53 protein-coding genes and 1 pseudogene (1 of these 54 running past the window's edge) are annotated in these 57,671 nt (G+C 39.6%); 29 read left to right on the top strand and 25 right to left on the bottom strand.

All coding sequences use genetic code 11. The annotated features are described in order from the left end of the window. The 3 genes in view from AACU98_RS18255 to AACU98_RS18245 are tightly spaced (at most 55 nt apart) and all read right to left on the bottom strand, a layout consistent with a single transcriptional unit that may run on beyond the window. A protein-coding gene (locus AACU98_RS18255; protein WP_017827764.1) for a SmdB family multidrug efflux ABC transporter permease/ATP-binding protein crosses the window boundary here: on the bottom strand, positions 1-1,686 show its 5' portion. It extends 102 nt beyond the left edge of the window; the window shows 1,686 of its 1,788 coding nt (coding positions 1-1,686); it begins with the start codon at positions 1,684-1,686; its stop codon lies off the left edge, out of view. Then, positions 1,673-3,418: a SmdA family multidrug ABC transporter permease/ATP-binding protein gene (locus AACU98_RS18250; protein ID WP_017827763.1), complete on the bottom strand. Its 1,746-nt coding sequence runs from the start codon at positions 3,416-3,418 to the stop codon at positions 1,673-1,675. The genes AACU98_RS18255 and AACU98_RS18250 overlap by 14 nt, the downstream gene beginning before the upstream one ends. Positions 3,419-3,473: 55 nt before the next feature. Then, complete coding sequence (locus AACU98_RS18245; protein WP_004245080.1) at positions 3,474-3,935, bottom strand: Lrp/AsnC family transcriptional regulator; 462 nt, start codon at positions 3,933-3,935, stop codon at positions 3,474-3,476. 157 nt (positions 3,936-4,092) lie between these two features. On the opposite strand from AACU98_RS18245, the gene queC reads away from it, so the two are divergent. Next, positions 4,093-4,791 (top strand): 7-cyano-7-deazaguanine synthase QueC, encoded by a 699-nt coding sequence (gene queC, locus AACU98_RS18240; RefSeq protein WP_004252552.1) that lies wholly within the window; start codon positions 4,093-4,095, stop codon positions 4,789-4,791. 392 nt (positions 4,792-5,183) lie between these two features. On the opposite strand, the gene AACU98_RS18235 is transcribed toward queC, so the two are convergent. The 9 genes from AACU98_RS18235 to bolA all read right to left on the bottom strand — a co-directional run bounded on the left by AACU98_RS18235 (position 5,184) and on the right by bolA (position 16,125). Further along, complete coding sequence (locus AACU98_RS18235; protein WP_004245082.1) at positions 5,184-5,591, bottom strand: acyl-CoA thioesterase; 408 nt, start codon at positions 5,589-5,591, stop codon at positions 5,184-5,186. Positions 5,592-5,803: 212 nt separating this feature from the next. Then, positions 5,804-6,178: a ComEA family DNA-binding protein gene (locus AACU98_RS18230; protein ID WP_004245083.1), complete on the bottom strand. Its 375-nt coding sequence runs from the start codon at positions 6,176-6,178 to the stop codon at positions 5,804-5,806. Between the two features lie 254 nt (positions 6,179-6,432). Then, complete coding sequence (gene ppiD, locus AACU98_RS18225) at positions 6,433-8,310, bottom strand: peptidylprolyl isomerase (RefSeq protein WP_161735300.1); 1,878 nt, start codon at positions 8,308-8,310, stop codon at positions 6,433-6,435. Positions 8,311-8,778: 468 nt separating this feature from the next. Continuing rightward, complete coding sequence (gene hupB / locus AACU98_RS18220) at positions 8,779-9,054, bottom strand: nucleoid-associated protein HU-beta (protein WP_004247229.1); 276 nt, start codon at positions 9,052-9,054, stop codon at positions 8,779-8,781. Positions 9,055-9,275: 221 nt separating this feature from the next. Then, complete coding sequence (lon, locus tag AACU98_RS18215) at positions 9,276-11,630, bottom strand: endopeptidase La (protein WP_004245086.1); 2,355 nt, start codon at positions 11,628-11,630, stop codon at positions 9,276-9,278. Positions 11,631-11,887: 257 nt separating this feature from the next. After that, positions 11,888-13,159 (bottom strand): ATP-dependent protease ATP-binding subunit ClpX, encoded by a 1,272-nt coding sequence (gene clpX, locus AACU98_RS18210; protein WP_004245087.1) that lies wholly within the window; start codon positions 13,157-13,159, stop codon positions 11,888-11,890. Between the two features lie 144 nt (positions 13,160-13,303). After that, positions 13,304-13,927: an ATP-dependent Clp endopeptidase proteolytic subunit ClpP gene (gene clpP, locus AACU98_RS18205; protein ID WP_004245088.1), complete on the bottom strand. Its 624-nt coding sequence runs from the start codon at positions 13,925-13,927 to the stop codon at positions 13,304-13,306. A 256-nt stretch (positions 13,928-14,183) separates the two neighbouring features. Further along, entirely contained in the window at positions 14,184-15,488 is a 1,305-nt protein-coding gene (tig, locus tag AACU98_RS18200; protein ID WP_004245089.1) for a trigger factor, read from the bottom strand. Positions 15,489-15,810: 322 nt separating this feature from the next. Beyond that, complete coding sequence (gene bolA / locus AACU98_RS18195; RefSeq protein WP_004245090.1) at positions 15,811-16,125, bottom strand: transcriptional regulator BolA; 315 nt, start codon at positions 16,123-16,125, stop codon at positions 15,811-15,813. 330 nt (positions 16,126-16,455) lie between these two features. Here bolA and AACU98_RS18190 point away from each other — a divergent pair, with 330 nt between their 5' ends. Continuing rightward, on the top strand, positions 16,456-17,034 hold the full coding sequence (locus tag AACU98_RS18190; protein WP_004245091.1) for a YajG family lipoprotein: 579 nt from the start codon (positions 16,456-16,458) through the stop codon (positions 17,032-17,034). Positions 17,035-17,091: 57 nt separating this feature from the next. Beyond that, positions 17,092-18,612 (top strand): muropeptide MFS transporter AmpG, encoded by a 1,521-nt coding sequence (gene ampG / locus AACU98_RS18185; protein WP_036894237.1) that lies wholly within the window; start codon positions 17,092-17,094, stop codon positions 18,610-18,612. A 99-nt stretch (positions 18,613-18,711) separates the two neighbouring features. Here the strand turns inward: ampG and dbpA are convergent, their stop codons facing one another. Continuing rightward, entirely contained in the window at positions 18,712-20,085 is a 1,374-nt protein-coding gene (gene dbpA, locus AACU98_RS18180; RefSeq protein ID WP_012367479.1) for an ATP-dependent RNA helicase DbpA, read from the bottom strand. 355 nt (positions 20,086-20,440) lie between these two features. Between dbpA and AACU98_RS18175 the strand changes: the two genes are divergently transcribed. From AACU98_RS18175 to AACU98_RS18145, 7 genes are all read left to right on the top strand, one after another. Continuing rightward, positions 20,441-21,202 (top strand): nucleoside-specific channel-forming Tsx family protein, encoded by a 762-nt coding sequence (locus tag AACU98_RS18175; protein WP_161735298.1) that lies wholly within the window; start codon positions 20,441-20,443, stop codon positions 21,200-21,202. Positions 21,203-21,698: 496 nt separating this feature from the next. Further along, positions 21,699-22,649 carry a cytochrome o ubiquinol oxidase subunit II gene (gene cyoA, locus AACU98_RS18170; protein ID WP_004245101.1) on the top strand — a complete coding sequence of 317 codons (951 nt, stop codon included), beginning with the start codon at positions 21,699-21,701 and terminating at the stop codon, positions 22,647-22,649. Positions 22,650-22,653: 4 nt separating this feature from the next. Continuing rightward, complete coding sequence (gene cyoB, locus AACU98_RS18165) at positions 22,654-24,636, top strand: cytochrome o ubiquinol oxidase subunit I (RefSeq protein WP_012367478.1); 1,983 nt, start codon at positions 22,654-22,656, stop codon at positions 24,634-24,636. Then, positions 24,636-25,247 (top strand): cytochrome o ubiquinol oxidase subunit III, encoded by a 612-nt coding sequence (locus AACU98_RS18160; protein ID WP_004245104.1) that lies wholly within the window; start codon positions 24,636-24,638, stop codon positions 25,245-25,247. Before cyoB ends, AACU98_RS18160 begins: the two co-directional genes overlap by 1 nt. Beyond that, complete coding sequence (locus AACU98_RS18155; RefSeq protein WP_004245105.1) at positions 25,247-25,579, top strand: cytochrome o ubiquinol oxidase subunit IV; 333 nt, start codon at positions 25,247-25,249, stop codon at positions 25,577-25,579. Before AACU98_RS18160 ends, AACU98_RS18155 begins: the two co-directional genes overlap by 1 nt. A gap of 11 nt (positions 25,580-25,590) precedes the next feature. Beyond that, positions 25,591-26,475, top strand: a complete 885-nt coding sequence (cyoE, locus tag AACU98_RS18150) for a heme o synthase (RefSeq protein WP_004247221.1) — start codon at positions 25,591-25,593, stop codon at positions 26,473-26,475. A 173-nt stretch (positions 26,476-26,648) separates the two neighbouring features. Continuing rightward, the gene (locus AACU98_RS18145; protein WP_012367477.1) at positions 26,649-28,019 is read left to right on the top strand and encodes an MFS transporter; all 1,371 of its coding nucleotides are present in this window, start codon (positions 26,649-26,651) and stop codon (positions 28,017-28,019) included. A 62-nt stretch (positions 28,020-28,081) separates the two neighbouring features. Here the strand turns inward: AACU98_RS18145 and AACU98_RS18140 are convergent, their stop codons facing one another. Then, entirely contained in the window at positions 28,082-28,573 is a 492-nt protein-coding gene (locus AACU98_RS18140; protein WP_004245110.1) for a YajQ family cyclic di-GMP-binding protein, read from the bottom strand. Positions 28,574-28,829: 256 nt separating this feature from the next. On the opposite strand from AACU98_RS18140, the gene panE reads away from it, so the two are divergent. The 4 genes from panE (at position 28,830) to AACU98_RS18120 (ending at position 31,473) form a co-directional block, all read left to right on the top strand. After that, a complete protein-coding gene (panE, locus tag AACU98_RS18135) occupies positions 28,830-29,750 on the top strand; it encodes a 2-dehydropantoate 2-reductase (RefSeq protein ID WP_004247218.1) in 921 nt (306 codons plus the stop codon). After that, positions 29,719-30,336, top strand: coding sequence for a protein deglycase YajL (yajL, locus tag AACU98_RS18130; RefSeq protein ID WP_049207563.1), 618 nt, complete (start codon positions 29,719-29,721; stop codon positions 30,334-30,336). Before panE ends, yajL begins: the two co-directional genes overlap by 32 nt. A 169-nt stretch (positions 30,337-30,505) precedes the next feature. Beyond that, positions 30,506-31,087: a hypothetical protein gene (locus AACU98_RS18125; RefSeq protein ID WP_004245114.1), complete on the top strand. Its 582-nt coding sequence runs from the start codon at positions 30,506-30,508 to the stop codon at positions 31,085-31,087. 5 nt (positions 31,088-31,092) lie between these two features. Continuing rightward, the gene (locus AACU98_RS18120; protein ID WP_004245116.1) at positions 31,093-31,473 is read left to right on the top strand and encodes a type II toxin-antitoxin system YafO family toxin; all 381 of its coding nucleotides are present in this window, start codon (positions 31,093-31,095) and stop codon (positions 31,471-31,473) included. A 107-nt stretch (positions 31,474-31,580) separates the two neighbouring features. On the opposite strand, the gene thiI is transcribed toward AACU98_RS18120, so the two are convergent. Then, positions 31,581-33,032: a tRNA uracil 4-sulfurtransferase ThiI gene (gene thiI, locus AACU98_RS18115; RefSeq protein ID WP_004245118.1), complete on the bottom strand. Its 1,452-nt coding sequence runs from the start codon at positions 33,030-33,032 to the stop codon at positions 31,581-31,583. Positions 33,033-33,231: 199 nt separating this feature from the next. Here thiI and xseB point away from each other — a divergent pair, with 199 nt between their 5' ends. The 12 genes and pseudogenes from xseB to AACU98_RS18055 all read left to right on the top strand — a co-directional run bounded on the left by xseB (position 33,232) and on the right by AACU98_RS18055 (position 44,075). Further along, positions 33,232-33,495, top strand: a complete 264-nt coding sequence (gene xseB, locus AACU98_RS18110) for an exodeoxyribonuclease VII small subunit (RefSeq protein WP_004247215.1) — start codon at positions 33,232-33,234, stop codon at positions 33,493-33,495. Then, positions 33,496-34,419, top strand: coding sequence for a (2E,6E)-farnesyl diphosphate synthase (gene ispA / locus AACU98_RS18105; protein ID WP_004245120.1), 924 nt, complete (start codon positions 33,496-33,498; stop codon positions 34,417-34,419). A gap of 66 nt (positions 34,420-34,485) precedes the next feature. After that, positions 34,486-36,360: a 1-deoxy-D-xylulose-5-phosphate synthase gene (gene dxs, locus AACU98_RS18100; protein ID WP_004245121.1), complete on the top strand. Its 1,875-nt coding sequence runs from the start codon at positions 34,486-34,488 to the stop codon at positions 36,358-36,360. A gap of 340 nt (positions 36,361-36,700) precedes the next feature. Further along, a complete protein-coding gene (gene rbsD, locus AACU98_RS18095; RefSeq protein WP_004245122.1) occupies positions 36,701-37,120 on the top strand; it encodes a D-ribose pyranase in 420 nt (139 codons plus the stop codon). Positions 37,121-37,127: 7 nt separating this feature from the next. Further along, positions 37,128-38,636 carry a ribose ABC transporter ATP-binding protein RbsA gene (gene rbsA, locus AACU98_RS18090; RefSeq protein ID WP_161735296.1) on the top strand — a complete coding sequence of 503 codons (1,509 nt, stop codon included), beginning with the start codon at positions 37,128-37,130 and terminating at the stop codon, positions 38,634-38,636. Between the two features lies 1 nt (position 38,637). Further along, complete coding sequence (gene rbsC, locus AACU98_RS18085; RefSeq protein ID WP_004245124.1) at positions 38,638-39,603, top strand: ribose ABC transporter permease; 966 nt, start codon at positions 38,638-38,640, stop codon at positions 39,601-39,603. A gap of 39 nt (positions 39,604-39,642) precedes the next feature. Beyond that, a complete protein-coding gene (gene rbsB / locus AACU98_RS18080; RefSeq protein WP_004247214.1) occupies positions 39,643-40,533 on the top strand; it encodes a ribose ABC transporter substrate-binding protein RbsB in 891 nt (296 codons plus the stop codon). Between the two features lie 76 nt (positions 40,534-40,609). After that, a complete protein-coding gene (rbsK, locus tag AACU98_RS18075) occupies positions 40,610-41,536 on the top strand; it encodes a ribokinase (protein WP_004245126.1) in 927 nt (308 codons plus the stop codon). Positions 41,537-41,540: 4 nt separating this feature from the next. After that, positions 41,541-42,548, top strand: a complete 1,008-nt coding sequence (gene rbsR / locus AACU98_RS18070; protein WP_012367471.1) for a ribose operon transcriptional repressor RbsR — start codon at positions 41,541-41,543, stop codon at positions 42,546-42,548. A gap of 102 nt (positions 42,549-42,650) precedes the next feature. Further along, a complete protein-coding gene (vapB, locus tag AACU98_RS18065; RefSeq protein WP_012367470.1) occupies positions 42,651-42,893 on the top strand; it encodes a type II toxin-antitoxin system VapB family antitoxin in 243 nt (80 codons plus the stop codon). Then, positions 42,886-43,312: pseudogene (gene vapC, locus AACU98_RS18060) on the top strand (type II toxin-antitoxin system tRNA(fMet)-specific endonuclease VapC). Before vapB ends, vapC begins: the two are co-directional and overlap by 8 nt. A gap of 427 nt (positions 43,313-43,739) precedes the next feature. After that, positions 43,740-44,075, top strand: a complete 336-nt coding sequence (locus AACU98_RS18055; RefSeq protein WP_004245134.1) for a zinc ribbon domain-containing protein YjdM — start codon at positions 43,740-43,742, stop codon at positions 44,073-44,075. Between the two features lie 85 nt (positions 44,076-44,160). On the opposite strand, the gene thiL is transcribed toward AACU98_RS18055, so the two are convergent. The 10 genes from thiL to queA form a co-directional block, all read right to left on the bottom strand. Next, positions 44,161-45,141, bottom strand: coding sequence for a thiamine-phosphate kinase (gene thiL / locus AACU98_RS18050; protein WP_049212187.1), 981 nt, complete (start codon positions 45,139-45,141; stop codon positions 44,161-44,163). Positions 45,142-45,234: 93 nt separating this feature from the next. Beyond that, positions 45,235-45,648, bottom strand: a complete 414-nt coding sequence (nusB, locus tag AACU98_RS18045; protein ID WP_004245136.1) for a transcription antitermination factor NusB — start codon at positions 45,646-45,648, stop codon at positions 45,235-45,237. Positions 45,649-45,676: 28 nt separating this feature from the next. Then, entirely contained in the window at positions 45,677-46,147 is a 471-nt protein-coding gene (ribH, locus tag AACU98_RS18040; RefSeq protein ID WP_004245137.1) for a 6,7-dimethyl-8-ribityllumazine synthase, read from the bottom strand. Between the two features lie 212 nt (positions 46,148-46,359). Then, positions 46,360-47,517 carry a bifunctional diaminohydroxyphosphoribosylaminopyrimidine deaminase/5-amino-6-(5-phosphoribosylamino)uracil reductase RibD gene (gene ribD / locus AACU98_RS18035; RefSeq protein ID WP_012367467.1) on the bottom strand — a complete coding sequence of 386 codons (1,158 nt, stop codon included), beginning with the start codon at positions 47,515-47,517 and terminating at the stop codon, positions 46,360-46,362. A 48-nt stretch (positions 47,518-47,565) separates the two neighbouring features. Then, a complete protein-coding gene (gene nrdR, locus AACU98_RS18030; protein ID WP_004245139.1) occupies positions 47,566-48,015 on the bottom strand; it encodes a transcriptional regulator NrdR in 450 nt (149 codons plus the stop codon). Positions 48,016-48,133: 118 nt separating this feature from the next. Then, positions 48,134-49,102: a protein translocase subunit SecF gene (secF, locus tag AACU98_RS18025; RefSeq protein ID WP_004247209.1), complete on the bottom strand. Its 969-nt coding sequence runs from the start codon at positions 49,100-49,102 to the stop codon at positions 48,134-48,136. Positions 49,103-49,112: 10 nt separating this feature from the next. Further along, on the bottom strand, positions 49,113-50,960 hold the full coding sequence (gene secD, locus AACU98_RS18020; protein WP_012367466.1) for a protein translocase subunit SecD: 1,848 nt from the start codon (positions 50,958-50,960) through the stop codon (positions 49,113-49,115). Between the two features lie 32 nt (positions 50,961-50,992). Continuing rightward, positions 50,993-51,328, bottom strand: coding sequence for a preprotein translocase subunit YajC (yajC, locus tag AACU98_RS18015; protein ID WP_004245142.1), 336 nt, complete (start codon positions 51,326-51,328; stop codon positions 50,993-50,995). Positions 51,329-51,414: 86 nt separating this feature from the next. After that, positions 51,415-52,557 (bottom strand): tRNA guanosine(34) transglycosylase Tgt, encoded by a 1,143-nt coding sequence (gene tgt / locus AACU98_RS18010; protein ID WP_004245143.1) that lies wholly within the window; start codon positions 52,555-52,557, stop codon positions 51,415-51,417. Between the two features lie 181 nt (positions 52,558-52,738). Further along, positions 52,739-53,812 carry a tRNA preQ1(34) S-adenosylmethionine ribosyltransferase-isomerase QueA gene (gene queA / locus AACU98_RS18005; protein WP_004252586.1) on the bottom strand — a complete coding sequence of 358 codons (1,074 nt, stop codon included), beginning with the start codon at positions 53,810-53,812 and terminating at the stop codon, positions 52,739-52,741. Positions 53,813-53,919: 107 nt separating this feature from the next. Between queA and AACU98_RS18000 the strand changes: the two genes are divergently transcribed. The 3 genes from AACU98_RS18000 (at position 53,920) to ggt (ending at position 57,583) form a co-directional block, all read left to right on the top strand. Beyond that, positions 53,920-54,507 carry an acyl carrier protein phosphodiesterase gene (locus AACU98_RS18000; RefSeq protein WP_004245145.1) on the top strand — a complete coding sequence of 196 codons (588 nt, stop codon included), beginning with the start codon at positions 53,920-53,922 and terminating at the stop codon, positions 54,505-54,507. A 410-nt stretch (positions 54,508-54,917) separates the two neighbouring features. After that, complete coding sequence (locus tag AACU98_RS17995) at positions 54,918-55,520, top strand: peroxiredoxin C (protein ID WP_004247207.1); 603 nt, start codon at positions 54,918-54,920, stop codon at positions 55,518-55,520. Positions 55,521-55,822: 302 nt separating this feature from the next. Next, positions 55,823-57,583, top strand: a complete 1,761-nt coding sequence (gene ggt / locus AACU98_RS17990) for a gamma-glutamyltransferase (protein ID WP_036894229.1) — start codon at positions 55,823-55,825, stop codon at positions 57,581-57,583. Positions 57,584-57,671 lie beyond the last annotated feature (88 nt).

Below are 57,671 nucleotides of genomic sequence, written 5' to 3'. Positions count from 1 at the left end.
TTTACCTTGCTCAACAATCTCACCACGATGAAGCACAACAATTTCGTCAGCATCGATAATGGTTGAAAGGCGATGAGCGATAACAATTAATGTGGTTTTTTCTCTTATTTGCGTAAGGGCTTTTTGAACAGCTTGCTCTGTACCCGAGTCGATATTTGCCGTTGCCTCATCTAAGATAAGAATACGGGGTGGAAATAATAATACTCGAGCTAATGCTAATAACTGTTTTTGTCCCGCGGATAAGCGACTACCCTGTTCACCTAAGGGGGTTTCTAAACCATCAGGTAATGTTTTTACCCAGCTATTTAATTGTACAGTTGCTAATACTTGCCATAAGTGAGCTTCAGAGCAGTGACGCCCTAAAGTAATATTGTCACGCAAAGTGCCTGATAATAAAACAGGATCTTGCTGTACCATCGCAATACCGCTTCTTAATGCCTGATGGGAATAGCATTCTAATGGATGGTTATCTAAGTAGATATGTCCTTTCTGCCATGGATAATTTCCCATAAGCAAACTGGCTAAGGTACTTTTTCCACTGCCAGTATGCCCCACAAAAGCGACAAAGTGGCGAGCAGGTATATCAAGATTAATCTCTTTTAATACCCACTGCTGTTTTAGATACGCAAACCACAAGCCGTTAATGGCTATATCTCCTTGGTTAATGGTATAGCTTGCATTGCCATATTGCTGCATCGGGGCGTCCATTAACTCAAAGACTCGTTCACCGGAAACAACCGCTTGTTGTAATAAAGATTGTTGAGACGTCAGAGTAATAAGAGGTTCATTAAGACGACCTAAATAGCTGATAAAAGCATAAATTACTCCAACACCAATCACAGCACTACCTTGATATCCAAACAGTATCAATAAGCCACATAGCACCAATGCAGAGAGCATACTGAGTAACGGGCGCAATAGTAGCCCATCAAGTTTTAGTGCTTTCATACGTGCTTGATAATGTTGCCAGCTATCATCTGACATTCTCTTACCGAAGCGAGCTTGTTGACGAAATTGCTGGATAACCGACATACCATTAATCACTTCATGAAAGCCATCATTAATATTGGCAAGATAATGACGCACATTTCGGACAATCGGTGTACTTAGCCGTTGATAAAGCATCATCACACCAATAACCGCAGGGAAAATCGTCATCGCCACTAATGCCATTTGCCATTCGAGTAGAAACATAGCGATTAACATCACAACCACCAATGCTATAGCACGAAATAGAGCAGGAAAGACGTTAACAAATAGATCTTTGATAGTTTCTGTATCATTGGTAACACGAGAAATCAGCTGTCCTACAGGCTGATTATCAAATGCACTTAATGGCTGTTTTAGCGCAGCACTCATCACATCTGCTCGTAACTGTTGTACCACCCCAACAGCGGCATAATTAAAGACGATTGTTTGGTAATAGTGCAATAGTGCCGCAATAATTTGTAATAGAATAAAAGCAGCAGCAAGACCTAATGCGCCTCGCCATTCAACTTGATGAGTCGCTACTTTAGCATCAATAAAATAACTAATAAGTAAAGGTCCACCCACTTCTGCAATCGCTGCCACCCATAACATCACCACACCTAATGTCATCGGTTTGCGATAGGTTTTGCCATAAGCTAATAATCTTTTTAAGGCCGGCAATAACGTTTTAATGGATTTATTATTATTTATCGTCATCTAATGCGGCCTCGAGTTGTTGATAATGGTACATATCTTGATACCAACCTGGCACTGCAATAAGTGTTTGATGAGTACCTTGCTCTATGATTTCGCCTTGTTTTAATACCAATATATTTGTTGCATCAACCAGTGCAGATAAACGGTGAGCACTAATAATAATGGTTTTCTCTTTACGCCATTGAGCCAGATTTTGTAAGATCTGGTATTCAGTTTGTCCATCAACGGCTGATAACGCATCATCTAATAACAAGATTTCCGCATCTAACAGTAAAGCTCTAGCAATGGAAATACGTTGCTTTTGTCCCCCCGAGAGCATGACCCCTTTTTCACCAACTTGAGTCAGATATCCTTCGGGTAAATTTAAAATATCATCGTGAATATTGGCGATTTTGGCTACTGCCTCTATCTCTTCTTTGGTAGCATCAGGGCGTCCTAAGGCTATATTTCCGGCAATCGTATCCGAAAAAAGAAACGGTGTTTGGTTGACAACAGCAAGTCTTCCCCGCCATTCATCCAATTTTAATTGGTAAAGGGGGACAGATTGAAAACGAATATCCCCTTCACTGACATCATATAAGCGCTGGATCAGCGCTAACAAAGTGCTTTTCCCCGCCCCAGTCATACCGCAAATACCCAACATCTCACCAGGAGAGAGTGTAAAATGAATGTTTTTTAGTACATCAACTTGCTGTTTGGGGTAATGAAACGCTTTAATATCTACCGCTAAAGTTCCTTTTTGATGCATTGGTGATAATTGACCATCAACCATAGCCGGTTGCTCATTGAGTAATGCATTGATCCTGCTATAAGCCGCACTACCACGCTCAACAATATTAAACATCCATGCCAGCGCTAACATAGGCCAAATCATTTGCCCTAAATACATTACAAAACTGGTTAATTCTCCCAATGTCATCGTGCCATTGAGAACAAAATAACTTCCTCCCGCCACAGCAAGTAAGTTAGCAAAACCAATTGCCATAAAAATCGTGGGGTCAAACAATGCATCGACTTTTGCCACTCGCATATTTTGTCGACCCGTCTCTTTTGCAACCGTTTCAAAACGTGAAGCATGTTGCTGTTCAAGACCGAAAGATTTGATCATACGAATGCTACTTAAACTTTCTTGCGCTTGATTATTCAATGAAGAAAATAGTGCTTGTGCACTTTTAAAGCGGTGATGTAGTTTATCGCCATAGCGTTTAATTAATATTGCCATTAATGGCATAGGTAACAATGAGATAAGTGTCAATTGCCAACTTAACTGAATACTCATCATCACTAACACCGCAAGTCCCATTACCATAGAGTCAACAAGGGTTAACACCCCTTCCCCTGCGGCAAAAACGACTTTATCAACATCATTAGTGGTACGTGCGATTAAATCACCCGTGCGATAGCGTTGATAAAAAGCCGATGATTGAAGGCTAAGTTGGCGATAGATTTGCATACGTAATTTCACCGCCAGTTGGTAAGAAGCACCAAATAACCACAGTCGCCAAATATAACGTAATAAATAGACAGCAAGGGCGATCAATACCATGATCCCGATCCACCCCATAATTTGCTGAAAAGACAGGCTATGGCTATCAACACCATCAACAATAATCCCGACGATTTTCGGAGGGATCACTTGTAGAACGGCGATAACCATCAATAAGAAAATAGCACCGACATAACGACGCCATTCGCTGATAAAATACCAACTGAGCTGTGAAAATAGAGCCACGCCTTAAATCCTAAGGTTGTACAAAAATAAAAGTGCCAGTTGGTAAAGAGGGATCTTATTCAGGTATCGGCATTGCCGTTGTGTATTTAATTTTTTCCATTGCAAAGTTAGAAGTTACGTCAATAAGCCCAGGAACGCCGTTAACCATGCGTTTGTAAAATTGGTCATAACTTTTCATGTCTACAACTTCAACATGCATTAGATAATCACACTCACCCGCCATTCGATAGAATGTCAGTACTTCTGGCATTTGCTTAACGAATGATACAAATTGTTCATACCACTCGCTATTATGTTGCTGTGTTCTTATCATAACAATAACTGTTAAGCCAAGCCCAATTTTTTCGCTGTCGAGTAATGCAACACGTTTACGAATATACCCTTCATCCTCGAGTCTTTTCAATCGCTTCCAGCAAGGTGTTGAGGTTAGGTTAACCGCCTCTGCCAAAGTATTCAGTGAGAGGCTTGAATCTTCCTGTAATAGCGTTAATAGTTTTCGGTCAATCTTATCTAACATAAATACTCCTTTAACATATGCCCCTACAAAAAATAGTAATAATCTACCCCTGCTATAAGAATAATCTCTTACTGATAATTTGGTGATAACTTGTCATAATATCTGCAATATTATGCGTATTAATCCTTAAAAAATATCAATATTCAGGAGTATTCTGATGAAAAAAACGGTCGTTGTCTTTAGTGGTGGACAAGATTCGACAACCTGCCTAATCCAAGCACTAGAGCAGTATGATGAAGTTCATTGTATTACATTTAATTATGGACAACGTCATAAAGAAGAAATTGAGGTAGCACAAAGAGTCAGTCAATTATTAGGTGCAACCGCACATAAAGTTTTGGATGTCAGTTTACTCAATGAACTCGCTATCAGCAGCTTAACACGTGACAATATTCCTGTGCCTGATTTTAAACAGAGTGAACAAAGCGATATTCCTAGTACCTTTGTACCTGGTAGAAATATTTTATTTCTTACATTAGCCTCCATTTATGCTTATCAGATTGGTGCTGAAAGCGTTATTACCGGCGTATGTGAAACTGATTTCTCAGGTTATCCAGATTGTCGCGATGAGTTTGTTAAGGCTCTAAATCATGCGGTAAATTTAGGTATTGCTCGTGATATTCAGTTTATCACTCCGTTGATGTGGTTAGATAAAGCGCAAACTTGGGCACTCGCTGACTATTACGGTAAGTTAGATTTTGTACGCCACAACACCTTAACTTGTTATAACGGTATTCAAGGTGATGGTTGTGGTCAATGTGCAGCTTGCCATTTAAGAGAGCGTGGACTTCATGGCTATTTACAAGACAAAAATGCCGTCATGGACGCCATGAAAAATAAAGTTGGCCTTAAATAATCTGTCAAAAATGTGTTAGCTTTGTTTTCTGTGCGTTTACACCCGTAGCAGTTATTTTTAATTCGTGACCTGTTTGGTTGCTAATAAAGTCGTCGAAGCCGTGATAACTAATTAACCAGTTGTTTTACCCAGTTTTCCCCTGTGATTTTCTCCGCCCTGAAAACAACAGAGCGGGGAATTATTCTATACCAAAACCAATTGACCTCCTCCATGCTCTAAAGGACGTGGCTCCCTACAGCGGTTCAGACCACAGTCTGACTCGTCTCGGTGGGTTCCTGCTTCAGCGAGTGGGCTGACTACTCCCTCCCTTACACAGGTAAGTACGGTATATCCTGCCGCTAATATGTTACGATCACCGATAAAATTAGACGGTTAACTGGATAACATCAATGCTAATCAGCAGACTGGCGTACATACTCCAATTTTTCTCGTAACTGATCTGTAAGTGTTAATGCTTTTTTAGTATTGATATCAACGAGTACAAAAGTCACTAATGCATCTGAAATCAATGCACCATCTTGTTTTCTCACTATTTTTTGAGACAACACGCCACTTTTAATACCGACTTCTGCAATATCACAACTAATGATTAGTTCATCGCCTAAATTAGCGGGCAAACGATAGTTGATATTAATATTCGCGACAACGAGTGCTAGACCATGCCGTTTAAACCAAGCGAGATCTAAGTGTTGTTCAATCCAATCCCATCTCGCTTGTTCTAAAAATTCAAGGTAACGTGCATTATTCACATGCTCAAAAACATCTAAATGGAATCCATAAACTTTAATTAATGTACTCATATGACTTTATTACCTCTTGATATCCCTAACAAACTTTAGCTAAGAGAAATTTCTATGTAATATCTTAAATATAGTCAAAAATATCAAATAGGGTATATTTCATCCGATTATTTATTACCCAAATTAAAATACCATCTGATTATTAATATTATATAAAGGCAATTCTGTACCCCTTTTTGATCACAAAAAAGGGGTACAGTATTATCGAGTAATTAGTTGATAATAATTAGATCTTTATTTTGTTCAATAAGCTTCATACCAATACCAAAGACCTTGGCGAGATCATCAAAAGAAGCAAAACGCCCCACTTTTTCTCGATAATCGATAATGGCTTGCGCTTTTGCTTTTCCGATCCCTTTTAGCGTCATTAATTCATCAAGTGTTGCACTATTAATATCCAACTTTCCTTGTGCACTAGCGTTTACCTCACTGACAGCACTCTCTTTTTGATCCCCTTTTTCAATCAACATGGTTGATGTTGAAGGCGATATATCATCGGCATAAGAGAGTGGTGATAACCCTAAACCTAATGTTAAACATATTGATGCCATAAATGCTGATAGTGTTTTTTTATCCATTTTAATCATCTCCTTTTTGTAAAAATAACTGTATATTCAACAGCAAACAGCGATTACTGAATGCCATCAAATAATGCCAAGCCTTAAATAATTCAGCAATTAGCAACCATATGAATTACGAGAGAGTAAGAAAAATAAATTGAATAAAAAAATAGCGTTACAAAAAATGACGTGACTGCTCGCAATTTCTAATCTTGAATATAATTTTAGCCATAAAAAAACCCAGTCGAAACTGGGTTTTTATTCAATCAATCTAAGATAGTTTATTGATAATCTTTATCAAAAATCTCGATTTTTGCTTTTTCTCTTAAATCGCTGAGCATAAGTTGTAAAGCTTCTTCTCCCATTTGGGCGCGATAGAGATTAGTCATAAATTCAAGCTGTTCTGCCGTTGGCTTACCATCAGTGACACTATCTAATTGGATTAAGACCACTTTTGAACCCGGTACATTAGACATACCGTACTCTTTTTTACCTTCTGCTGGTTTTGGCATAGCAAAAATAGCACTTTGTATCGGATCTGTGGCTGATGAATGAACCACGCTTTCTACCTCACCAAACGAGATATTTGCTTCTTTCAATGCCGCCTCTCCTTTACCTTCTTTTAAGGCTGCAAGGAGTTTCTGAGCTTGCGCATTCATCGCTTGAGAAGCTTTTTGCTGTTTGACCAGTGTAATAACCTTGTCACGTACTTTATCTAATGGTTGGGTTGATGCAGGTTTATATCCTTCGACACGAACAATATAAGCACTATCATTACCAAGGGTAACCATATCTGAGTTCATGCCTGTAGGGCCATTGTCATCAACCAGTGAACCACCAAAGATAAGCTGTGTTAACTTTTCGTTATTCAAGGCTACTGGTACATTGTTTTCATCAAACCAATCTGTATTGATTACAGTGACGTTCCCTGCTTTTGCTGCTGTCGCTAGCGTGTCGTTATCATTTGAAGCGGCTTGACTCACTTTTTGCTGCAATGCGAAGAAATCATCAATGGCTTTGTTTTCACGCATTTTTACTAATAAGTCAGCTTTAATGTCATCAAAAGGTTTTACCATCGAAGGTTTAATATCATCAAGACGGAAAATAGCATAACCGTTGCTGATTTTAACTGGCTGTGAAATTTGCCCCTTCTCAGTCAAACTCGCATTTGCTAATTCTGGTAGCTCTTGACCAATAGTGATCCAGCCTAATGAACCATCTTGTTTAGCAGAAAAAGTATCAATGGATTTTTCTTTTACTAAAGTGACGAAGTCAGCGCCATTTTTCAACGCGTCTTCAGCTTCTTTCGCAGCGGTTTCATCTGCTAAGACAAGTAGACTGTATTTTTTTTGTCCGGGAACAGTAAATTCACTGATATTACTATCGTAATAAGCTTTAACTTCATCATCTGAAATAGTGATGTTGCTTAAATCTTTTTGGGCTTCTAACTGAATATAGCTCACTTTAACTTGTGCTGGAGCGATAAACATAGAGGTATTTTGGTCATAAAAGGCTTTTAATTCTTCATCTGATACCGTCTCTTTTTCAAGGAATGGCTGAATATCTAATGAAGCGAGACGCACATTACGACTTTGTAGCATTAAGCCGGCAAAGTCTTTAACTTCGCTCTCTAAAGCAAAGTCAGTGCCTTGAATAGAATAACGTAATTGTTGATTAATCAGATTTTGACGAATTCCTTCAGCAAAGGCATCAGCGTCAATATTATTCGCCGTTAATAACTCAACGTATTTTTTGTTATCAAATTTACCATCAGTTTGGAAATAAGGTAGCGCAAAAATCGCGTCTCTGATTTGCTGGTCGCCAGCAGAAATACCTAACTCTTGAGCAAATTGATCCAGCAAAGCTTGGTTAATCAGCACATTCAATGCTTGTTGGCGGATCATTTTTTGTCCCTCATCTGATGATGCGAGGGAAGCAAAATTGTCACCCATATCTTTTTGTAGTTGTGCTCGGCGTTGTTGATAAGCTTGCTCTAACTGAGCACGACTTATTTTATAACCGTTAACTTCAGCGGCATCATTAACACCAGAACTAAAGAGATATCCGCCCACACCAGTTAGGACGAAAGAGAGGATGATCACAGCTAATAGTATCTTAATAAAAGGATTATTAGCAGTTGAACGAATGTTGTCCATCATAACGAGACTAGGCTCCGTTTGGTGAAAAAATTATTTTTTATTGGTGTTACACGACTATTTTGAGCACAGCTAATTTAACATGCTCATCGCTGGCTTAATATCAAAATGTCGCAACACGCGACAATCCTTAGAAATAGCCAATCCCGTATAAAATTTGAGTCTTAACACACATCTTACAGATACAAAATAAACAGCTCTAATTGACTCATTGGTCAGTTAAGTCTTTAGCTAACCATGAGATGCTTTTATGTTGTCTATTTCAGTTATAGAACAACGCGCTATTCTATCAAATGACTACTTTAGTTTCACGTCTTATCACCAGAGAATACTCGGTTTAATCCCCTTTTCTGTGATAAAAAAAGAAAAGCGCATCCTTTAAAGATGCGCTTTATTTCTTAATCGATTCGTTTTCTGTTTATCCATAACGTCAACCCAATAACACATTAGGCAGAAAAACGATTTACTCAATTATTGATTTACTGCGTCTTTTAGACCTTTACCCGCACGGAATGCAGGCACTTTGGCCGCAGCAATTTGAATCTCTTTACCTGTTTGTGGATTACGGCCAGTACGTGCTGCGCGATCACGTACGGTAAATGTACCGAAGCCCACTAATGCAACGTCATCACCTTTTTGTAAAGATTCAGTGATTGAAGCTACCATTGCATCTACAACACGACCCGCTGCCGCTTTAGTGATATCTGCATTCGCAGCAATTTTGTCGATCAGTTGAGTTTTATTCACGCTTTTCATCCCCATAATTTATGCGTTATTTTTTACCATTAATGGCAAATTTTGCAAACGTCGTTATATCAAGCCTTTTTATATATAGCAAGACTGATAAAACGGGACTATTAATTAATAAACCCCATTAAATTAACGACACAAAAAAAGACTGGCAAGCTTTTATTGCTTATCCAGCCTTTTTTTTAGTGAAATATTATGATTCACATCACGATTTAGTGTTATTTGTTAGTCACTACTTCGATGCCAAATGGCGATTTCTCTAAGGCTAACGTTAAAACTTCCTCAATTGTTTTCACTGGGTGAATATCCAGATCAGCAACAATGTTTTCAGGAATTTCTTCTAAATCACGTTTATTTTCATCAGGGATAAGAACTGTCTTAATTCCGCCACGATGTGCCGCAAGTAACTTTTCTTTTAATCCACCGATTGGCAATACTTGACCACGTAAGGTAATTTCTCCCGTCATTGCAACATCTGAACGAACTGGATTACCCGTTAAACTGGAAACCAACGCGGTACACATTGCAATACCCGCACTTGGACCATCTTTTGGCGTCGCGCCTTCTGGTACGTGTACATGAATATCACGTTTTTCATAGAAGTCGCCATTAATGCCCAGTTTGTCAGCTCGAGCACGAACCACAGTCATCGCTGCTTGAATCGACTCTTGCATAACTTCACCTAACGAGCCAGTGAAGGTCAGTTTACCTTTACCCGGTACACTTGCCGTTTCAATCGTCAGTAGGTCACCACCAACTTCTGTCCAAGCAAGCCCTGTAACCATACCAATACGATTTTCTGTATCAGCACGACCATAATCGACTTTACGTACACCTAAATAATCTTTCAGATTATTTTCATCGATTTCAATATGCTTGATAGTACTATCCATCAGCAGTTGTTTAACCGCTTTACGACATAATTTAGAAATTTCACGCTCTAAGCTACGTACACCCGCTTCACGCGTATAATAGCGAATAATGCCCATAATCGCGCTATCGTGGATTGTTAGCTCATTCTCTTTCAGTGCATTACGTTCAATCTGTTTTGGTAACAGATGCTGTTTTGCAATGTTGAGCTTTTCATCTTCGGTATAACCCGATAAGCGGATCACTTCCATACGATCGAGTAATGGCGCCGGAATGTTCATGGAGTTAGATGTCGCCACAAACATAACATCGGATAAGTCGTAGTCCACTTCAAGATAGTGGTCATTAAAGGCGATATTTTGTTCTGGATCTAACACCTCTAATAGTGCTGAAGCTGGATCACCGCGCATATCTGATGACATCTTGTCGATTTCATCTAATAAAAATAGCGGGTTTTTAACGCCAACTTTGGCCATTTTTTGGATTAACTTACCAGGCATCGACCCAATGTAAGTACGACGGTGACCACGGATTTCAGCTTCATCACGTACCCCACCTAATGCCATACGCACATATTTACGCCCTGTCGCTTTCGCGATAGATTGACCTAGCGACGTTTTACCTACCCCAGGAGGCCCTACCAAACACAGGATTGGCCCTTTAATTTTGCTGACACGAGACTGAACCGCGAGATATTCAAGAATACGCTCTTTCACACGTTCTAAGCCATAATGATCCGTATCAAGTACTTCCTGCGCTTTCACTAAGTCTTTTTTCACTTTGCTACGGCTATTCCAAGGAACTTGTACCATCCAATCAATATAGCTACGGACTACTGTTGCCTCAGCAGACATTGGCGACATCATTTTTAATTTCTGAAGTTCAGCTTCTGTCTTTTCTCTCGCCTCTTTGGGCATTTTCGCCGCTTCAATTTTGCGTTTTAACGACTCCATTTCATCAGGTGCATCATCCATCTCACCTAATTCTTTTTGGATCGCTTTCATCTGCTCATTGAGGTAGTACTCACGCTGGCTTTTTTCCATCTGCTTTTTAACGCGGTTACGAATGCGTTTTTCAACTTGTAGCAGATCGATTTCTGATTCCATCATCGCCATTAAATACTCTAGGCGTTCTGTTACATCAGACATTTCAAGCACAGCTTGCTTATCTTTTAATTTCAAAGGCATATGCGAAGCAATGGTATCAGCTAACTTCGCAGATTCTTCAATCGCATGCAATGAGGCTAATACCTCTGGCGGAATTTTTTTATTCAGCTTGATATAACCTTCAAACTGATTGATCGCCGTGCGATTTAGTACCTCTTGTTCACGCTCATCAACAACGGGCGTGTCTAGATATTCCGCTTTAGCTTGGAAATACTCACCATTATCAGATAATGTGGTAATTTTTGCGCGGCGAATACCTTCAACAAGCACTTTTACGGTTCCGTCAGGCAGTTTCAGCATCTGTAAAACAGAAGCCACTGTCCCCACAGAAAAAAGATCATTAACACCTGGTTCGTCAGTAGATGCATCTTTCTGCGCAACCAGCATAATTTGTTTGTTGTCGTTCATCGCAGCTTCTAAGCAATGAATAGATTTTTCACGACCAACAAACAACGGGATCACCATATGTGGATATACAACGACATCACGTAATGGCAATACAGGTATTTCAATACGTTCTGGACGCTCAGGATTCATAGAGCTCTCTCTTCGTTTTTAGCTTAACGCTTTTACAGGTAATTTTATTCGCATCTCACCAAATAAAATTAATTCTACGGATTGTCAAAATATATAAGGGCAGTTTTCCGACATTCAATAGCATTCCCTATTAAAAAAACAAAATGAGGGAAAATTCCCTCATTTTTATTGCGTTGGCACGCGTTATCCTATTTTTTTGCCCTAAAAGGGAGAAAATAGATAATATCAGACAAGAGGTATTGCTGATTTTCGCTATATTATTCACCCGATGCCTGATTTTCAGGTTGACTATATATAATCAGCGGTTCAGATTTCCCATTGATTACATTTTCATCAATGACCACTTTCTCTGCATTTTCAAATGAAGGAAGATCGTACATTGTATCAAGTAATGCAGCTTCTACAATGGAACGTAAACCACGCGCCCCTGTCTTACGCGACATCGCTTTTTTAGCAATCGCGGTTAACGCATCTTTACGGAACTCTAAATCTACACCTTCTAATTTAAACAATGCTTGATACTGTTTAGTCAGGGCATTTTTAGGCTCTTGCAGAATTTGAATTAACGCATCTTCATTGAGCTCACCTAATGTTGCAACAACAGGCAAACGACCAATAAATTCAGGGATCAGACCAAATTTAATCAGATCTTCTGGTTCAACTTGCGCTAATAACTCCCCTTCACTCGCTTTCTCATTTTGGCTTTTCACTTCTGCACCAAAACCAATACCTGAATGGGTATTTAGACGTTGCGCAACTACTTTATCCAGTCCGGCAAAAGCACCACCACAAATAAAGAGGATCTTCGAAGTATCTACTTGTAAGAATTCTTGCTGTGGATGTTTACGCCCGCCTTGAGGAGGTACAGAAGCTACTGTCCCTTCAACTAATTTCAATAATGCTTGCTGTACACCTTCGCCAGAAACATCACGTGTAATTGATGGGTTTTCAGATTTACGAGTGATTTTGTCAATTTCATCAATATAAACAATACCACGTTGTGCTTTTTGCACATCGTAATCGCATTTTTGTAGTAGTTTTTGAATGATGTTTTCAACATCTTCCCCTACATAGCCCGCTTCTGTTAGCGTTGTCGCATCGGCCATGGTAAAAGGTACATCAAGATAACGTGCTAACGTTTCTGCTAATAATGTTTTACCACTACCTGTCGGGCCAATCAGCAGGATATTACTTTTCCCTAGCTCAACACCATCGGCTTTATCGCCATTACGCAGACGTTTATAGTGATTATAAACGGCAACTGCCAATACTTTTTTCGCCAGCTCCTGACCGATAACATAATCATCAAGATGTTTACGGATTTCATGTGGCGTTGGCAATTCACTGCGTTCATGATGAGGTGCTAATTCTTTTATTTCTTCACGAATAATATCAACACAAAGGTCGACACATTCATCACAAATATAAACCGACGGGCCAGCGATTAATTTCTTTACTTCATGCTGGCTTTTACCGCAGAAAGAGCAATACAGAAGCTTCCCAGAGCTATCTTTGCGCTTATCTGTCATCAGTTAACCTCACTTAGTTATTCCTCTTATCAGCGAATAAGAGGAAGAAAGACTTTTTTATCTAGAGATTAATAGCAGCTTTCTTTATATCAATCTATAACAAAGAAAACCTGTTAACTCCATAGCTATTACAACGGAATATGACTAGCTGCGTTGTGTATAAACTTTATCAACTAAACCATATTCTAACGCTTCGTTAGCGGATAAGAAACGATCACGCTCAGTATCTCTTTCTATTTCTTCAATAGATTTCCCCGTATGTTGAGCCATTAACTCATTCATACGCGATTTCACTTTCAAAATTTCTTGAGCGTGGATTTGAATATCTGTCGCTTGGCCTTGGTATCCACCTAAAGGTTGGTGGATCATGACACGTGAGTTAGGTAGACAAATACGTTTACCTTTTGCACCTGCAGATAATAAAAATGCACCCATTGAACAAGCTTGTCCCATACAAATAGTGCTAACATCCGCTTTGATATATTGCATTGTGTCATAAATCGACATACCTGCAGTGATCACACCACCCGGTGAATTAATGTACAGGTTAATATCTTTTTCTGGGTTCTCAGCTTCTAAAAACAACATCTGAGCAACAATGAGATTGGCCATATGATCTTCAACTTGGCCAGTCAGGAAAATGATACGTTCTTTTAATAAACGTGAATAAATATCGTAAGAGCGCTCACCTCGTGAAGTCTGCTCTATAACCATCGGCACCAAAGCCATATTAGGTGCGAATTGTTCCTGGGTGTCGTTAAATGACATATCTGTCTCCTATTGCATTCTTATTGGTGCCAATGACAACAATTTTACTTGAGATAATTGATCATGACCATTGCAAATGATCCAATCTCTCACAAGACATTCAAGGCGCCTCGCGAGGAGTGATAAAATGACTATAGAATTATCTGGAGATAATCGCTCAAATTTCAAGACAAAATTTGATAAATATACACAAACTGAAAAAAACCCGTGGTTTTTACCACGGGTTTTTGCTTAAAACCGATATCGCGGTTAAAAATTAACCCATCTGAACTTCGTTCATTAGTTCAGTGAAGTTAGTTTCTTTTTCCGTTACTTTAGCAGTTGCTAAGATTTTTTCTACCGCTTGCTCTTCTAATGCTAAATTACGGATGTTATTCATCAGTTGTTCGTTCTTATTGTAGAACTCAACAACTTCTGATGGATCTTCATAAGCTGAAGCCATTTCGTCGATCAACGCTTTCACACGCTCGTCTTCTGCTTTCAGTTCATTACTATTGATCACTTCACCTAACAGTAATCCAACGATAACACGACGTTTTGCTTGTTCTTCGAACAATTCACGTGGTAATTGCAGAGCTTGTTTTTCATCACCACCGAAACGTTGTGCTGCTTGACGTTGCAGAACTTCAATTTCGCTATCTACCGCAGCTGCAGGTACGTCAACTTCGTTAGCTTTCACTAAGCCATCGATAACTTGTGATTTAACACGTGTACGGATCGCATTTTTCAGCTCACGTTCCATGTTTTTACGTACTTCGGCACGTAAACCATCAACTGAACCATCTGCAATACCGAAGCGTTTGATGAACTCTTCAGTTAATTCTGGCAGTTCACGCTCTTCCACTTTTTTCAGGTTGATAGCAAATTGTGCTTTTTTACCTTTTAGGTTTTCAGCGTGGTAATCTTCTGGGAAAGTCACATCGATAGTGAATTCTTCACCTGCTTTATGACCGATAAGACCTTCTTCAAAACCTGGGATCATACGGCCTTGGCCCATTGCTAGTACGAAATCTTCAGCTTTTCCGCCTTCAAATTCTTCACCGTCAATAGAACCATTAAAATCAACAGTTACACGATCTTCTGCCGCAACTTCACCTTCTTTATCTTTCCACTCGGCTTGTTGTTTACGCAGAGTTTCTAACATGTTATCAACGTCTTCGTCTTTAACTGTCACGATAGGTTTTACCACTTCAATGCTTTCCAGATCTTTCAGTTCGATTTCTGGGAAAACTTCGAATTCTACAGAGTATACAAAGTCTTCACCTTCTTTGTATTGCTCTGGTTTGTAATCAGGTGCACCTACTGGGTTAACTTTGTTTTCGATGATAGCGTTGATGAAATTACGCTGCATCAGATCACCCAGAACATCATTCAGAACAGACATACCGTAACGTTGTTTAACCATAGACATTGGTACGTGTCCTTTACGGAAACCATCAATGCGAACAGTTTTAGCAGCTTTTTTCAGTTCGCTGTCTACAGCTTTTTGGATATCAGCGGCTGGTACGGTGATTGTGACACGACGCCCTAGGCCTTGAGTCGTTTCAACAGAAACTTGCATCTTGTTACCTCAAAATAAGTTTTAGTGCTCGGTCTACTTTAAAGGAAGCTAATCTACGGCAAGTAGTATTAGACTTAATACTCCTTTCAGAACCGGGGCCGCCACATTTAAAAAAACGAGGATCCCTGATATCAGAAGCATCCCGAAACCTTACTGAAAATTAGACGCGACATTATAACGATCTAGAGGGGTTGAGTCGAGAAAGAGCCGTTTTATTCCTCAATTTTTTCATAAAAACAAGGTTAACACTGCTTTTTAGCCCCATAAAGAACAAAAAATACGCATCTTAGTCATCATTTACTCACGATTAACAATCTTCTTATTAATCTTGTTGGCTTCCACCACGACATCCTGGAGAGTGTAATGCTTTATCTTGTTGTTCATCCCACTCGCTCAAGGTAAAAGTGTGCAGAGCTAAAGCATGAACGCCATTATCTAATTCATGAGATAACGTTTGATAAACATCACGATGACGTGACACACTGCGTTTATCATTAAATAAGTCACTCACAATAACGACTTTAAAATGGCTCTCCGAGCCTGCAGGTACATTATGACGATGGCTTTCGTTAATGACTTGCAAAAAATGGGGAGAAAAGCGTGAAATCAGCTTATTCTCAATATCATCACGGATCATCTCAGTCCTTATAACATAACAATCAAAAAAAGAAGTTATCTGTTAGTTAAGTGAATAAATAACTTTTCGTAATACAGATAAATGGCTTTCTTGTCTTAAACATTACCTATGATAATCGCTTATTTTTTCTCTTGAGTAAAATGCTCACCTTAACAAGAGAAATGGCGTGAGTTATAAATCTGTTCTTATCACAATAAAACGTATTGATAAAAATCAGATAATTTCGTTCATTAAAGGGATATTAGCTACGCTTTTGCAGTGGTATGATAGGCAAAATAGCCACCCTTATCTGCTGAGAAAACGGCAGAATTACTTAATCGAGACACTATCATGATAAAAAATTTACTTTGTGCCGTGTTTGCGCTGACACTGCTAGCAGGATGTGCAACACCAAGCAATAAATTATCGATTGAGCCAGTGATGTCTGTACCACCATCAGATCCAACTATGCGCCCAATTACACTTAGTATCACCAGCCAAGATAAACGACCTTCGAAAAACTTAGCGGAAATGAGTCGTAATGGTAAGTTAGAGGTTTTAGTACCTACACGTGATTTAGCTTTTCTAATGCAAGAAATCGTTCAAAAACAGATGATGGCACGTGGCTATACTTTTGGCTCTCCAGCCGCAGCTGACGTAATTGTGGTGATAAATAAACTGAACGCAGATATTAGTGAAGGAAGTCTACGCCATAATATTAGTGCTAAAGCAGATATTTCCGTTGTTGTCAGCATGCCTAATGGCAGTACAAACACCAAAACCTATCGTACTAGCTACAATGTACAAGGCCCATTTGGCGCATCCAATGATAAAATAGCGGCAGCGATTAATAATGTTTTATCTGAGCTTGTCAGTGATATGGCAAAAGATCCTTCTGTCAGCCAATACATCAAATCTAACGCTCGTTAATTAATAAAAAACGGCTTGTAAAGATAGCAAGAAACAAGCCGTTAAAAGGAATTTTGCATGCTTCAAGCCGCCTTTAAACAGACCACTTGGTATAAATCTTTTATTTTACTGTTACTTGGTTTCACTTCGGGCTTACCCCTTGCATTAACAGCAGGAACCTTACAAGCATGGATGACAGTAGAAAATATCGATTTAAAAACGATTGGTTTTTTCTCATTGGTTGGCCAAGCTTACGTGTTTAAATTCCTCTGGTCGCCGTTTATGGATCGCTATACACCTTCATTCTTAGGCCGCCGCCGAGGATGGATGTTATTAACACAAATCGGTCTTGTGTTAGGTATTGCGGGTATGGGCTTTTTAAACCCTAGCCATCATTTATGGTGGTTAGCCTCGTTAGCCGTCATCGTCGCTTTCTGTTCTGCCTCACAAGACATCGTCTTTGATGCCTATAAAACCGATATCTTAAAAGCCGATGAACGAGGCACAGGTGCAGCAGTCTCTGTGCTGGGCTATCGAATAGCGATGCTGGTTTCTGGGGGCATGGCGCTATGGCTTGCAGATAAATATATTGGCTGGCAAAACATGTACTGGCTAATGGCTGCCTTAATGGGCATTGGTATTATCGCCACGCTATTAGCTCAGGAGCCAGAAACCGCCGTCAAACCTCCACGTACACTCTATGAAGCCGTTATAGAGCCTTTATATGAGTTTTTCTCTCGTAATAATGCATGGTTAATTTTACTACTTATTGTGCTATACAAAATGGGAGATGCCTTTGCGTTAAGCTTAAGTACCACATTCCTTATTCGTGGCGCCGGATTTGATGCAGGTGAAGTGGGATTAGTCAATAAAACGCTTGGATTGGCAGCAACCATTGTCGGAGCCTTATTAGGCGGTTTATTAATGCGCCGTTGGACTTTATTCAAAGCGCTGATGATCTTTGGTATTTTGCAAGGGGGGTCAAATATCGGCTATTGGTATTTAGCTATCTCTGAGCAAAATATTTATAGCATGGGAGCGGTAATCGCTTTCGAAAATATTTGTGGTGGTATGGGAACGGCGGCTTTCGTTGCTCTACTAATGACACTATGCCATCAATCTTTTTCAGCAACACAATTTGCCCTTCTTTCCGCCTTAGCGGCTATCGGCCGAGTCTATGTCGGTCCTGTTGCAGGCTGGTATGTAGAATCCCATGGCTGGGAAGCGTTCTATCTTTTCTCTATTGTTGCCTCTGTTCCCGGTATTCTTTTGCTGATGATCGCTAAAAATACACTCACTTATACGCAAAAAACTGGCGAATTTTTACAACGAACATTATTTATTAAACAATACCGTTTAGCGATTTATGGTTTACTCTTTGCCGTATTACTATTTTTGTGTAGCTTAATATTACTTATTATTAATTCGTTACCAAATTTAGAGATGTTTCAGTCAGTTGATTTTATACAATCTATTAATAATGAATTATTAAGCGAGCTTACTTCTACACTCTTCTTATATGGTGTCATTATTGGCGCCGTTAGCTTAATTATCGGGACTATTTTAGATTACTTGGCACTGAAAAAAACAGCTAATTAAGTTGCCTCAATCAATCATCTATTCAAGGACAGCCTAGGCTGTCCTTTTTCTATGTTATCTCTTTATGCTCAAACAGAAAATAATAGGTGATATAACAAATTATCTAAACAGTCTGACTTTTACTGATTTACCTTTAATTTTACCTTGTTGAAGGCTTTTCCATACCTGTTTAGCAATGGACTGTTTTACCGCTACATAGGCATGAGTTGGATGGATATTTATCTTACCAATATCTTCTCCACTAAACCCTAAATCTCCAGTTAATGCACCAAGGATGTCCCCTGGACGCATTTTTGCTTTTTTACCGCCATCAATACATAGTGTTGCCATTGTCGCAACCAATGGTGTGATTGATAAACCTGAAGGGGCTGATTGCCAATCCAGTTTTATATTCAACATTTCTTCCAGAGCATTGGCGCGAGGGATCTCTTCTGGTGCGCAAAAACTAATCGCTAAACCACTTTCTCCCGCTCTGGCTGTTCGTCCAATTCGATGTATATGAACTTCCGGATCGTGTGATAATTCATAATTAATCACCATTTCTAGCGCTTTGATATCTAAGCCTCGCGCAGCGACATCTGTGGCGACTAACACTCGACAGCTACCATTAGCAAAACGGATCAATGTTTGGTCGCGCTCTTTTTGCTCCATATCGCCATGTAACGCAAGGACACTTTGGTTGCTTTCGGTCAAAGCTTCATACACATCTTGGCAATCTCTTTTGGTATTACAAAATACCACACAAGAATTAGGTTGATGATGACTCAAAAGCTTTTGTAATAATCCCAATTTGCCATAACGGGAGATCTCATAAAATTGTTGTTCAACCGCTGGCAATTCATCCGGTGAATTAATCTCAATAGTGACAGGATCTTGTTGAATTTTTCGACTAATTTTAGCGATTTCATCCGGCCAAGTTGCAGAAAAGAGCAAAGTTTGACGTTGTGTCGACATTTGAGAAATGATGTCGCTAATATCATCAAAAAATCCCATATCCAGCATTCTATCTGCTTCATCAAGTACCAATGTTTTTACATCAGCAAGTGTGACAGTCTGCTTGTTTAAATGATCTAACAAACGCCCCGGAGTCGCGACAATAATATGAGCAGCATGAATTAATGAATCCCGTTGAATGCTAAAAGGCACACCACCACACAGAGTCAGAATTTTAATGTTAGGCAGAAAACGAGCCAGTCGACGTAACTCATTAGCGACTTGGTCAGCTAATTCTCGTGTTGGACATAATACTAATGATTGAGTATTAAATTGTTTTGCATCAATACGTTGCAATAAACCTAAGCCAAAAGCTGCTGTTTTGCCACTTCCGGTTTTTGCTTGGGCTCGAACATCTTTCCCGGCAAGAATAGCAGGTAAAGACGCTTCTTGGACGGGAGTCATCGTTAAATAGCCAAGCTCATTAAGATTAGTAAGTTGCTCAGCAGGAAGTGCATGAAGATCAGCAAATGAGGTCACAATAAAATTCCGAATTAATAAGAAAAAAACAGTTATCTGCCATGATACTATCCCTTTTTTATGGTGTCGTGAGATATTTCGCCTCACCTTCGTCATTTCTGTTAATTAAAACTTATTGCCATCATTATTCTTCTTCTCTCACTCTATATTCTTTTCATTAACATACCAAAATAATAAAAACAAACTAATCAATACTAAACTTCCGATAAAGAAAACCCAGATCAATATTCTAGAATGTGATCATATTTTAGATACAAAACACTATAAAAAAACACTTTATAAATTATAGTATCAAAACAAACAGTGAGAATAATTCACACCACAAACAATACAACAGAAAAACTAATTATACATTATGATAAGAAAATCAATTTTATTGTTTATTACAACAACATGCACTTTACCTACACAGGCTAATTATCTCGGTGGATTTGCTAATATCAGTATCAATTATCTTGACTGGACGACACATACCACCCATAAAACAGGCCAAACTTCCCATAAAGATGATTTTGCTTATTTAGAACTTGAAGGGGGAGCCCACTTTTCATGGGGTGAGTTTTATGGCTTTTTTGACTTAGAAAATCCTTTTAATAATCGACAAACACAGCCCGGCGATAATCAGCGCTATACCGTCAAAGGAACTAGCCGTATTTATTTAGCTGACAGTGGATTAAACCTTTATGGCCATGTATATGGTACTTGGTCACTGCCCGGAAAAGAATATGGCGGTAATTTCCATGAGGTTAATACACTTTATGGTATTGGGTATAACACACAATTAGCAGATATCTGGTTTAAACCTTTTATAGCTTTACATTATGTCGATCAAACTTATTATTCAGGAAATAATGGCTATGTGGTTGGTTGGGTTGCCGGTTACGATTTTAACCTGGTAAATCAAAAATTTAGCATCACAAATTGGCATGAGATGGAGTTTGATCGTAATAAACGTTATGGCAATGGCGGAAAAAATGGCTTTAATGGAGCTGTCGCTATTTGGTGGCACCCCACGGCTTCCATTACTACAGGCATTCAATACCGCTATGCTTATAAAAAGTTAGGAGAAAACTTTTTACAAGATGGTGTGATCTATAGCTTAAAATATAACTTCTGATGGCTAATTGTTAATTTTTGTGACAGCGAATCACTTTTTATTCGCTGTTTGTCATTTTTAGCAGTTAATAAAAAAATTTCTTCTATAATAGAAATATTCAACAAACAATCAATCTGCGATATAAAAAATCATATAGCGATTAAATAAAGATACGAAACATCAAGATAAAACGAAATTTGCTTTCTAATACTCCTCAGACCTGTACTGTGTTTACTTTTTAGACAAAAAACGTTTTCTTACACTTTTTGCTGTAATTTTTTTTGTAAAAATATGTATTTATTTTAAAAACATGCTACTTTATGAAATTATAGTTAATTCACAATAATTAAATTAACATTTATTTAATAGTTTAATTACTTGTGATCACATTAACACAAAAGACTAACCAATCACTTACTTACCATTACAATTGTTTACACTGTCGCAACCTTACCGTAAAATGTCCTTACTGATACTGATGAAACAACAATAGAACCTTTATCATTTGGGTCGTTGGATGAGACTTATGAAATACATAAAAAGTATTGGGACACTCTCGCTATTAGCAGCCGCTGTTCTTTTAAGTGGTTGCGATATGGCGTTAATGAATCCCAAAGGCGCTATCGGCGCTGAGCAAAAAACATTAATCCTCATTGCGCTTGGTTTAATGTTGATTGTTGTGATACCGGTAATTCTGATGGTGATTGTTTTCGCTTATCGCTACCGTGAATCCAATACTAAAGCAACTTATCGCCCTAATTGGGCTCACTCAAATAAAATTGAGCTTGTCGTGTGGACCGTGCCGATTATCATTATCGTGATATTGGCAACCATCACATGGAAAACAACCCATGAACTTGATCCCTATAAACCACTAGTTTCAGATGAGAAACCGGTTACCATTGAAGTGGTTTCAATGGACTGGAAATGGTTGTTTATCTATCCAGAACAAGGTATTGCAACCGTTAACGAACTGGCTTTCCCAACCAATGTTCCTGTTAATTTCAAAATTACCTCTGATTCTGTCATGAACTCATTCTTTATCCCGCGCTTAGGTGGACAAATCTATGCCATGGCTGGAATGCAAACCAAACTTCACTTAATTGCTAATGAACCAGGTGAATACCAAGGTATGTCAGCAAGTTATAGCGGACACGGTTTCTCTGACATGAAGTTTACCGCCATTGCGACACCTGATCGTGCAGGCTTTGATGCATGGGTTGCAAAAGTAAAACAGTCATCAGATACGTTAAATACCACCGCTGCATTTGATGAACTTGCTAAACCAAGCCAGAAAAATCCAGTGACCTACTATTCAAGCGTGAAGCCGATGTTATTCCAAGAGACCATCTCTAAATTTGGTCATACAGGTCATGGCGCTCACACCGGTAGCAATCAGACTGAACACTCTGATGCAACAATGAATATGAACATGAGCCACGCGGCACATGCAGGAGCAGAGGAATAAAGGCATGTTCGGAAAATTAACTCTCGATGCAATCCCGCTACAAGAACCCATTGTTGTCGTAACCCTAATCGGCATCATTCTTGGCGGTCTTGCTGTTGTTGGCGCTTTAACCTATTTCCGTAAGTGGAAATGGCTATGGAGCGAATGGTTAACCAGTGTTGACCATAAAAAAATTGGTATTATGTATATCATCGTTGCAATGGTCATGATGTTCCGTGGCTTTGCCGATGCCATTATGATGAGAAGCCAACAGGCACTCGCCTCAGCGGGGGAAGCTGGTTTCTTACCACCTCATCACTACGATCAGATTTTTACCGCACACGGCGTTATCATGATTTTCTTCATGGCAACACCTTTCGTTGTCGGTCTGATGAACCTTGTTGTACCTTTACAAATTGGTGCGCGTGATGTGGCATTCCCATTCCTAAACTCACTGAGTTTCTGGTTCTTTGTCGTCGGTGTACTGCTTATCAATATCTCTTTAGGTATTGGTGAATTCGCACAAACAGGTTGGTTAGCTTACCCACCACTTTCGGGCTTGGAGTACAATCCTGGGGTCGGGGTCGACTATTGGATATGGAGTTTACAGATATCCGGTATTGGTACGCTTCTAACGGGGGTTAACTTCTTCGCCACTATCCTGCGTATGCGTGCACCAGGCATGACAATGATGAAAATGCCAGTGTTCTCATGGGCTGCATTATGTACTAACGTACTGATTATCGCTGCATTCCCAATTTTAACCGTCACTATCACACTACTGACGTTAGACCGCTATCTTGGTACACACTTCTTTACCAATGATATGGGCGGTAACATGATGATGTACATCAACCTTGTTTGGGCTTGGGGTCATCCAGAAGTTTATATTCTTATTCTGCCAGTCTTTGGTGTGTTCTCTGAAGTTACCGCGACGTTCTCTAAAAAACGTCTATTCGGTTATACCTCTTTAGTCGGTGCGACCGTTGTTATCACCGTCTTATCATTTATCGTTTGGTTACACCACTTCTTTACCATGGGCTCAGGTGCCAACGTTAATGCCTTCTTCGGTATAGCCACCATGATCATCGCTATACCCACAGGGGTTAAAATCTTTAACTGGCTGTTTACCATGTATCAGGGCCGTATCGAGTATAAAAGCCCTATGCTATGGACAATCGGTTTCTTAGTCACCTTCTCAGTAGGGGGGATGACTGGGGTACTATTAGCGGTTCCTGGCGCAAACTTTGTATTACATAACAGCTTGTTCTTAATCGCTCACTTCCACAACGTCATTATCGGTGGTGTGGTGTTCGGTTGTTTTGCTGGTATGACTTACTGGTTCCCTAAAGCATTTGGCTTCACGCTTAATGAAAAATGGGGTATCCGCGCATTCTGGTTCTGGTTTATCGGTTTCTTTATGGCCTTTATGCCACTGTATATCCTTGGCTTTATGGGTATGACTCGCCGTTTAAGCCAAAATATCAACCCAGAATTCCACCCAATGCTGATGGTTGCTGCTGGTGGTGCCGCTCTGATTGCTCTTGGTATTGTTTGCCAAGTTATCCAAATTTACGTCAGTATCCGCGACCGCCACTTAAACCGTGATTTAACAGGTGATCCATGGGGTGGACGTACTCTGGAATGGTCAATTTCTTCTCCTGCACCTTTCTATAACTTTGCCGTTGAACCGCAAGTGAAAGCTCGTGATGAGTGGTGGGATCAGAAAGAAAAAGGTACTGCTTATCAGCGCCCTGCAAAATATGAACCTATCCATATGCCAAAAAATACCGCAGCAGGCGTCATTATCTCTGCATTTAGCTTAGTGTTTGGCTTTGCCATGATCTGGCATATCTGGTGGTTAGCGATTGTTGGTTTCGCAGGAATGATAGTCACTTGGATCGCGAAAAGCTTCGATACAGATGTTGATTACTATGTCCAAGTACCTGAAATTGAAACCATCGAGAATAAGCATTATGAAGAACTGAAAAAAGCAGGTGTGAAATAATGTCAACTCAAACTTTAAATAACGCAAACGCCCATGAGCATCATGGGCACCACGATGCAGGAGCGACGAAAGTTTTCGGCTTCTGGATCTATCTAATGAGCGACCTTATCCTGTTTGCCAGCTTATTCGCCACTTATGCGGTGCTTGTTAACGGGATTGCTGATGGTCCTTCAGGTAAAGAAATCTTTAGCCTGCCTTTTGTTTTAGTTGAAACCTTCTTACTACTGTTTAGTAGTATCACTTTTGGTTTCGCCATGCTTAGCATGAATAAAGGTAGTGTTAGCCAAGTCAATCTGTGGCTATTCGTTACCTTCTTATTCGGTTTAGGCTTCGTGGTAATGGAAGTGTATGAGTTCCATGAACTTATCGCTGAAGGTTATGGCCCAGATCGCAGTGCATTCTTATCGGCATTCTTTGCCTTAGTATCAACACACGGTCTGCACGTAACAGCGGGATTAGTTTGGATTATTATTATGATGATCCAAGTATCACGCCGTGGTTTAACTGATGTTAATCGCACCCGTTTAAGTTGCTTAAGCCTGTTCTGGCACTTCCTTGATGTTGTCTGGATCTGTGTGTTCACCGTAGTTTATCTGATGGGAGCGATGTAATGAGTCATCCAAATACTTCTCCTTCAGGCGCAAGCCACGGCAGCATGAAGTCCTATCTGATTGGCTTTATTCTGTCCGTTATCCTCACCGTGATCCCATTTTGGATGGTGATGGAAGGAACAGCTACAACCTCAACTATCTTATGGACAGTCGTTGGTATGGCCGTCGTACAGATTGTTGTTCATTTAGTCTGTTTCTTACATATGAACACGTCCTCAGAAGAGCGCTGGAACGTTATCGCATTCCTATTCACCTTGTTGATTATCGGCATTGTTGTGATTGGCTCACTGTGGATTATGTACAACCTGAACATCAATATGATGATGGATTAAGAGTTGTCGCTATGATTAAGCAATACCTACAAGTCACCAAACCAGGAATTATTTTCGGAAATTTAATTTCTGTGATAGGTGGTTTCCTTCTCGCCTCAAAAGGCGAGATTGACTACCCCCTATTTTTCGCGACTCTACTTGGGGTGTCTCTGGTCGTTGCTTCTGGTTGTGTTTTTAACAACTATATTGACCGTGATATTGACCGTATCATGGAAAGAACGAAGAATCGTCCATTAGTTCAAGGATTAATCGACCCGCAAATTAGCCTTATTTATGCCTCAGTATTAGGTATTGCAGGTGTTGTGCTGCTCTATGTAGCAGCCAACCCACTTGCAATGTTTATCGCTGTATTCGGCTTTATTATTTATGTTGGGGTATATAGCCTCTATATGAAACGTAAATCTGTTTATGGCACACTGATCGGTAGTTTATCAGGCTCTGCACCACCAGTAATCGGCTACTGTGCTGTTAGCGGTGAATTTGATGCGGGTGCAGCAATTTTATTACTTATCTTTAGTTTGTGGCAAATGCCTCACTCTTATGCCATTGCGATTTTCCGTTTTAAAGACTACCAAGCAGCCAATATCCCCGTATTACCTGTTATTAAAGGGATCTCAGTCGCTAAGCGCCATATTATTCTCTATATTCTGGCCTTTATGGTTGCAACGCTGATGCTAACTTTAGTGGGATATGCAGGGTATAAATACCTGATTGTTGCCTCTGCAGTCAGTATCTGGTGGTTGGGCATGGCATTATCTGGTTATAAAGCAACCAATGATAAAGTGTGGGCAAGAAAATTATTTATATTTTCTATCATTGCCATTACATCATTAAGTGTAATGATGTCTGTTGATCCCACCAGTTCAACAGAAACGGTTCTCGCTTATCTGAGATAATGTAATTTCAATTGCAAAAAATGCTAATGCCAGTCAATCATGACTGGCATTTTTAGTTTAAATATCATATTCAGCCTTATCAGTACAATTTCGTCTTTTTTTGTATCCCATTTATTGATTAACCTCGTGACAAAATACTATTACAATGAGGTATCAGTAATACGAGGTAATCCATGAATGATAATAAAATGACTCCATTAGAACGCAAAGCGACATGGGGACTAGGAGCTGTTTTCTCTCTTCGCATGCTTGGCATGTTTATGGTACTTCCCGTTTTAACCACCTACGGACTGCAACTACAACATGCGACAGAATCGCTAATTGGATTAGCTATTGGTATTTATGGATTAACTCAAGCAATCTTCCAAATTCCTTTTGGATTTTTCTCAGACAAATTTGGCCGAAAATCAATGATTGTTTTCGGCTTAATTATTTTTATTGTTGGTAGCCTTACTGCTGCTTTAAGTGACAGCATTTATGGCATTATCATCGGGCGAGCATTACAAGGTGCTGGAGCTATATCTGCCGCAGTGATGGCTCTATTATCTGATCTGACCCGCGAACAAAATAGAACCAAAGCAATGGCCTTTATTGGCATTAGCTTTGGTATTACGTTTGCCTTAGCCCTTGTTTTAGGGCCAATACTCACACATATTTTTGGCTTACAAGGTCTATTTTGGGGCATTGCCCTACTCGCTTTCGGCGGGATTATGATCACCCTCATTACCGTACCGAATAGCGAACATCATATACTTAATCGAGAATCAAGTTTTGTACGAGGAAGTGTCAAAAAAGTTTTATTTGATGCGCAATTATTAAAGCTTAATGTCGGGATTTTTTCACTACACACTTTATTGATGGCCGCTTTTGTCGCACTTCCTTTGATCATGCATAATGCCGGATTAGTTAATGAGAAACATTGGGTTGTCTATCTAGTCACTATGCTGATTGCCTTTATTTCAGTATTACCCTTTATTATCTATGCAGAAAAAAAACGTAAAATGAAACAAGTGTTCTTACTGTGTATCTTTCTGCTGATTATTGCTCAAGCTATTTTTATGATTTCAGGAACCAGCTTGTGGCTAATTATTTTAGGTATTCAGATATTCTTTATTGGTTTTAATATTATGGAGGCACTGCTACCTTCATTAATTAGTAAAGAAGCACCAGCAGGTTATAAAGGCACGGCAATGGGGATTTATTCCACCAGCCAATTTCTAGGTGTAGCATTAGGTGGTATTTTAGGTGGATGGCTCTACCAACATTACGATGCTCAAGCAGTCTTTGCTGGATGTTTATTGATTGGCTTAGTTTGGTTTGCCATTAGCTTAACATTACGTCAACCACCTTATGTTAGTAGCTTACGTATAGAATTGCCGTCACATTTATCAAATGCTCAACAACAACAATTAGAGCAGAAATTTAAGCAACAACCTGGTGTTAATGAAGTGGTAATTATGGCACACGAACAAAGTGCTTATATCAAAGTGGATACCAAGCAGACACCAAGAGCGACATTAGAATCGTTAGTGCTCGGCGTTTAAACCTCATATACCCTGTAAATGCGCTGAATAAACCAAACAGCGCATTTTTTATACTTTCGTCATTAATCACGAAAATTGGTAAATTGGAAAGGCTGACCTAATTCACCCTCTCTAACTAATTTCATCACAGCTTGCAAATCATCACGTGATTTACCTGTTACTCGTACTTGCTCACCTTGGATCTGTGCTTGTACTTTTAATTTGCTGTCTTTGATCATTTTAACGATTTTTTTCGCTAAAGGAGTATCAATACCTTGTTTTAAGGTCGCTTCTACACTGTATGTTTTTCCGCTGTGAGTCATCTCTTCAGGGATATTTAAAACAGCACCATCAATCCCTCTTTTTGCCATTTTCTCACGCAGAATATCTAATAACTGCTGCACCTGAAATTCAGATACACTAGTTGTTTTTACTGACTCAGTTTTTTCGTTTAATTCAAAACTTGCTTCAACATTACGAAAATCCCAACGAGTAGTCAGTTCACGTTGTGCGTTCTCTACCGCATTGCGCACTTCATGCAAGTCAACTTCAGATACGATATCAAAAGATGGCATTCGTTCTTCCTCAATAAATAAAAACAACCTGAATAATAGCTGTTTTTCACTCAGCAAAAAAGCCATACTCATGTCATTACTCTTGACTTTCCATATAACAAAGCAGAGATAGCTTCAGCAAGTGAAGATAAACGATGTTATAATTTGATATAGCTCTCAATTTGCATTGATAAAATTACCGAACTGTTAATAATATTAGGTTAATGTTAGATGAATAATATGGAGCGCCTGTTTACCATTTAGCAGGAGAAAAATGATGAAAATAACCGTATTAGGATGTGGTTCAATTGGTAAACTTTGGATTGCAGGATTAACGCAACAAGCCCATGAAGTACAAGGATGGTTAAGAATACCTCAACCTGATTTTGACGTTAACGTTGACTCCATTAATGGTATCCCATTTCAACAACGCATTATAGCCAACCAAAAAACATGGCTACAACACAGTGAGTTACTGCTTGTTTGCTTAAAGTCTTGGCAAGTTTCAGACGCGGTTAATGCACTTATCCCTCACCTCTCTGCTGATTGCCCGATTTTACTGATCCATAATGGTATGGGAACACTAGATGAGCTCACCCTACCTGAAACACCGACTAAAAGAGCGATATTACAAGGTATAATCACTCATGGTGCTTATCAACAAGATCAAAAAGTGCTCCATACAGCAGAAGGGATCACCCACATTGGTCCACTAAATACAACAGCACGTCAATACGGTTATTTAGCTGAAATTTTACATCAAGCTTTACCGGATGTAGCTTGGCACAATGATATTCATACTATTAGCTGGCTAAAATTAGCCGTAAATTGTGTTATCAACCCTTTAACGGTGTTTTATCAATGTCGCAATGGTGATTTATTAAAATACCCTGAGCATATCCAGAAAGTCTGTGATGAAGTTTATCAGGTAATGGAGCGAGAAGGTGTTATACCTACCTCTAGATCACATTTACATGGTTATATTATCGATACCATAGAGCAAACTGCTAATAATTACTCATCTATGTATCAAGATGTGAAATATCAACGCCATACCGAAATCGATTATATTACAGGCTATCTATTACGTAGGGCATCAGAGCAAGGACTCGTGTTACCCGAAAATAAGCGACTTTTTCAATTTATAAAACAGAAGGAAGGCAATTATGACCATATCCGCACTCATCTGTCTAGCTAATGGTAGTGAAGAAACAGAGGTTGTTACCACCGCTGATTTACTCGTTAGAGCTGGAATTAAGGTCATACTTGCTAGTGCTGAAGATGATGTTGATGACTTAGTGATCACCTGCTCACGAGGGATCAAATTAATTGCTGATGTCCCATTAGTTCGTGTTGTTGATCACCATTATGATGCCATTATTTTACCCGGAGGATTAATAGGTGCAGAAACCTTACGAGATAGTCCTCTTGTTGTTGAAAAAGTACGCCGCATGCACAGTGAAAATAGACTAGTTGCCGCTATTTGTGCAGCTCCTGCGATCATCTTAGAGTTTCATAACCTCTTTCCAATAGGCAATATGACAGGTTTCCCCGGCTTAAAAGATAAAATCGAACCTAAAAAATGGGTTGATTATCGGGTTTACTTTGACGAAAGAGTCAATCTGATTACTAGCCAAGCCCCTGCTACCACTATAGATTTCGCACTTAAAATTATTGAGCGCCTAAAAGGTAAAGCAGTTGCAGCTGATGTCGCTAAACAACTTGTATTACCACCAGGTATTTATAATTATCAAGATGAATTTACTGGGTTTGGGGATAGGTAAATACCATATATAGGATCTCTTACTTAACACCTAATCTTATTAATAAACATATTATTTAATAGTTATAAATCTATTTTTAAGACTTATTTCAATGTTTGTTTCTTGTTTTTGATTTCAAAAAACATACTAACAGGTTAAAATGTAAAATAACTTCTGGGGATAAGGCATAATGAAAACTCTCCAATATCACAAGAACTTACCCAAACTTGTTACTTTAATTTCTATGGGATTAGCCTCAGTGCCAGCAGAAAGCTTCAAACATAACCAACTATCATTTACACCGGATATCCAATATTCTTTCAGTTCAGCGCAATTTAACCAATTCGTTGCTATCCCTATTGATGAAGCTACTGAAAAAATGAATATTTTAGCCGAATCAATTAATAAACATTTAATTCATTTAAAAGAGAAATGGATAAATCCTCCTCATTATTTTATTAATGAAGATGATTATTATCAAATAAACAAAAGTATAAAACGTTTAGATAATTCTTTAACTGATATCAAAAATATTCTTCTTTCATTACCAAAGAGTGATACACAAAAAAAACAAAGTGTACTCTTATTTGGTCGTTCTTTAGCTCATTATCGGAGTGTATTAACAGAGTTTATTTCATTTATAGAACAAACTCATCAACCATCAAAAACAACTAATAAGAAACCTAATATAATAAGTGCTGATATGCAAAGATTAATACAAACAGAGCATAAAAAGTTAGGTCTAAGTAAACCTAAATTTAATAACCATTAATAAATATGATCGAAATTTCAATACATCCTGATATTGAAAATAAAACTATTGCTAATGAATACGCTAAATTATTAAAACTTTGGAAAGAAAAAAAAGTATTATCTTGTTATTTAGGTGCTGATGGTAAATGGGAAAATAGTGCGAAATTATGTCAATCTCTCATTTCTAAAATACATATTAGAATACCTAATGAACCTAAGTGGCATGAAAATATGCCTCAAATACAAAGAAAATCAAATCATTACTTAGTTTATTGTCAACATTGGCTTTACCCAAATAGATATCAAATTATTGCTATTATGTCACCTAATGCACACGAGTTAGCAAAAACATCATTCCTAGCAGAGTTGGAAAAAAGGGCTGAAGAATTTCAAAATAATTTTTAATAAACACTGTATTTTAATATATCCCCCCAAAATCATATTAGCATCCTAATTATTGGGGGGGTATCTCTATTATATTATTAATACGACTTTCATAAAAAATAACTATATTACTTCTTACGATACACTTTTACGTTATTAAAGCCTTGTTCACGTAAATATAGTGCTTGTAAACGACTCATCATACCTCGCTCACAATAGAGCAAATAAGTTTTGCTGTTATCTAAATCACCAAATTGTGTACTTAATTTATAAAATGGTAATTCTTTAACATCTACACCCTCTAATTTTAGAGGTGAGTTTTCTTGTTCTTCTGGAGAGCGGATATCCAGTACAACGTCATTCGTTGCAAACTCAGAGACCATTTCAACTTCTGTTACTTGCTGTACCGTCTCTTCAGCAATACGGCGAATATCCATATTCTTAGCATTTTCAACAACACTATCGAGAATAGAAAAATCAAATTTTTCTTCTTCAGCTTCGATTTTGGCTTTAACCGCTTTTACTGTAGGATTCTTGGAGATAACACCACAAAACTCTGGCATAGTACGAGCAAAATCTTCCGTACCAATTTGGCGAGCGATATTAATGATATTTTCTTTATCGTGTGTGATAAGAGGACGCAGAATTAAGGTATCCGTCGCATTATCAATTAAACGTAGATTGGTTAATGTTTGGCTAGAAACCTGCCCTAATGCTTCACCTGTTACAATAGCTTGTACGCCATAACGTTCAGCAACACGAGATGCCGCACGCACCATCATACGTTTCAGAACAACCCCCATCTGGCCATCATCAATTTTCTCTAAAATTTCTGCCACAACGGGTTCAAAATCAACGGCAACAAAATGTACTTTATGAGAGCGTCCAAAGCGGTTCCAAAGATAATGTGCAACTTGTTTAACGCCAATTTCGTGGGCTGAACCACCAAGATTAAAAAAGCAGTAATGAACACGACTACCGCGGCGCATCAACATATAACTTGATACACCAGAATCATAACCACCAGAGATAAGTGATAATACATCTTCTTGTGTACCAATAGGGAAACCACCAATACCTTCATAGCGAGCATTAACTAGGATCAGCTTATCATCTTCAATTTCTAGATTAATGGTCACATCCGGACGAGTTAATTTTACTTTTGCACTTTCAACGTGTTGGTTAAAACCACCACCCACATAACGCTCTACTTCATTAGAAGTAAAACTGTGTTTACCACGGCGTTTAGCTCTTACGCAAAACGTTTTGTTTTCAACTAAATGACCAAAGGCAGCAAAGGTTTGTTCAAAAATATTATGTAAATCGGTATAGCTATGCTCTTCAACTTGTAAAAAGTGATGAATACCTGGGATACGAGTTAGCGCATCACACACCGCTTCGCTTTTACTTTCGTCTTTACTGACAACCACAATGTTGTCCCAGTGGCGAACAACCGTGATATCATCACCTAATGTACTTAATACATTGCGAATATTACTGGTCAGAATTTTGATAAAACGTATACGAACAGATTGGCTTTTGATCGTGATTTCGGGGAATAATTTAATAATAAACTTCATAGTCAATGGTCATAGGTTATTAAGTAGAGACATAAACTACAGTGATATTAATTGACTGGAGTTTATAAAAGTCACAAAGTATATCACCAATATTTAGGCCTCACCCGCAAAAATCGCTGACTGAATAAGAAATTTTCTTCTCAATTGTAGTAAGATGATCACTATTATTCAGCTAACATGCTTTATCATCAAAAATATTATGGCTAAAAAAACGACATCAATTAACCAAGACACCACGCAAACTCCAAGTTTTGAAGCTTCGATGCAAGAACTTGAGCAAATAGTTAACCGCTTAGAATCAGGTGAATTACCTTTAGAAGAGGCCCTTAATGAGTTCGAACATGGTGTTCGTTTAGCTCGTGTGGGACAAAAAACATTACAAGATGCTGAACAACGTGTTCGCATCTTACTCAAAGAGGATGATGACGCTACACCTGATGATTTTATCCAAGAGGCTGAATAATTGAGTAACGCAACTTTATGTACGGATGCGTTCCGTCAAAAATTACATTCTGCACATCAGCGTGTTGATGAAGCACTCAACCAAGCGCTACAAACGTTGCCTTTTTCTGATATGCCACTCAGCCAAGCAATGCGCTACGGAGCACTCTTGGGGGGGAAACGTTTACGCCCATTTCTCGTTTATGCGGTAGGAGAAATGTTTAACGTACCTGTTGCTAATCTTGATGTGCCAGCAGCCGCTATTGAGTGCATTCATGCATATTCACTGATCCATGACGACTTACCGGCAATGGACAATGATGATTTACGTCGAGGAAAACCCACTTGTCATATTGAGTTTGGCGAAGCCAATGCCATTTTAGCGGGTGATGCATTACAAACCTTGGCCTTTGAAATTTTAGCCAAAAATGCGATGCCTGATGTCGCCATTGCCGATCGCGTAGCCATGATTGCTGAATTAGCCACAGCCAGTGGTTTAGCGGGTATGTGTGGTGGACAGGCACTTGATCTTGATGCCGAAGATAAATCAATTGATCTTGTCGCTCTTGAGAAAATTCATTTACATAAAACAGGTGCATTAATTCGTGCAGCGGTTCGCCTAGGGGCACTTAGCGCAGGGCAAAAAGGGCACGATGTGTTACCTGCACTGGATAAATATGCCCACTCTATAGGCTTGGCTTTCCAAGTTCAGGATGACATTTTAGATGTTATTGGGAGCACTGAAGAGACTGGAAAGCGACAGGGAAGTGATCAAGAAGCTGGAAAAAGTACTTATCCGGCTCTACTTGGTTTAGCACAAGCACAAAAGAAAGCACAGGAATTGTATAACGAAGCATTGGATGCCTTAGCGTTTCTTGAACAATACGAGTACGATACCTCTACGCTAAAACAATTAGCGAATTTTATCGTAGAACGGAAAAACTAATAAAAAATAAAAAGAGCAGCTTACCTGCTCTTTCCCTATTACAAGTCATTAATTAATAGGCATCACATGAGCATTGATATCGAAAAATATCCCACATTGGCGTTGGTTGAAACACCCGAAGATTTACGCCTATTACCAAAAGAGAGTTTACCTAAACTCTGTGATGAGCTAAGGCTATATCTTCTTAACAGTGTCAGCCGCTCAAGTGGTCACTTCGCCTCAGGTTTAGGTGCTATTGAGTTAACGGTTGCGCTTCATTACGTTTATAAAACTCCCTTTGACAATCTGATTTGGGATGTGGGCCATCAGGCTTATCCTCATAAAATATTAACGGGTCGTCGTGATCGCATTGATACTATTCGTCAAAAAAACGGCTTACATCCCTTCCCTTGGCGTGATGAGAGTGAATATGACAAACTCTGTGTTGGTCATTCATCCACCTCTATCAGTGCTGGACTGGGTATGGCTGTTGCTGCAGAGCAAGAAAACCTAGGCAGAAAGACTGTTTGTGTGATTGGTGACGGTGCAATTACGGCAGGAATGGCATTTGAAGCCATGAATCATGCCGGTGATATTAATCCAGATATGCTAGTGGTACTTAACGATAATGAAATGTCGATTTCAGAAAATGTCGGGGCACTAAATAACCACCTTGCACAACTTCTATCTGGCAAACTGTATACCACGCTACGTGAAGGTGGCAAAAAAGTCTTTTCTGGTATTCCCCCAATTAAAGAATTACTGAAAAAGACAGAAGAACATATTAAAGGCATGGTTGTGCCCGGCACCATGTTTGAAGAGTTAGGTTTTAACTATATTGGTCCAGTTGATGGTCACGATGTTATTGCTTTAGTACAAACGCTCACGAATATGCGCGATCTAAAAGGGCCGCAACTTTTACATATTATGACCAAAAAAGGTCGGGGTTACGCTCCCGCAGAGCAAGATCCAATCAGTTGGCATGCGGTACCTAAATTTGATCCAAAGACAGGTACTTTACCTAAAAGCCCGAATGCACGCCCGACGTTTTCAAAAATTTTTGGGGACTGGTTATGTGAAGAAGCCGCCACTGATGAAAAGTTAATGGCAATCACCCCTGCTATGCGTGAAGGCTCTGGTATGGTGCGCTTTTCTAAAGAGTACCCCGCACAATACTTTGATGTCGCAATTGCGGAGCAACACGCCGTCACCTTCGCTGCTGGATTAGCTATTGGTGGTTATAAACCGATCGTGGCTATTTACTCTACCTTCTTACAACGCGCTTATGATCAAGTGATCCACGATGTGGCTATCCAAAAACTCCCGGTACTCTTTGCTATCGATCGTGGCGGCATTGTTGGTGCGGATGGTCAGACCCACCAAGGAGCTTTTGATCTCTCTTTCTTACGCTGTATCCCTAATATGATTATTATGGCACCTAGCGATGAAAATGAGTGCCGCCAAATGTTGCACACAGGTTACCATTATCAAGAAGGGCCTGTCGCTGTACGTTATCCTAGAGGATCAGGGGTTGGTGCGCCATTACAACCGCTGAGCGAACTTCCTATAGGAAAAGGTATTATTCGTCGCCAAGGTAAAAGTATTGCAATTTTAAACTTCGGAACCTTATTACCCGAAGCCTTAGATGTTGCAGAAAAACTGGATGCAACAGTTGCAGATATGCGCTTTATCAAACCACTAGATAAAGAACTGATCCTTTCTCTTGCCAAACAACACGACATACTGGTCACCTTAGAAGAGAATGCCATTATGGGTGGCGCAGGTAGCGGCGTTAACGAGTTATTAATGCAAGAGCGTTGTTTAGTGCCCGTACTCAATTTAGGGTTACCTGATCTTTTTGTGCCACAAGGTGGACAAGAAGAGATCAGAGCCGATTTAGGACTTGATGCAACAGGCATTGAAAAATCGATTAAAGCTTATCAGGCTCATTCTTTGAGCTAATATTCCAAAAGTCTCTCTTGCTTGTAAAGCCGGAGAGACTTTTGATAAGGTTAATAAATTCTGACTTTATTTTCTTGTAAAAACTACCCTTATTTCTTTTCTTTTTTAATTATTTTCAAATCTTGTTAAAGATCACTTTTTAATGAAATTAACTGTAATTTATCAATTTTAAAATTGAATCCATTCAGCGTTAATTGATTCAATCAGTTAGATTTTTCCTTTTTTCTTTCCTTTAACGAAACGTTTCGATCACCTTCACAATATAAATAAATCCAACTTGTTTTCCTATTTTCATTTCCTACTATGTAGAACAGCGAAACGTTTCGCTGAGGAGGCAAAGATGAAAAAAGGTGTATTACTTAATAGTTCAATTTCTAGCGTAATTGCACGTTTAGGACATACTGACAAAATAACGATTGCAGATGCTGGATTACCCATACCCTCCTCTGTTGAGCGTATCGATCTTGCTTTAACTCAGGGGATCCCTGACTTTATGTCAGTGTTACAAACGATCACCCATGAAATGCAAGTCGAAGCCGTTATGCTTGCCATAGAAATTAAAAATATAAACCCACTTCTTTTTAGTGAGATAACCCGTTATTTGCATTTATTAGAACAACAACAAAAAAAACCTATCGAGATCATTTATGTCACTCATGAAGAATTTAAAACACAACTTCCAGATAATAAAGCGGTGATAAGAACAGGTGAATGCTCTCCTTATGCCAATATCGTGCTGTTTTCTGGTGTGACTTTCTGAGGCCAATATGGAAGCATTACTTGAATTAAAAAATATTGATAAATCATTTCCAGGCGTAAAAGCATTATCTGGTGCGACGTTACGAATTTATCCTAGCCGAGTGATGGCACTTGTTGGTGAAAATGGCGCAGGTAAATCCACACTAATGAAAGTGCTAACAGGTATCTACCAAAAAGACGCAGGTGAAATTATTTATCAAGGGGAACGTTGCTCTTTTAATGGTCCTAAGTCTTCTCAAGAAGCCGGAATAGGTATTATCCATCAAGAACTCAATCTTATCCCTGAATTAACCATTGCAGAAAATATCTTTTTAGGTCGCGAGTTTACCCGTGCATTTGGTGCCATTGATTGGAAAAAAATGTATGCAGAAGCGGATAAATTACTTGCTCGCTTAAACCTTCCTTATCGCAGTCATCGCTTAGTTTCTGAATTATCCATTGGTGATCAGCAAATGGTTGAAATTGCCAAAGTACTCAGTTTTGGCTCTAAAGTGATTATTATGGATGAACCGACAGATGCATTGACAGACACCGAAACTCGCTCTCTGTTTAGTGTGATAACTGAATTAAGAAATCAAGGTTGTGGCATTGTCTATATCTCACATCGATTAAAAGAAATTTTTGATATTTGTGATGATGTAACTGTGTTGCGCGATGGTCAATTTATTGGCGAAAAGCCCGTTTCTTCATTACAAGAAGAGACTCTTATTGAAATGATGGTAGGCCGTAAATTAGAAGATCAATACCCTCGCATCCATATTCCTGCAGGAAAAACTAAACTTAATGTCTCTCACTTAAGTGGTGCAGATATACATGATGTCAGCTTCTCCCTATATGAAAATGAAATTTTAGGTATTTCAGGGTTAATGGGCGCAGGCCGTACTGAATTAATGAAAATGATTTACGGTGCATTGCCAAAAACACAAGGTAGCGTGGCGTTAGAAGGTAAAATTTGTCAGATCAAAAAGCCTGCAGATGCACTTGCCCAAGGTATTGTTTATATCTCTGAAGACAGAAAACGCGATGGTTTAGTGCTAGGAATGTCAGTAAAAGAGAATATGTCACTGACGGCGCTACCTTATTTTAGTCGCACTATGGGGATCTTAAATCATAAAGAAGAGCAATTAACTGTCAGTGACTTTATTAAATTGTTCAACATAAAAACCCCGTCCATCAATCAGATCATTGGTTTTTTATCAGGCGGTAATCAACAAAAAGTCGCTATTGCTCGCGGACTAATGACTCGTCCTAAAGTGCTTATTCTTGATGAGCCTACCCGCGGTGTCGATGTGGGGGCGAAAAAAGAGATTTACCAATTAATTAATAAGTTTAAACAAGAGGGATTAAGCATCATTTTGATCTCTTCAGAAATGCCAGAGGTAATGGGAATGAGTGACCGCATTTTAGTTATGCATGAAGGTCGTATCAGCGGTGAGTTTTCTGCCAATAATGTCACACAAGAGATGCTAATGGCGGCGGCTGTTGGTAAACAATATGGTGCTACAGTAGGAGTTTGAGATGAGTACAAAATCAATACCAGCGTCAAAACGATGGTTCTCTAAGGCTTGGTTATTAGAACAAAAATCACTCATTGCCTTATTGTTGCTTATTGTCGTGGTTTCAACACTCAGCCCGAATTTTTTTACCTTAAATAATATTTTTAACATCCTACAACAAACCTCTGTTAACGCAATTATGGCTGTAGGTATGACATTAGTCATTTTAACCTCTGGTATCGATTTATCGGTAGGTTCATTACTCGCTTTAACCGGTGCTGTTGCAGCTTCTATGGTAGGGGCTGATGTTAATGCGTTAGTGGCTGTTGTCGGTGCTTTAGCATTAGGAGCCGCTATTGGTGGCGTTACAGGTGTCATTATCGCTAAAGGTAAAGTGCAGGCATTTATTGCCACATTAGTGATGATGCTGTTATTGCGTGGTGTCACGCGTGTTTATACTGATGGCAGTCCAATAAATACAGGATTTAGCGATAATGCCGACCTGTTTAGCTGGTTTGGTATTGGACGCCCCTTTGGGATCCCCACCCCTATTTGGCTGATGATGATTGTCTTTTTAAGCGCGTGGTATGTATTGCATCACACACGCTTGGGTCGCTATATCTATGCCCTTGGAGGAAACGAAGCAGCAACCCGTTTATCTGGTATTAGTGTCGATAAAATCAAAATTATTGTTTATGCGCTTTGCGGTTTATTAGCGGCCCTTGCCAGTGTCATTGAAGTTGCTCGTCTTTCTTCCGCCCAACCAATGGCAGGCAATGGTTATGAACTGGATGCTATCGCCGCTGTCGTCTTAGGTGGTACCAGTCTTGCTGGCGGTAAAGGACGCATAATGGGCACACTTATTGGTGCGTTAATTTTAGGCTTTCTCAATAATGCACTCAATTTATTAGGCATATCATCCAATTATCAAATGATAGTCAAAGCTGTTGTCATCTTACTTGCCGTGCTGGTTGATAACAAAAAATAATACGCTTTCTCTTAATCCGAACCCCGACAGGAATATATTATGAAACTAAAAAAAATAGCAACGCTTCTCTCAGTGGTTGCTCTAAGCGCTACCATAAGTGCCAATGCATTAGCAAAAGAGTCTATCGCCCTCGTTATTTCAACGCTCAATAATCCTTTCTTTGTCACCATGAAAGACAGTGCACAAAAAGAAGCGGATAAATTAGGTTATGACTTAGTCGTACTTGATTCAATGGATAATCCGGCCAAAGAATTGGCAAATGTGCAGGACTTAACCGTAAAAGGCACCCGTTTAATGCTCATTAATCCAACGGATTCTGATGCTGTAGGTAATGCCGTGTTAATGGCAAATAAAGCTAAAATTCCTGTAGTAACCCTAGATAGAGTAGCCAATAAAGGTGAGGTTGTTAGCCATGTTGCTTCTGATAACCGCCTAGGAGGAAAAATGGCGGGAGATTATATTGCGGAAAAAGTGGGTAATGATGCCAAAGTGATCCAACTAGAAGGGATCGCCGGAACCTCCGCTTCTCGTGAGCGTGGAGAAGGCTTTAAACAAGCTGTTGATGCTCACAAACTTAATATATTAGCAAGCCAACCTGCTGACTTTGACCGTACTAAAGGCCTTAATGTTATGCAAAATCTATTAACCGCTAATCCTTCAGTGCAAGCGGTATTTGCTCAAAACGATGAAATGGCATTAGGGGCATTGCGTGCATTACAAACAGCAGGTCGTACCGATGTCTTAGTCGTTGGCTTTGATGGCACAAATGATGGCATTAAAGCGGTTAACCGAGGTGTTTTAGGTGCGACTATTGCACAACGCCCCGATCAAATTGGTATTATTGGTATTCAAACCGCTGATAAAATTCTGAAAGGGGAAAAAGTGGATCCCACTATTCCTGTTGAGCTTGAATTAGTCACTCAAAAATAATCACCCATCTAACCACGTAGTACTTTCGCTGCGTGGTTAGTTTCGTTATAAACTAGGTTTTCAAAGGATAAAGGCTATGACAACTCCCCGCCTTGCTGTTTTAGGTAGCATCAACGTTGACCATATTATGAATATTGCACAATTTCCCAAGCCCGGAGAAACCGTGATTGGTCATGACTATAAAATAGCATTTGGTGGTAAAGGGGCAAATCAAGCCGTCGCTTGTGGACGTAGTGGTGCCGATATCACGTTTATAGCCTGTGTGGGAGATGATGCTATTGGTCGCGAAATCATCGCTCAATTAAAAACAGATAATATTGATACTGATGCAATTCGTATTATTCCCAAGACACCTACAGGTGTAGCAATGATCCTAGTTAATGAACAAGGCGAAAATGTCATTAGCATTGTTGCCGGAGCAAATAGTGCTCTCACTCCAAGCCATTTGCATCAGTATCGTCATATTATTGAACAAGCAGATGCTTTATTAATGCAATTAGAATCCCCTCTAGACACTGTCTTTGAGGCAGCAAAACAAGCCAAAGCACATCAAACAAAAGTGATTTTAAATCCCGCTCCTGCACAGCCGTTATCTGATGAATTTCTGAGTTTTATTGATATTATTACGCCAAATGAGACAGAAGCCGAAATATTAACCGGTATTTCTGTGCATGATGAAGTGGGTGCAGCTAAAGCGGCTAATATTTTGCACAGTAAAGGCATAAAACACGTTTTAATCACTTTAGGCAGTCGTGGCGTATGGTTTAGTGAACAAGGCACCGGTATGATCATTCCCGGTTTTCGTGTTGAAGCAGTTGATACTATTGCCGCAGGTGATACCTTTAACGGTGCATTTGTTACAGCGATATTAGAAGGTAAATCAGCTCATGATGCGATCCGTTTCGCCCATGCAGCCGCGGCAATTGCAGTGACACGTCATGGCGCGCAATCCTCCGTCCCTTGGCGTGATGAAATTAAGTCATTTTTAGCAGAGCGAGCATAATATTTTGGCAACAATGAAAGATGTCGCCCGTTTAGCGGGTGTTTCAACATCCACCGTTTCCCATGTTATCAATAACAATCGTTATGTGAGTGAAGGTATCCGCGCAAAGGTTAATCATGCAATAGCAACCTTAAATTACGCCCCTTCAGCATTAGCTCGTAGTTTAAAAATGAACTGCACACGTACCATAGGGATGTTAGTTACCGCCAGTAATAACCCCTTTTATGCTGAAGTCGTTCGAGGTGTTGAACGAAGTTGCTATGAACAAGGCTATAGCCTCATTTTATGTAACACCGAAGGCGACTATGAGCGCATGGATACTAGCCTTGAAACCTTGCTACAAAAGCGTGTCGATGGGCTGTTATTAATGTGTACTGAAGCCCGCGCACCATCAAGTGAAGTATTAAATCGTTATCCACGGTTACCCATGGTGATGATGGATTGGTCTCCATTTGAATACAGTAGCGATATTATTCAAGATAACTCCCTATTAGGGGGAGAATTAGCCACGAATTATTTAATTGAAAAAGGTTTTACTGACATCGCCTGTATTGCGGGTCCCCAAGATAAACTTCCCGCTAAACATCGCCTACAAGGCTACTATAATGCGATGCAACAAGCTGGGTTACCCATTCGTAAAGAGCTAGTTTTAACCAGTGATTTTGAGTTTGCAGGTGGCTTTAGTGCAATGCAAACACTGCTCTCACTCCCTATACAACCACAGGCCGTATTTACCTGTAATGATGCAATGGCGGTCGGTGCTTACCAAGCGATTTATCAAAAAGGACTACGTGTACCTGATGATATTTCTATCGTCGGTTATGATGACATCGATTTAGCCTCTTATATGATCCCCCCTTTAACGACTATTCATCAACCCAAAGATGAATTGGGCAAACTTGCTGTAAGCCAATTATTACGTCGTATGGAAGATATTGAAGCACAAGCCAATCTATTAGTGTTAACACCCAAACTGATTGAACGAGGCTCGGTGATAGCTCATAGGAAATAATCTTTTACATTAATAGGTTAATAGGTTGTGTATATATTTCACACAACCTATTTGGTATCCTATAAAAACTGCTATATGGCAGTTTTTATAGGAGCTATTACTATGATCCAGTATGGCAAAGTATTTATGAGCAATAGAACACAAAATGTTCGATTACCCGCTGAGACTCGATTTCCGGATGATGTAAAAGAAGTTTTTGTTCGCGTCAAAGGCAAAGAGAGAATAATCACACCTATACAAAATGCATGGGATAGCTTTTTCTTATCAGAAAAGTCTGTAACAGATGATTTCTTATCTGAAAGGCCTGATCAAGCCACAAGTGAAAGAGGATCCTTTGATGATTAAATACCTATTAGATACAAATTATTGTTATATTCACTATTAAACGCAAGCCTGAGTTTTTATTACCAAAATTCAACCAACATGCTGAACAATTAGCTATTTCTACAATTACACTCGCTGAGCTCATTTTTGGTGCTGAAAAAAGTGTAAATCCAGCCAAAAACTTAGCTACGGTTAACGACTTTGTTTCTCGACTGACTGTTTTATCTTACGATGACTTAGCAGCTTTTCATTATGGAGACATTAGAGCAACACTAGAAAAACAGGGAAAACACGTTGGTGATAACCACTTACATATAGCAGCACATACTAGAAGTAAGGGGCTAATAGTCGTTACCAATAATACTCGAGAATTTGAAAGAGTTGATGGTTTAAGAATTGAGGATTGGACCGTTATTAACTCAGACCCCCAAACTGATTGAACGAGGCCGGTGATAAATTTTATAAAATAACAACAAGAAGATTAACACTATTATTACTGATACTCTCTTTTAAAGAGAGAGTAGTTATTTTATCTAAGTTAACAAAATAAATAATTATAAAATCAATAAGTTAATTTATGTTTTTAAATGATATTATTTCTTATTATTTTGTGTATTACCTTCTATATTTAATCTACTTTTTCTCATCTTTTATCCAATAACCCATGAAAGATGCAAAACTCTATCAGATCTATTATACTCTTATTCTTTCGCATTATCTGTGGCAATACTATTTTTGGTCATTTGGGTCATCATATTAGACTTTTTACGCTAAAACGATAATGTGTCCTTTTGTTTATCGGGCAAGTGTTATCCTCTTTGTGACGATTAATCACTTCCCATTTTGAAAAAATTTGAGAGTATTATTATGTCATTACCTTCTTGTCCTAAATGCAACTCAGAGTATACCTATGAAGATGGGGCAATGTATGTCTGCCCTGAATGTGCCCACGAATGGAACGATGCTGAGCCAACAACTGATAGCGATGAGCTGATTGTTAAAGATGCCCATGGTAATTTATTAGCCGATGGGGATTCAGTGACAGTCATTAAAGATCTAAAAGTAAAAGGTAGCTCAACGCCACTCAAAATTGGTACAAAAGTTAAAGGGATACGTTTAGTGGAAGGCGATCATAATATTGATTGTAAAATTGATGGCTTTGGACAAATGAAATTAAAATCTGAATTTGTGAAGAAAAGCTAATCTTGAATTATCATTAAAATGATTAATAACATTATTTTGATTTCAGAGGCGCTCATTAAGCGCCTTTTGTTTATAGCGATATGATTTATTTATTATCATCAAAGTGATCAAACCCTTTCAGATTAGGGTGCACTTCTTTACCTTCACGTAAATAACGTATACCTTCTGCAATTGGCATAATTTGCCCTATGCAATGAAAGTCAGCGCCCGTATGGGCTAAAGCAATATCTAAAGCCCCACGATTTATTTCAGGCACGGTAAAGCATAGTTCATAGTCTTCGCCACCACTTAATGCCCAAACTTCAGCTTGCTCTTTACTCACCTGTGATTTCATTGCCGCAGAATAAGGCAACGCATCTAAGTTAATACGAGCACCACAACCACTTGCCGTTAAAATATGGTTTAGATCTGAAATAAGACCATCAGAAATATCAATAGCAGCACTTGCTAAAGATCTTAATGCTTGCCCTTGTAAAAGACGAGGCTGCGGACGCAAATGCCTAGTAATAAAATAGTCTCGGCTTTCTGGTTGACTAGGTTGTAATCTATTTTGTAAAACCGCGAGTCCTGCCGCGCTATCACCTAAAAAGCCTGTAACATAGATCCAGTCACCAATTTTCGCCCCAGAGCGTAATAGTGCCATACCTTGAGGAACTAAACCTTGTATTGTGATGGTTAAGCTCAATGGCCCTTTGGTTGTATCCCCACCAATCAATTGAATAGAATAATACTCTGCTAATGCAAATAGAGAGCGACTAAAGGCCTCAAGCCAATCATTATCGACTTTTGGCAATGTTAAAGCTAATGAGGCCCAAGCAGGATCTGCCCCCACCGCGGCTAAATCACTAATATTGACCGCTAATGCTTTATACGCTAAATCTTCAGGGGAAATGGTTGGTAGGAAGTGTATTCCACTGACTAAGGTATCAGTACTAATTGCCACTTGTTGCTTTTCAGGTACAGTCAATATTGCACAGTCATCCCCAATTCCCGTACTCACATCTTTGCGTTTAACTGGCTGAGAAGTGAAATATTGTTTAATGAGGGAGAATTCACCACAAGGCATTATCAATTTCCTATGAAGCAATGCTTATTAAATAAAAGGCCGGAGTAACCGGCCTTGGATTATTAATTTACCATAGAGGAAACGTGAAGAACGTTATTTTTTACGTACAGTTGGTGCAGCTTTATCTAACACGCCATTGACAAATTTATGGCTGTCATCAGCACCAAACACCTTAGCCAATTCAATCGCTTCGTTAATGGCTACTTTATAAGGAACATCTTCACGGAAGCTGAGTTCAAACATAGCTAAACGTAAAATCGCTTTTTCAACTTGGCCTAGCTCTTCCAGTTGACGTGATAAATAAGGCTCCATCGCCTTATCTAAACGTGCTGCATTGATTGCAACACCCACTAAAAGCTCACGGAAATAAGCAATATCTACACCTTGGGTATCCTGCTCGGATAAAAACTCCAATTCCACATCCGCGATGTCATTTCCGGATAATTGCCATGAGTAGATAGCTTGTACAGCACACTCACGAGCACGACGACGAGCAGCAGGTTTCACAAAATTCCCCTTTAGTTAAAACAGATGATTAGCCTTTAATGGCTTTAAGTACATTGATCATTTCAAGTGCTGTCATTGCAGCTTCAGCACCTTTATTGCCCGCTTTAGTACCAGCTCGTTCAATTGCCTGCTCAATGCTTTCAGTAGTTAATACACCAAAAGTCACAGGGATCTCACTTTGCATTGCAACATGAGAAAGGCCAGAGCTGCATTCGCCAGCAACGTATTCAAAATGTGCGGTTCCACCACGGATAACAGTGCCTAACGCGATAACTGCATCATATTTGTCGCTTTCTGCTAATGCTTTTACAGTTAATGGCAACTCATAAGCGCCAGGAACCCAAACGACGGTAATATTTTCTGAGGAAACTTGTCCGATACGCTCAAGTGCATCAACGGCACCTTCTAACAAGCTATCATTAATAAAATTATTAAAACGGGCAATTGCAATCGCTACACGTGCGTTTGGCGCCGCGACAACACCTTTGATTACGTTCATAGGTTACCTTTTTCTCCTATCCGCGGGGCGCGGATTTTATCACATTCTTTCCTTTACTGCGCTCAGTTTTATGATAACACAGCAAAGGAGCCAAAAATCCTTGATAAATCAAGGTAGTTAGTTGGCTGATAACAATGTCGTAACGACAGGGAATAACACACACGGCGCTATTTTACTACAAATAGCGCCATAGACACACATATTTGCATCTATTAATAACGAGGTTTTAAACAAACGCGGATATCAGGGCCGATTTGTTGAAGAGAATCTATTGTAAATTCAGGGGCTTCAGATAATGACGACAGTGGTGAAATGGATAATAAACCTCGAGCATCATTGCCTAAAATTTTCGGAGCAATATAAATGATAAGCTCATCAACAAGACCAAGCTCTAATAGTGCGCCAGCAAAATGTGCGCCACTCTCAACCCATACACTATTAATATTGCGTTTACCTAACTGCATCATTAATAACACTAAATCGACACTACTATTTTTGCCATTAGTAGGAAGCAAAATTTCTGAGACATCACCTTGCCAAGCTTCTTGCTGAGAGTGAGTCCGAGCAAGCAAGCACTCACCTGCAAGTTGTGTAATTTTATAGTCGGGAGTTACCCTATTTTGGCTATCGGTAATAATGCGAATAGGCTGGCGCAATGACTCTAGTGGATAAATCGCTTTTATCTCATCGGATAATGCTTCCCAACGCACATTCATTGCAGGATCATCGGCTAAAACAGTGGCACTCGTTGTTAAAATAGCACTAGCTTGCGCGCGAAAGTTTTGCACATCTTGTCGCGAAGCGTTAGAGGTTATCCATTGACTTTCCCCTGATGCTAATGCCGTTTTACCGTCTAAAGAGGCGGCCAGTTTTAATTGGATATAAGGAAACCCTGTTCTCATACGTTTAAAAAAGCCGATATTCAATTTTTCAGCTTCTTGCATTAATACGCCATGAGAAACATCAATACCTGCAGCGACTAATTTATGTAAACCACGTCCTGCCACTTGAGGATTGGGATCTTGCATTGCAGCAACAACACGTTTTACCCCGGCGTTGATTAAAGCATCAGCACAAGGAGGCGTTTTACCAAAGTGGCTACATGGCTCAAGCGTAACATAGACGGTAGCACCTTTGGCATTTTCACCCGCCATATTTAATGCATTCACTTCTGCATGTGGACCACCTGCATGATGGTGATAACCTTCACCTATAATCTTCCCTTCTTTCACAATCACGCATCCCACATTTGGGTTAGGTGATGTTGTAAAACGTCCTAATGCAGCTAACTCTATCGCTCGACGCATATAGGTTTCATCATTAGCCGGCTCATTGCCCGTAAGATTGTTGCTGTTGTTAATTGTCATCATAGATTTATTATTTATCGTTATTTTCAAATAGTCGTGTGAAGCGAATGATTAATCTTGTAATTTTGCAATTTCTTCGCCAAAATCGCGCACATCTTCAAAACTGCGATAAACCGAAGCAAAACGGATATAAGCAACTTTATCCAGTTTCTTTAGTTGTTCCATAACAAAATTACCGATCTGTTTGGAAGGTATCTCTCTTTCGCCCGTTGCCCTTAATTGTGATTTGATATGATTAATAGCAGCTTCAACATCATCAGAACTCACAGGGCGTTTTTCTAATGCTTTGAGCATTCCTCTACGTAGCTTTTCTTCATCAAAAGGCTCACGGATTTCATCACTTTTCACAACACGAGGCATCACAAGCTCTGCGACTTCAAAGGTAGTAAAGCGCTCATGGCAAACAAGGCATTGACGACGACGGCGCACTTGTGAGCCATCACCAACAAGTCTCGAATCAATTACTTTGGTATCTACGGCTGTGCAAAATGGACAATGCATAGTTATTCCTACTGTTGACAAAACTCCTAAACAGTGTACCTGTTCAGTGAACAAAAAACACCCTGTCAGTCATTAACTGGCAGGGTGTTTGCGATGTTTATGTCAGAAAAACGCTCTATTAAGGTAAGAGTGTTGTCTGATCTGCACCCTCTTTTTCCACTTTTTGAACAATCAGGTGTTCGCGTTTCATGCCCATTTTCAGTGCTAATGCAGAAGCCACATAAATAGATGAAACAGTACCGAATGAAACACCGATTAACATCACTAAAGAGAAGCCTTTAAGCATTGAACCACCAAAGATATAGAGCATCAACACAACTAATAATGTTGTTGCTGATGTCATGATGGTACGGCTTAATGTCTGTGTTAGTGAAACGTTCATGATCTCATAAGAGGTACCACGACGAATTTTACGGAAATTCTCACGAATACGATCTGATACCACGATACTATCGTTCAAGGAATAACCGATAACAGACATCAATGACGCCACAATGGTTAAATCAACCTCAATTTGGAAGAGTGATAAAATACCCAGAGTGATCACCACGTCATGGGCAAGTGAAATAACAGCCCCTAATGCTAGACGCCACTCAAAACGGAATCCAACATAGATCAGAATACAGATAAGTGCAGAAAGTAACGCCATTGCCCCTGTTTGAGCCAATTCACTCCCGACACTTGGCCCAACAAATTCAATACGTTTGACTGTTGCATCATTATCAATTTCAACATTGATAATATCGATGACTTTCTTACCTAATTCTTGACCAGCCTGTCCTTCAACAGGAGGCATACGCACCATAATATCGCGGCTGCTACCAAAGTTTTGTAACAGAGGATCTTTATAGCCGGCGGCTGCCAAGCTATCACGCATTTTATCTAGATCGGCCGGTTGACTGAGATTGATCTCAATAACCGTTCCTCCAGTAAAATCTAATCCCCAGTTAAATCCTTTCACGGAAATGATAGCGATGGATGCTACCAAAAGCAGAAACGAAATAGTAAAGGCGACGTTGTCCCAACGCATAAAGTCAATGACTTTACGACCATGGTTTAATTGTTCAACAGTATAATCCTGTGCCACAACGTGCTCCTTAAATAGACAGTTTCTTGATGCGTTTACCGCCATACAGCAGGTTTACAATCGCACGTGTACCCACAATAGCGGTAAACATGGATGTCGCAACCCCGATAGCAGTTGTGATAGCAAACCCTTTAATGGAGCCAGTACCGACTGCATAAAGGATCACGGCAGTAATTAACGTGGTTAAGTTCGCATCAATAATACTGGAGAAGGCACCTTTATAACCTTCATGGATAGCTTGTTGTACTGAGCGACCATTACGTAACTCTTCTTTAATACGCTCGTTGATCAGTACGTTAGCATCGACCGCAACCGCAAGGGTTAAGACAATACCCGCAATACCAGGCATGGTTAACGTTGCACCGGGTAATAATGACATGACCCCCACAATTAACACCAAGTTTGCTAATAGCGCCGTACTCGCGATCACACCAAATTTACGATAATAAATAATCATAAAGGCAACAGAGGCTATCAGACCCCATAAACAAGCTTCTAAACCTTGAGTTATGTTCTGAAGACCTAATGTTGGCCCAATGGTTCTCTCTTCAACGATTTGAATAGGTGCAATCAATGCCCCAGCACGTAATAACAGAGATAATTGGCGTGCTTCATTCGCATTAGAGATACCAGTAATGCGGAAGTTATTACCTAAACGGGTTTGAATATTAGCCACGTTAATAACTTCTTCATTTTTTACCAAAATTGCGCGATCATTTTCATCACGTTTACCGCTGTCTTTATACTCTACAAAAAGAGTAGCCATCGGTTTACCGACGTTATCTTTGGTAAAGTTAGACATAATAGAGCCACCAGCACTATCAAGTGAAATACTTACTTGAGGCTGGCCGTACTCATCGGCTTGTGACGTTGAATCGGTAATATGGTCACCCGTCAATACAACACGTTTATAAAGAATGGTTGGTCTACCATCTCGAGTGTATTTCACTTCTGAGTCACCCGGGATGCGTCCTGTTTCTAAGGCTGAAGGATCAACATTAGTATTCACTAAACGGAATTCTAATGTTGCTGTTGCACCTAGGATTTCTTTCGCACGAGCCGTATCTTGAATACCCGGTAATTCAACAACAATGCGGTCAGCACCTTGGCGTTGAACTAACGGCTCAGCAACCCCTAATTGGTTGACACGGTTACGTAGGATGGTGATATTTTGTTGTACCGCATAAGTACGCGCATCACGTAAACGCTCGTCGGTAAAAATAGCTTTTAACGAGTTATTATCCCCATTTCTAAAAATGAGATCTTGGTTACGACGCGCAAGATAATCTGATGCTTTAGAACGGTCATCAGCGTTGCGGAAACGGATTTCAACACCATAATTATCCGTTTTGCGGATAGAAGAATATGGAATGCCTTCGTCACGTAATAAAGTACGTAAACTATCAACATTTTGTTCTTGAAGTTTACCTAACGCGGTTTCCATATCAACTTCCATTAAGAAGTGAACACCACCACGTAAGTCTAACCCTAATTTCATCGGCTCACCGCCAATGGCTTCTAACCATTTTGGCGTAGCTGGTGCAAGGTTAAGTGCAACAACGAACTTGTCACCTAACGCAGGTAACAACGCTTCACGGGCACGTAACTGAATGTCAGGGTTACTGAAACGAGCCAAAATCGCACCATTTTCAAGGGCGATTGATTTCGCTTCAATTTTTTCTTTATCTAATAAAGATCGAACTTGATCCAGTGTTTGCTCATTGGCGGCGGTTCCCCGCGCGCCAGTGATTTGAACAGCCGGATCCTCACCATATAGGTTAGGAAGTGCGTAAAGCAGACCGATGAGGATAGCGAATATCAACATCAGATACTTCCACAAAGGATAACGGTTTAGCACGGCAGTTCCCTTTTCCCTTTGGGGAAATCAAATTAAATAGCTTTCATTGTGCCTTTTGGTAATACAGCGGCAACAAAGTCACGTTTGATAGTTACTTCAGTTGTTTCATTCAGAGCAACAACGATATAGCCGTTATCTGAAACTTTAACAACGCGGCCGATTAAACCACCAGTAGTTAACACTTCATCACCTTTACCGATAGATTCCATCAGTTTACGGTGTTCTTTAGTACGTTTTTGCTGAGGACGTAGGATCATAAAATAGAAAATTAAAATAAAGATCACTAACATCGGTAAAATAGACATAAAGCTTGCTTCAGGTGCTGCTTGTCCAGCAGAAGCAACAGCATCAGAAATGAAAAAACTCATTCACTTTTTCCTCATTGTTGTCGATATCGACGATACTCAAGTTATAAGCCCAATATCATACACAGAATTGGGCTTTCTCGTATACATTAATCGCACTTACTCGCACTGCTATTTAGCGGTGGAACTGGTTTACCAATACGTTCGTAGAACTCATGCACGAAATCTTCGAAACGTGACTCATCAATTGCTTGACGAATTTCAGCCATTAGACGCTGATAATAGCGTAAGTTATGGATGGTATTCAGCCTTGCACCTAAAATTTCGTTACAGCGATCAAGATGATGTAGGTAAGCGCGACTATAATTTTTACAGGTGTAGCAATCACAATGTTCATCCAGAGTTGATGTATCTGAACGATGTTTAGCATTACGAATTTTAATGACACCATTTGTTACAAACAGATGTCCATTACGTGCATTTCGTGTTGGCATCACACAGTCAAACATATCGATACCACGACGAACACCTTCAACTAAATCTTCAGGTTTACCTACACCCATTAAATAACGAGGTTTATCCGCAGGGATTTGTGGACAAACATGTTCTAAAATACGGTGCATATCTTCTTTAGGTTCACCAACAGCTAGGCCCCCAACAGCGTAACCGTCAAAGCCGATTTCCACTAGCCCTTTCACTGAGATATCACGTAAATCTTCGTAAACGCCGCCTTGAATAATACCGAATAATGCATTTTTGTTGTTTAATTCATCAAAGCGTTGACGACTACGTTTAGCCCAGCGTAATGACATCTCCATGGAATTTTTAGCATAATCCCAATCTGATGGATATGGCGTACACTCATCGAAGATCATCACAATATCTGATCCAAGATCGTACTGAATTTCCATTGATTTTTCTGGGCTTAAGAAAATCTTTTCACCATTAATTGGGTTACGGAAATGCACACCTTCTTCTTTAATTTTACGCATTGCGCCTAAACTAAAGACTTGGAAACCACCTGAATCGGTTAGAATTGGCCCTTTCCACTGCATAAAGTCATGCAAATCACCGTGTAATTTCATGATCTCTTGACCAGGACGTAACCATAAATGGAAAGTATTGCCTAAAAGGATTTGTGCACCTGTGGCTTCAACTTCTTCAGGTGTCATCCCTTTAACTGTACCGTATGTCCCTACAGGCATAAATGCAGGTGTTTCAACGACACCGCGTTCAAACTTAAGACGACCACGACGGGCATGACCATCTGTTTTATCTAATTCGTATTTCACTCATCCTCCAAGCATCAGAAAAACAGTCCAATGCATAATAAAAACAGCACATTCTAATCATTTGTTAGACGGCTGTATATGTTACATCAACAAAAGCTGTGCTTAGTCAAAGAGATCAAGCAGCAAAATTGACATAACCGGTCATAAAATGAAAAAAAACGTTAAAAAATAGAATAAAGCCCTACTCTTCACCCACTTTTTCATTGATAGCTAAAGGATTACGCGTAATAAACATCGCATCACCATAACTGAAAAAACGATACTTTTGCTCAACCGCTACGTTATAAGCATTCATGGTATTTTTATAACCAGCAAATGCGGAAACCAGCATAATTAAGGTTGATTCTGGCAAATGGAAGTTAGTTATCAAAGCATCAATAACTTGATATTGGTAACCTGGATAAATAAAAATTTGCGTATCATCAAAAAAAGGAGCAATTAATGCATCTTTGGCAGCTTTAGCCGCACTCTCTAAAGAGCGAACAGACGTTGTACCCACGGCAATCACCCGATTACCTCGTGCCTTACAAGCGAGCACGGCATCTACCACCTCTTGAGGGACTTCTGCATACTCGGAATGCATAGTGTGTTCTTCGATATTATCCACACGAACAGGCTGGAAAGTGCCAGCACCAACATGCAAAGTGACAAAGGCCATCTCAACGCCTTTGTTACGTAGTGCTTCTAATAACGGCTCATCAAAATGCAATCCGGCTGTGGGTGCAGCTACTGCACCGGGACGCTCATTATAGACCGTTTGATAAAGCTCTTTATCGGATCCTTCATCTGGACGATCAATATAAGGAGGAAGAGGCATATGACCGATACTATTTAAAATAGTCAGCACATCTCTTTCATCATCAAAACGGATTTCAAATAGTGTATCATGGCGTGCAATCATGGTTGCTTGTACACTTTCGTCTTCCCCTAAAATCAGTGATGCGCCCTCTTTGGGTGACTTTGATGCACGAACATGGGCTAACACACGATGTTCATCTAGCATACGCTCCACTAATACTTCTATCTTGCCACCGGAGGCTTTACGACCATAAATACGCGCGGGGATCACTCTAGTATTATTAAATACAAGTAAATCACCGGCATTGAGTTTATCTAATACATCCGTAAAGACACCGTGAGATAAATTGCCCGTTTTTCCCTCTAGGGATAATAATCGGCACCCACTACGTTGGGGGTGAGGATAATGAGCAATTAAGGACTCAGGCAGGTCAAATCTAAAATCGGATACACGCATAATTAAACGACTACTTTCATAAAAAACAGGCGCACTAGTCTAGTGCTGCATGTTAATCAGTGCAACAAAGAAGCACTTTTTTATTTAAAAAGCGCTATGATAGTACAATGAACTATCTTGCTCACTTACACCTCGCCTTTAGAGCGAAAAGCTCCTTATTAGGCAATATGATGGCGGACTATGTAAAAGGTACGCCGAGTAACGATTACAGCCAAGCGGTAATTGACGGCATTCGCATGCATAGGCGTATTGATGTGCTGACTGATACTCATCCATTAGTTAAACAAGCTCGACAACTTTTTCCGAATGAATACCGCCGCGTTGCACCCATTACTTTGGATATATTTTGGGATCATTTTCTCTCACTACATTGGGATAAATTTGAACCTGACATACCGCTCTTGGAATTTGTTACTTATGTGCGCAATACCATTGAACCGGATTTATGGCGAACTCCGGAAAAATTTCAAGAGCTCAATGAATATTTATGGCCCCAAGCGTGGTTGACTCGTTATGCTGATAAAACTTATATAGCACAGACGTTAAAAGGCATGGCAAAAAGAAGACCGCGTTTAAGTGCGCTTGCAGGCTCTTATATTGCACTAGAAACGCATTATAAAGAGTTAAGTGAGATTTTTTGGCAATTTTATCCACAATTGTTAGAAAGAGCACAACATCATCAGCTGGATGACTGATACATTAAGGCTCTTTTTATTCATCTGTTTGTCATGGTTAAGCATTACATTGAATCGAGCAAACAGAGACTACGTCAATTTATCTTTTTATTGGTAACGATCCGTTAACAAGCGTAGTATTCATTTATAAAGTTGATTAGAATAGATAGTTATACAAGGAGTCATAAATAAGTCATTTTTGTTGTATAAAGTTCATCGTTATAACCTATCAAATAGATTGTTCTGTATGATTTTATCAATAACGATTGATTATTTATGCTGTATACATCATTTAAAAACAGGGCATCACCCTAAATTTAAAAACAGGGTATCCCCTAAATTTACTCTAAATAGTTCGAGTGAACGCAGTCAACAACGCGACAACTTGAAATATGACGAGTATAAACTCTTTCAATTTACAGGAGTACATTATGGTTCTGGTTACTCGCAAAGCCCCAGATTTCACAGCAGCTGCTGTTTTAGGTAACGGTGAAATTGTTAATGATTTTAACCTGCATTCATTTATCAAAGGCAAACCTGCGGTTATTTTCTTCTGGCCAATGGACTTCACTTTTGTTTGCCCTTCAGAACTGATTGCATTTGATCACCGTTTTGAAGAGTTCCAAAAACGTGGTGTTGAAATCATCGGCGTTTCTATGGACTCAGAATTCGTACATAACGCATGGCGTAAAACAGCTATCGATGATGGCGGTATTGGTGAAGTAAGATACCCAATGGTTGCTGATATCAAACACGATATCATTAAAGCATACGGTATCGAACATCCAGAAGCGGGTGTTGCACTACGTGGTTCATTCCTAATCGACAAAGAAGGTGTCGTTCGTCACCAAGTGGTAAACGACCTGCCATTAGGCCGTAATATTGACGAAATGATCCGTATGGTTGATGCACTACAATTCCACGAAGAGCACGGTGATGTTTGCCCTGCACAATGGGAAAAAGGCCAAGAAGGTATGGGCGCATCTCCAGACGGTGTTGCTAAATATCTGAAAGCGAACTCAGGCAAACTGTAATATTCCAGTAAGCTAAACAAATATTTGCTAACAGCCTGTGAAAACAGGCTTTTTTATTAATACTCCATCTATTCTTTTGCCTTTCAACTCAATTTATTAAGATTACTATTTGTACATAACATTATTATTTATTCGCTTAAAGATGATTTTGTGATCATCTCTTCAAAAAAAATTCTCGTCATTAATAACTTCTCTCTATACTTATTGTTACGTAATTGTTAACCACATTAATACTAGCGTATACACACCTACTTTCACTTATCTCTATTGAAACTAACCCACTGTTATTAATGGATATAATCATGATTACTATAAAAAAAACGCACCTGCTGTTACTTACCACACTTTTTTCACCTGCACTCTATGCCGCCTATGAGCCAGCGGTTGAAGCACAACAAGGTATGGTGGTCTCTTCACAACATTTAGCCTCACAAGTAGGAAAAGATATTTTGCAAAAAGGAGGGAATGCCATTGATGCAGCTGTTGCTGTTGGCTATGCACAAGCTGTGGTAAATGCTTGTTGTGGAAATATTGGCGGTGGTGGTTTTATGACTATACACCTTGCTGATGGCACCAATACCTTTATTAATTTTCGAGAAACGGCGCCTACGGCAGCATCTAAAAATATGTATTTAGATAAAGACGGTAACTTGATTAAAGAGGCAAGCCTATACGGCTATCTTGCCTCAGGGGTGCCGGGTACAGTGAAAGGACTTGATGCAGCATTAGAAAAATATGGCACTCTTTCACGCCAAGAAGTGATGGCTCCCGCTATTAAACTAGCCAGAGAAGGCTATATTTTAACCCGTGCTGATACTGACGTATTAGACACCACCACAGAGCGATTTAAACAAGATCCTGAATCAGCAAAAATTTTCTTAAAGCCTGATGGAACACCATGGCAGCCTGGCGATCGCCTCATTCAAACAGACTTAGCCAATACACTTGAACTTATCGCCAACCAAGGTGCTGATGCTTTCTATCAAGGGGAAATCCCTAAAAAAGTAGAACAAGCTTCAAAACAGCATAATGGGTTATTAACCAAAGAAGATTTTGCGAACTTCACTATTACCGAAACACCTCCCATTACCTGTACTTATCGAGGTTATGAATTTATCTCTGCTCCTCCTCCCAGTTCAGGGGGCGTCACTATTTGCCAAACACTGAATATTTTAGAAGGCTACGATCTGAAATCGATGGGTTTTAACTCTGCCGAATATGTTCACACGCTCACAGAAGCTATGCGTCATGCTTATATGGATAGAAACACCTTTCTTGGCGATCCGCAATTTATAAACAATCCAACAGAAAAGTTATTAAGTAAAGCCTACGCCGCAGAGCTTCGCCAACAAATTACACCGAATAAAGCCACCCCATCAGAAAAGGTACAACCCGGTATTGCACCTCATGAAAGCCCTGAAACCACACATTATTCGGTGATTGATAAAGATGGTAATGCCGTTTCAACCACTTACACCATCAATGGTCGTTTTGGTGCTGTCGTTATCGCACCGGGGACTGGCTTTTTCCTCAATAATGAGATGGATGATTTTACAACTAAAGTTGGCGAGAAAAATCTTTATGGCTTAGTACAAGGTGAACGAAATAGTATTGCCCCATTAAAACGTCCACTGTCCTCAATGAGTCCAACCATTGTGACTAAAGATGGCAAACCCTTTCTTGTATTAGGCTCACCGGGAGGCTCTCGTATTATCTCAATCACCTTACAAACGGCACTTAATATTATTGAGTTTGGTATGTCCCCCCAAGAAGCCGTCAATAGCCCTCGAATTCATCATCAATGGCTACCTGATGAGGTTTATTATGAACAACGAGGATTATCAAAAGATACCTTAGAAAAACTTTCTGCCATGGGATATAAAATGGTCGAACAAACGCCATGGGGCGCGGCTGAATTGATTATGGTCGGCCTTCCAGGAGAACAAGGAGTGATCCCTGCTTCGTCAGGTAATGATTCTGCTGTTTCAGGGGCGATACGCGAAGGTTATCTTTATGGTTCAAATGATGTTCGACGTCCAGCAGGTAAAGCCGTGGGCTACTAACCATAAAATTATATAATACCATTGGCAAAAGAAACCTTCTCTTTATTAGACAAGGTTTCTTTTTTTATGAAAATGATCTCGTCACTGT

The organism is Proteus sp. G4380 (assembly GCF_963885725.1).
GTDB classification, from domain to species: Bacteria; Pseudomonadota; Gammaproteobacteria; order Enterobacterales; family Enterobacteriaceae; genus Proteus; species Proteus mirabilis.
Note: the sequence above shows the minus strand (reverse complement) of the source record. Positions and strands in the feature narration are given on the sequence as shown.

Coding starts and splice junctions, on each gene's coding strand:
- dxs (WP_004245121.1), top strand. CDS start 34,486: ATGAGCATTGATATCGAAAAATATCCCACATTGGCGTTGGTTGAAACA.
- vapB (WP_012367470.1), top strand. CDS start 42,651: ATGATCCAGTATGGCAAAGTATTTATGAGCAATAGAACACAAAATGTT.
- AACU98_RS18160 (WP_004245104.1), top strand. CDS start 24,636: ATGTCAACTCAAACTTTAAATAACGCAAACGCCCATGAGCATCATGGG.
- panE (WP_004247218.1), top strand. CDS start 28,830: ATGAAAATAACCGTATTAGGATGTGGTTCAATTGGTAAACTTTGGATT.
- cyoA (WP_004245101.1), top strand. CDS start 21,699: ATGAGACTTATGAAATACATAAAAAGTATTGGGACACTCTCGCTATTA.
- AACU98_RS18145 (WP_012367477.1), top strand. CDS start 26,649: ATGAATGATAATAAAATGACTCCATTAGAACGCAAAGCGACATGGGGA.
- yajC (WP_004245142.1), bottom strand. CDS start 51,328: ATGAGTTTTTTCATTTCTGATGCTGTTGCTTCTGCTGGACAAGCAGCA.
- ribD (WP_012367467.1), bottom strand. CDS start 47,517: ATGATGACAATTAACAACAGCAACAATCTTACGGGCAATGAGCCGGCT.
- AACU98_RS18120 (WP_004245116.1), top strand. CDS start 31,093: ATGATCGAAATTTCAATACATCCTGATATTGAAAATAAAACTATTGCT.
- queA (WP_004252586.1), bottom strand. CDS start 53,812: ATGCGTGTATCCGATTTTAGATTTGACCTGCCTGAGTCCTTAATTGCT.
- rbsC (WP_004245124.1), top strand. CDS start 38,638: ATGAGTACAAAATCAATACCAGCGTCAAAACGATGGTTCTCTAAGGCT.
- thiI (WP_004245118.1), bottom strand. CDS start 33,032: ATGAAGTTTATTATTAAATTATTCCCCGAAATCACGATCAAAAGCCAA.
- lon (WP_004245086.1), bottom strand. CDS start 11,630: ATGAATCCTGAGCGTCCAGAACGTATTGAAATACCTGTATTGCCATTA.
- ampG (WP_036894237.1), top strand. CDS start 17,092: ATGCTTCAAGCCGCCTTTAAACAGACCACTTGGTATAAATCTTTTATT.
- AACU98_RS18125 (WP_004245114.1), top strand. CDS start 30,506: ATGAAAACTCTCCAATATCACAAGAACTTACCCAAACTTGTTACTTTA.
- cyoB (WP_012367478.1), top strand. CDS start 22,654: ATGTTCGGAAAATTAACTCTCGATGCAATCCCGCTACAAGAACCCATT.
- xseB (WP_004247215.1), top strand. CDS start 33,232: ATGGCTAAAAAAACGACATCAATTAACCAAGACACCACGCAAACTCCA.
- AACU98_RS18055 (WP_004245134.1), top strand. CDS start 43,740: ATGTCATTACCTTCTTGTCCTAAATGCAACTCAGAGTATACCTATGAA.
- AACU98_RS18235 (WP_004245082.1), bottom strand. CDS start 5,591: ATGAGTACATTAATTAAAGTTTATGGATTCCATTTAGATGTTTTTGAG.
- cyoE (WP_004247221.1), top strand. CDS start 25,591: ATGATTAAGCAATACCTACAAGTCACCAAACCAGGAATTATTTTCGGA.
- clpX (WP_004245087.1), bottom strand. CDS start 13,159: ATGACAGATAAGCGCAAAGATAGCTCTGGGAAGCTTCTGTATTGCTCT.
- ppiD (WP_161735300.1), bottom strand. CDS start 8,310: ATGATGGACAACATTCGTTCAACTGCTAATAATCCTTTTATTAAGATA.
- nrdR (WP_004245139.1), bottom strand. CDS start 48,015: ATGCATTGTCCATTTTGCACAGCCGTAGATACCAAAGTAATTGATTCG.
- AACU98_RS18175 (WP_161735298.1), top strand. CDS start 20,441: ATGATAAGAAAATCAATTTTATTGTTTATTACAACAACATGCACTTTA.
- rbsD (WP_004245122.1), top strand. CDS start 36,701: ATGAAAAAAGGTGTATTACTTAATAGTTCAATTTCTAGCGTAATTGCA.
- ggt (WP_036894229.1), top strand. CDS start 55,823: ATGATTACTATAAAAAAAACGCACCTGCTGTTACTTACCACACTTTTT.
- AACU98_RS18190 (WP_004245091.1), top strand. CDS start 16,456: ATGATAAAAAATTTACTTTGTGCCGTGTTTGCGCTGACACTGCTAGCA.
- queC (WP_004252552.1), top strand. CDS start 4,093: ATGAAAAAAACGGTCGTTGTCTTTAGTGGTGGACAAGATTCGACAACC.
- yajL (WP_049207563.1), top strand. CDS start 29,719: ATGACCATATCCGCACTCATCTGTCTAGCTAATGGTAGTGAAGAAACA.
- AACU98_RS18155 (WP_004245105.1), top strand. CDS start 25,247: ATGAGTCATCCAAATACTTCTCCTTCAGGCGCAAGCCACGGCAGCATG.
- ribH (WP_004245137.1), bottom strand. CDS start 46,147: ATGAACGTAATCAAAGGTGTTGTCGCGGCGCCAAACGCACGTGTAGCG.
- AACU98_RS17995 (WP_004247207.1), top strand. CDS start 54,918: ATGGTTCTGGTTACTCGCAAAGCCCCAGATTTCACAGCAGCTGCTGTT.
- bolA (WP_004245090.1), bottom strand. CDS start 16,125: ATGATCCGTGATGATATTGAGAATAAGCTGATTTCACGCTTTTCTCCC.
- AACU98_RS18000 (WP_004245145.1), top strand. CDS start 53,920: ATGAACTATCTTGCTCACTTACACCTCGCCTTTAGAGCGAAAAGCTCC.
- rbsK (WP_004245126.1), top strand. CDS start 40,610: ATGACAACTCCCCGCCTTGCTGTTTTAGGTAGCATCAACGTTGACCAT.
- clpP (WP_004245088.1), bottom strand. CDS start 13,927: ATGTCATTTAACGACACCCAGGAACAATTCGCACCTAATATGGCTTTG.
- rbsB (WP_004247214.1), top strand. CDS start 39,643: ATGAAACTAAAAAAAATAGCAACGCTTCTCTCAGTGGTTGCTCTAAGC.
- rbsA (WP_161735296.1), top strand. CDS start 37,128: ATGGAAGCATTACTTGAATTAAAAAATATTGATAAATCATTTCCAGGC.
- tig (WP_004245089.1), bottom strand. CDS start 15,488: ATGCAAGTTTCTGTTGAAACGACTCAAGGCCTAGGGCGTCGTGTCACA.
- AACU98_RS18245 (WP_004245080.1), bottom strand. CDS start 3,935: ATGTTAGATAAGATTGACCGAAAACTATTAACGCTATTACAGGAAGAT.
- AACU98_RS18230 (WP_004245083.1), bottom strand. CDS start 6,178: ATGATTAAAATGGATAAAAAAACACTATCAGCATTTATGGCATCAATA.
- AACU98_RS18140 (WP_004245110.1), bottom strand. CDS start 28,573: ATGCCATCTTTTGATATCGTATCTGAAGTTGACTTGCATGAAGTGCGC.
- thiL (WP_049212187.1), bottom strand. CDS start 45,141: ATGCCTTGTGGTGAATTCTCCCTCATTAAACAATATTTCACTTCTCAG.